This is a genomic window from Baekduia sp. (assembly GCF_035685985.1).
Lineage (GTDB): Bacteria > Actinomycetota > Thermoleophilia > Solirubrobacterales > Solirubrobacteraceae > Baekduia.
Genome location: NZ_DASRZV010000012.1, coordinates 1 through 54,190 on the forward strand (window position 1 = coordinate 1; position 54,190 = coordinate 54,190).

Annotated in this window: 56 protein-coding genes, 2 tRNA genes, 2 pseudogenes and 1 riboswitch (1 of these 61 cut by a window edge); of the genes and pseudogenes, 23 read left to right on the forward strand and 37 right to left on the reverse strand. The window is 73.0% G+C overall.

Annotated elements, in window-relative coordinates; all coding sequences use genetic code 11:
• From VFG42_RS04425 to VFG42_RS04465, 9 genes and pseudogenes are all read right to left on the reverse strand, one after another.
• A partial coding sequence (locus VFG42_RS04425; protein WP_349260387.1) for an NAD(P)(+) transhydrogenase (Re/Si-specific) subunit beta occupies positions 1–945 on the reverse strand: 945 nt, incomplete at its 3' end.
• 251 nt (positions 946–1,196) lie between these two features.
• Positions 1,197–1,499: pseudogene (locus tag VFG42_RS27395) on the reverse strand (NAD(P) transhydrogenase subunit alpha); the annotation flags it as partial.
• Positions 1,496–2,584: a Re/Si-specific NAD(P)(+) transhydrogenase subunit alpha gene (locus VFG42_RS04435; protein ID WP_324905678.1), complete on the reverse strand. Its 1,089-nt coding sequence runs from the start codon at positions 2,582–2,584 to the stop codon at positions 1,496–1,498. The gene VFG42_RS04435 and the pseudogene VFG42_RS27395, both read right to left, overlap by 4 nt.
• 249 nt (positions 2,585–2,833) lie before the next feature.
• Complete coding sequence (locus tag VFG42_RS04440) at positions 2,834–3,730, reverse strand: hypothetical protein (protein ID WP_324905680.1); 897 nt, start codon at positions 3,728–3,730, stop codon at positions 2,834–2,836.
• Positions 3,730–4,368 carry an ECF transporter S component gene (locus VFG42_RS04445; protein WP_324905681.1) on the reverse strand — a complete coding sequence of 213 codons (639 nt, stop codon included), beginning with the start codon at positions 4,366–4,368 and terminating at the stop codon, positions 3,730–3,732. Before VFG42_RS04445 ends, VFG42_RS04440 begins: the two co-directional genes overlap by 1 nt.
• Positions 4,365–6,059, reverse strand: a complete 1,695-nt coding sequence (locus VFG42_RS04450) for an ABC transporter ATP-binding protein (RefSeq protein ID WP_324905683.1) — start codon at positions 6,057–6,059, stop codon at positions 4,365–4,367. The genes VFG42_RS04445 and VFG42_RS04450 overlap by 4 nt, the downstream gene beginning before the upstream one ends.
• Positions 6,056–6,934 carry an energy-coupling factor transporter transmembrane component T gene (locus VFG42_RS04455; RefSeq protein WP_324905685.1) on the reverse strand — a complete coding sequence of 293 codons (879 nt, stop codon included), beginning with the start codon at positions 6,932–6,934 and terminating at the stop codon, positions 6,056–6,058. The genes VFG42_RS04450 and VFG42_RS04455 overlap by 4 nt, the downstream gene beginning before the upstream one ends.
• The gene (locus VFG42_RS04460; protein ID WP_324905687.1) at positions 6,934–7,902 is read right to left on the reverse strand and encodes a DUF4430 domain-containing protein; all 969 of its coding nucleotides are present in this window, start codon (positions 7,900–7,902) and stop codon (positions 6,934–6,936) included. The genes VFG42_RS04455 and VFG42_RS04460 overlap by 1 nt, the downstream gene beginning before the upstream one ends.
• On the reverse strand, positions 7,895–9,088 hold the full coding sequence (locus tag VFG42_RS04465) for a DUF4430 domain-containing protein (protein WP_324905689.1): 1,194 nt from the start codon (positions 9,086–9,088) through the stop codon (positions 7,895–7,897). The genes VFG42_RS04460 and VFG42_RS04465 overlap by 8 nt, the downstream gene beginning before the upstream one ends.
• A gap of 33 nt (positions 9,089–9,121) precedes the next feature.
• Positions 9,122–9,313: riboswitch (cobalamin riboswitch) on the reverse strand.
• A gap of 38 nt (positions 9,314–9,351) precedes the next feature.
• Here VFG42_RS04465 and VFG42_RS04470 point away from each other — a divergent pair.
• The gene (locus VFG42_RS04470) at positions 9,352–9,903 is read left to right on the forward strand and encodes a cob(I)yrinic acid a,c-diamide adenosyltransferase (RefSeq protein ID WP_324905690.1); all 552 of its coding nucleotides are present in this window, start codon (positions 9,352–9,354) and stop codon (positions 9,901–9,903) included.
• On the opposite strand, the gene VFG42_RS04475 is transcribed toward VFG42_RS04470, so the two are convergent.
• The gene (locus VFG42_RS04475; protein ID WP_324905692.1) at positions 9,890–10,753 is read right to left on the reverse strand and encodes a phosphatase PAP2 family protein; all 864 of its coding nucleotides are present in this window, start codon (positions 10,751–10,753) and stop codon (positions 9,890–9,892) included. The genes VFG42_RS04470 and VFG42_RS04475 overlap by 14 nt on opposite strands.
• A gap of 61 nt (positions 10,754–10,814) precedes the next feature.
• Here VFG42_RS04475 and VFG42_RS04480 point away from each other — a divergent pair, with 61 nt between their 5' ends.
• A complete protein-coding gene (locus tag VFG42_RS04480) occupies positions 10,815–11,186 on the forward strand; it encodes a hypothetical protein (protein WP_324905694.1) in 372 nt (123 codons plus the stop codon).
• A gap of 174 nt (positions 11,187–11,360) precedes the next feature.
• On the opposite strand, the gene VFG42_RS04485 is transcribed toward VFG42_RS04480, so the two are convergent.
• Positions 11,361–12,026, reverse strand: coding sequence for a LamG domain-containing protein (locus VFG42_RS04485; protein ID WP_324905696.1), 666 nt, complete (start codon positions 12,024–12,026; stop codon positions 11,361–11,363).
• A 246-nt stretch (positions 12,027–12,272) separates the two neighbouring features.
• Here VFG42_RS04485 and VFG42_RS04490 point away from each other — a divergent pair, with 246 nt between their 5' ends.
• A complete protein-coding gene (locus VFG42_RS04490) occupies positions 12,273–13,925 on the forward strand; it encodes a diguanylate cyclase (protein WP_324905698.1) in 1,653 nt (550 codons plus the stop codon).
• Between the two features lie 15 nt (positions 13,926–13,940).
• On the opposite strand, the gene VFG42_RS04495 is transcribed toward VFG42_RS04490, so the two are convergent.
• The 3 genes from VFG42_RS04495 to VFG42_RS04505 all read right to left on the reverse strand — a co-directional run bounded on the left by VFG42_RS04495 (position 13,941) and on the right by VFG42_RS04505 (position 15,812).
• Positions 13,941–14,816, reverse strand: coding sequence for a phospholipase A2 (locus tag VFG42_RS04495; protein ID WP_324905700.1), 876 nt, complete (start codon positions 14,814–14,816; stop codon positions 13,941–13,943).
• Between the two features lie 309 nt (positions 14,817–15,125).
• A complete protein-coding gene (locus tag VFG42_RS04500) occupies positions 15,126–15,524 on the reverse strand; it encodes a hypothetical protein (RefSeq protein WP_324905702.1) in 399 nt (132 codons plus the stop codon).
• A 63-nt stretch (positions 15,525–15,587) separates the two neighbouring features.
• Positions 15,588–15,812 carry a hypothetical protein gene (locus tag VFG42_RS04505; RefSeq protein WP_324905704.1) on the reverse strand — a complete coding sequence of 75 codons (225 nt, stop codon included), beginning with the start codon at positions 15,810–15,812 and terminating at the stop codon, positions 15,588–15,590.
• A 415-nt stretch (positions 15,813–16,227) separates the two neighbouring features.
• On the opposite strand from VFG42_RS04505, the gene VFG42_RS04510 reads away from it, so the two are divergent.
• Positions 16,228–16,671: a site-specific integrase gene (locus VFG42_RS04510; protein ID WP_324905706.1), complete on the forward strand. Its 444-nt coding sequence runs from the start codon at positions 16,228–16,230 to the stop codon at positions 16,669–16,671.
• A gap of 74 nt (positions 16,672–16,745) precedes the next feature.
• Here the strand turns inward: VFG42_RS04510 and VFG42_RS04515 are convergent, their stop codons facing one another.
• Complete coding sequence (locus tag VFG42_RS04515; RefSeq protein ID WP_324905708.1) at positions 16,746–16,964, reverse strand: helix-turn-helix transcriptional regulator; 219 nt, start codon at positions 16,962–16,964, stop codon at positions 16,746–16,748.
• Between the two features lie 62 nt (positions 16,965–17,026).
• On the opposite strand from VFG42_RS04515, the gene VFG42_RS04520 reads away from it, so the two are divergent.
• The 3 genes from VFG42_RS04520 (at position 17,027) to VFG42_RS04530 (ending at position 19,466) form a co-directional block, all read left to right on the forward strand.
• Entirely contained in the window at positions 17,027–17,470 is a 444-nt protein-coding gene (locus tag VFG42_RS04520; RefSeq protein WP_324905710.1) for a hypothetical protein, read from the forward strand.
• A 68-nt stretch (positions 17,471–17,538) separates the two neighbouring features.
• Positions 17,539–17,793, forward strand: coding sequence for a hypothetical protein (locus VFG42_RS04525; protein WP_324905712.1), 255 nt, complete (start codon positions 17,539–17,541; stop codon positions 17,791–17,793).
• 101 nt (positions 17,794–17,894) lie between these two features.
• Positions 17,895–19,466 (forward strand): GmrSD restriction endonuclease domain-containing protein, encoded by a 1,572-nt coding sequence (locus tag VFG42_RS04530; protein ID WP_324905714.1) that lies wholly within the window; start codon positions 17,895–17,897, stop codon positions 19,464–19,466.
• A 271-nt stretch (positions 19,467–19,737) separates the two neighbouring features.
• On the opposite strand, the gene VFG42_RS04535 is transcribed toward VFG42_RS04530, so the two are convergent.
• Positions 19,738–19,810, reverse strand: a tRNA-Glu gene (locus VFG42_RS04535).
• An 83-nt stretch (positions 19,811–19,893) separates the two neighbouring features.
• Here VFG42_RS04535 and VFG42_RS04540 point away from each other — a divergent pair.
• Positions 19,894–19,977, forward strand: a tRNA-Leu gene (locus VFG42_RS04540).
• Positions 19,978–20,041: 64 nt separating this feature from the next.
• On the opposite strand, the gene VFG42_RS04545 is transcribed toward VFG42_RS04540, so the two are convergent.
• From VFG42_RS04545 to VFG42_RS27495, 3 genes are read right to left on the reverse strand one after another with little or no spacing between them, the layout of a single operon-like run.
• Positions 20,042–21,760, reverse strand: a complete 1,719-nt coding sequence (locus tag VFG42_RS04545; RefSeq protein WP_324905716.1) for an ABC transporter substrate-binding protein — start codon at positions 21,758–21,760, stop codon at positions 20,042–20,044.
• A gap of 10 nt (positions 21,761–21,770) precedes the next feature.
• Entirely contained in the window at positions 21,771–22,424 is a 654-nt protein-coding gene (locus VFG42_RS04550) for a helix-turn-helix domain-containing protein (protein WP_324905717.1), read from the reverse strand.
• Positions 22,421–22,966 carry an RNA polymerase sigma factor gene (locus VFG42_RS27495; RefSeq protein ID WP_414642322.1) on the reverse strand — a complete coding sequence of 182 codons (546 nt, stop codon included), beginning with the start codon at positions 22,964–22,966 and terminating at the stop codon, positions 22,421–22,423. The genes VFG42_RS04550 and VFG42_RS27495 overlap by 4 nt, the downstream gene beginning before the upstream one ends.
• A 66-nt stretch (positions 22,967–23,032) precedes the next feature.
• Here VFG42_RS27495 and VFG42_RS04560 point away from each other — a divergent pair, with 66 nt between their 5' ends.
• Positions 23,033–23,776 (forward strand): class I SAM-dependent methyltransferase, encoded by a 744-nt coding sequence (locus VFG42_RS04560; RefSeq protein ID WP_324905720.1) that lies wholly within the window; start codon positions 23,033–23,035, stop codon positions 23,774–23,776.
• Positions 23,777–24,078: 302 nt separating this feature from the next.
• Positions 24,079–25,080 (forward strand): TOMM precursor leader peptide-binding protein, encoded by a 1,002-nt coding sequence (locus VFG42_RS04565; protein ID WP_324905722.1) that lies wholly within the window; start codon positions 24,079–24,081, stop codon positions 25,078–25,080.
• 31 nt (positions 25,081–25,111) lie between these two features.
• On the opposite strand, the gene VFG42_RS04570 is transcribed toward VFG42_RS04565, so the two are convergent.
• On the reverse strand, positions 25,112–26,557 hold the full coding sequence (locus tag VFG42_RS04570) for a hypothetical protein (protein ID WP_324905724.1): 1,446 nt from the start codon (positions 26,555–26,557) through the stop codon (positions 25,112–25,114).
• Positions 26,557–26,718, reverse strand: a complete 162-nt coding sequence (locus VFG42_RS04575; RefSeq protein ID WP_324905726.1) for a hypothetical protein — start codon at positions 26,716–26,718, stop codon at positions 26,557–26,559. The genes VFG42_RS04570 and VFG42_RS04575 overlap by 1 nt, the downstream gene beginning before the upstream one ends.
• Positions 26,719–26,745: 27 nt before the next feature.
• On the opposite strand from VFG42_RS04575, the pseudogene VFG42_RS04580 reads away from it, so the two are divergent.
• Positions 26,746–27,339 (forward strand): annotated as a pseudogene (locus VFG42_RS04580) (DUF72 domain-containing protein).
• A gap of 71 nt (positions 27,340–27,410) precedes the next feature.
• Positions 27,411–27,812 (forward strand): ATP-binding protein, encoded by a 402-nt coding sequence (locus VFG42_RS04585; RefSeq protein ID WP_324905728.1) that lies wholly within the window; start codon positions 27,411–27,413, stop codon positions 27,810–27,812.
• Here VFG42_RS04585 and VFG42_RS04590 read toward each other — a convergent pair.
• The 4 genes from VFG42_RS04590 to VFG42_RS04605 form a co-directional block, all read right to left on the reverse strand.
• Entirely contained in the window at positions 27,809–28,942 is a 1,134-nt protein-coding gene (locus tag VFG42_RS04590) for a zinc-binding dehydrogenase (protein ID WP_324905730.1), read from the reverse strand. The genes VFG42_RS04585 and VFG42_RS04590 overlap by 4 nt on opposite strands.
• Entirely contained in the window at positions 28,939–29,361 is a 423-nt protein-coding gene (locus VFG42_RS04595) for a thioesterase family protein (protein ID WP_324905732.1), read from the reverse strand. Before VFG42_RS04595 ends, VFG42_RS04590 begins: the two co-directional genes overlap by 4 nt.
• A gap of 57 nt (positions 29,362–29,418) precedes the next feature.
• Positions 29,419–31,413 (reverse strand): diguanylate cyclase domain-containing protein, encoded by a 1,995-nt coding sequence (locus VFG42_RS04600; protein WP_324905734.1) that lies wholly within the window; start codon positions 31,411–31,413, stop codon positions 29,419–29,421.
• Between the two features lie 174 nt (positions 31,414–31,587).
• Positions 31,588–33,222 carry a CARDB domain-containing protein gene (locus tag VFG42_RS04605; RefSeq protein ID WP_324905736.1) on the reverse strand — a complete coding sequence of 545 codons (1,635 nt, stop codon included), beginning with the start codon at positions 33,220–33,222 and terminating at the stop codon, positions 31,588–31,590.
• Between the two features lie 96 nt (positions 33,223–33,318).
• On the opposite strand from VFG42_RS04605, the gene VFG42_RS04610 reads away from it, so the two are divergent.
• Positions 33,319–34,614: a hemolysin family protein gene (locus VFG42_RS04610; protein WP_324905738.1), complete on the forward strand. Its 1,296-nt coding sequence runs from the start codon at positions 33,319–33,321 to the stop codon at positions 34,612–34,614.
• 39 nt (positions 34,615–34,653) lie between these two features.
• On the opposite strand, the gene VFG42_RS04615 is transcribed toward VFG42_RS04610, so the two are convergent.
• Positions 34,654–35,370 (reverse strand): helix-turn-helix domain-containing protein, encoded by a 717-nt coding sequence (locus VFG42_RS04615; protein WP_324905740.1) that lies wholly within the window; start codon positions 35,368–35,370, stop codon positions 34,654–34,656.
• A gap of 50 nt (positions 35,371–35,420) precedes the next feature.
• Between VFG42_RS04615 and VFG42_RS04620 the strand changes: the two genes are divergently transcribed.
• From VFG42_RS04620 to dinB, 3 genes are all read left to right on the forward strand, one after another.
• Entirely contained in the window at positions 35,421–36,821 is a 1,401-nt protein-coding gene (locus tag VFG42_RS04620) for a glucose-6-phosphate dehydrogenase (RefSeq protein WP_324905742.1), read from the forward strand.
• Between the two features lie 135 nt (positions 36,822–36,956).
• Positions 36,957–39,071 (forward strand): acyltransferase family protein, encoded by a 2,115-nt coding sequence (locus VFG42_RS04625; protein WP_324905744.1) that lies wholly within the window; start codon positions 36,957–36,959, stop codon positions 39,069–39,071.
• A 60-nt stretch (positions 39,072–39,131) separates the two neighbouring features.
• Positions 39,132–40,403 (forward strand): DNA polymerase IV, encoded by a 1,272-nt coding sequence (gene dinB, locus VFG42_RS04630; RefSeq protein WP_324905746.1) that lies wholly within the window; start codon positions 39,132–39,134, stop codon positions 40,401–40,403.
• Here dinB and VFG42_RS04635 read toward each other — a convergent pair.
• On the reverse strand, positions 40,318–41,544 hold the full coding sequence (locus tag VFG42_RS04635; RefSeq protein WP_324905748.1) for a C4-dicarboxylate ABC transporter: 1,227 nt from the start codon (positions 41,542–41,544) through the stop codon (positions 40,318–40,320). The genes dinB and VFG42_RS04635 overlap by 86 nt on opposite strands.
• 98 nt (positions 41,545–41,642) lie before the next feature.
• Between VFG42_RS04635 and VFG42_RS04640 the strand changes: the two genes are divergently transcribed.
• Positions 41,643–42,533: a LysR family transcriptional regulator gene (locus VFG42_RS04640; protein WP_324905750.1), complete on the forward strand. Its 891-nt coding sequence runs from the start codon at positions 41,643–41,645 to the stop codon at positions 42,531–42,533.
• A 211-nt stretch (positions 42,534–42,744) separates the two neighbouring features.
• A complete protein-coding gene (locus VFG42_RS04645) occupies positions 42,745–43,029 on the forward strand; it encodes an HU family DNA-binding protein (protein WP_349260386.1) in 285 nt (94 codons plus the stop codon).
• Positions 43,030–43,099: 70 nt separating this feature from the next.
• Here VFG42_RS04645 and VFG42_RS04650 read toward each other — a convergent pair whose 3' ends face one another.
• Positions 43,100–43,873, reverse strand: coding sequence for a hypothetical protein (locus tag VFG42_RS04650; RefSeq protein WP_324905752.1), 774 nt, complete (start codon positions 43,871–43,873; stop codon positions 43,100–43,102).
• A 79-nt stretch (positions 43,874–43,952) separates the two neighbouring features.
• Between VFG42_RS04650 and VFG42_RS04655 the strand changes: the two genes are divergently transcribed.
• Complete coding sequence (locus VFG42_RS04655; protein WP_324905754.1) at positions 43,953–44,834, forward strand: SDR family NAD(P)-dependent oxidoreductase; 882 nt, start codon at positions 43,953–43,955, stop codon at positions 44,832–44,834.
• On the opposite strand, the gene VFG42_RS04660 is transcribed toward VFG42_RS04655, so the two are convergent.
• Positions 44,831–46,003 carry a thiolase family protein gene (locus VFG42_RS04660; protein ID WP_324905756.1) on the reverse strand — a complete coding sequence of 391 codons (1,173 nt, stop codon included), beginning with the start codon at positions 46,001–46,003 and terminating at the stop codon, positions 44,831–44,833. The genes VFG42_RS04655 and VFG42_RS04660 overlap by 4 nt on opposite strands.
• Positions 46,004–46,106: 103 nt before the next feature.
• Here VFG42_RS04660 and VFG42_RS04665 point away from each other — a divergent pair, with 103 nt between their 5' ends.
• Entirely contained in the window at positions 46,107–46,589 is a 483-nt protein-coding gene (locus VFG42_RS04665) for a helix-turn-helix domain-containing protein (RefSeq protein ID WP_324905757.1), read from the forward strand.
• Here VFG42_RS04665 and VFG42_RS04670 read toward each other — a convergent pair.
• On the reverse strand, positions 46,586–47,620 hold the full coding sequence (locus VFG42_RS04670; RefSeq protein ID WP_324905759.1) for a YihY/virulence factor BrkB family protein: 1,035 nt from the start codon (positions 47,618–47,620) through the stop codon (positions 46,586–46,588). The two genes, VFG42_RS04665 and VFG42_RS04670, sit on opposite strands and share 4 nt — an antisense overlap.
• Before the next feature lie 79 nt (positions 47,621–47,699).
• Here VFG42_RS04670 and VFG42_RS04675 point away from each other — a divergent pair, with 79 nt between their 5' ends.
• Positions 47,700–47,942 (forward strand): hypothetical protein, encoded by a 243-nt coding sequence (locus VFG42_RS04675; protein WP_324905761.1) that lies wholly within the window; start codon positions 47,700–47,702, stop codon positions 47,940–47,942.
• A gap of 53 nt (positions 47,943–47,995) precedes the next feature.
• Here VFG42_RS04675 and VFG42_RS04680 read toward each other — a convergent pair whose 3' ends face one another.
• Positions 47,996–48,211: a hypothetical protein gene (locus tag VFG42_RS04680; RefSeq protein WP_324905764.1), complete on the reverse strand. Its 216-nt coding sequence runs from the start codon at positions 48,209–48,211 to the stop codon at positions 47,996–47,998.
• Positions 48,212–48,242: 31 nt separating this feature from the next.
• On the opposite strand from VFG42_RS04680, the gene VFG42_RS04685 reads away from it, so the two are divergent.
• The gene (locus tag VFG42_RS04685; RefSeq protein ID WP_324905765.1) at positions 48,243–48,662 is read left to right on the forward strand and encodes a VOC family protein; all 420 of its coding nucleotides are present in this window, start codon (positions 48,243–48,245) and stop codon (positions 48,660–48,662) included.
• 63 nt (positions 48,663–48,725) lie between these two features.
• Positions 48,726–48,947, forward strand: a complete 222-nt coding sequence (locus tag VFG42_RS04690; RefSeq protein ID WP_324905767.1) for a DUF2188 domain-containing protein — start codon at positions 48,726–48,728, stop codon at positions 48,945–48,947.
• 30 nt (positions 48,948–48,977) lie between these two features.
• Here the strand turns inward: VFG42_RS04690 and VFG42_RS04695 are convergent, their stop codons facing one another.
• The 6 genes in view from VFG42_RS04695 to VFG42_RS04720 are tightly spaced (each overlapping or abutting the next) and all read right to left on the reverse strand, a layout consistent with a single transcriptional unit that may run on beyond the window.
• Positions 48,978–50,348: a cytochrome b gene (locus VFG42_RS04695; protein ID WP_324905769.1), complete on the reverse strand. Its 1,371-nt coding sequence runs from the start codon at positions 50,346–50,348 to the stop codon at positions 48,978–48,980.
• On the reverse strand, positions 50,345–51,343 hold the full coding sequence (locus tag VFG42_RS04700) for a ubiquinol-cytochrome c reductase iron-sulfur subunit (RefSeq protein WP_324905771.1): 999 nt from the start codon (positions 51,341–51,343) through the stop codon (positions 50,345–50,347). The genes VFG42_RS04695 and VFG42_RS04700 overlap by 4 nt, the downstream gene beginning before the upstream one ends.
• Positions 51,344–52,123, reverse strand: coding sequence for a c-type cytochrome (locus VFG42_RS04705; RefSeq protein ID WP_324905773.1), 780 nt, complete (start codon positions 52,121–52,123; stop codon positions 51,344–51,346). It lies immediately after the preceding gene.
• Entirely contained in the window at positions 52,120–52,893 is a 774-nt protein-coding gene (locus tag VFG42_RS04710) for a cytochrome c oxidase assembly protein (RefSeq protein ID WP_324905775.1), read from the reverse strand. Before VFG42_RS04710 ends, VFG42_RS04705 begins: the two co-directional genes overlap by 4 nt.
• Positions 52,890–53,246, reverse strand: coding sequence for a hypothetical protein (locus VFG42_RS04715; protein ID WP_324905777.1), 357 nt, complete (start codon positions 53,244–53,246; stop codon positions 52,890–52,892). Before VFG42_RS04715 ends, VFG42_RS04710 begins: the two co-directional genes overlap by 4 nt.
• On the reverse strand, positions 53,243–54,190 hold the 3' portion of the coding sequence (locus VFG42_RS04720) for a cytochrome c oxidase subunit I (RefSeq protein WP_324905779.1). Its footprint extends 642 nt past the window's final position; 948 of the gene's 1,590 nt are visible here — the last part of the coding sequence; its start codon lies beyond the right edge, outside the window; it ends in the stop codon at positions 53,243–53,245. The genes VFG42_RS04715 and VFG42_RS04720 overlap by 4 nt, the downstream gene beginning before the upstream one ends.

Below are 54,190 nucleotides of genomic sequence, written 5' to 3' on the forward strand. Positions count from 1 at the left end.
CGTGCCGGCGTGCTCGCCGGCGCCGCTGGCCCCCTCGACCGCGCCCCCGCCTCCGAACCCGCCGGCCACGATGGCCGGGATCGAGCGGTTCATCGCGACCGCCATCAGGTTCGTGAGGATCGTGCCGGAGGCGCCCACGATCATCCCCGCGACGATCAGCGCCGGGTTGTTCAGCGCGACCCCCGTCGCCGCCGCCGAGAGCCCCGTGAACGCGTTCAGCAGCGAGATCACGACCGGCATGTCGGCGCCGCCGATCGGCAGCACCACGGCGTTGCCGAGCAGCGCCGCGACGACCAGCATGCCGATGAACAGCAGTTCTGAGTGCGCGCCCGCGACCAGGTCCACACCAGCGGCGACCGCCAGGATGAGCAGCACCAGGTTGACGATCTGCTGGGCCGGGCCGAGCGAGATCGGGCGGCCGGGGATGACTTCCTGGAGCTTGCCGAAGGCGATGTTGGAGCCCCAGAACGAGATCGAGCCGACGATCGCGGCGAAGACCGAGAGGATCGCGACGTAGGTCGGGAGGGCGGGGGTGTGGATGACGATGCCGGTCTGGAACAGGCCGCTGGGGGTTTCGGCGCCGATGTGGACGGTGTGCGAGCCGTAGCTGGAGCCGTGATGGCGGAACTCGACCCACGAGATCAGCGCCACGGCGCCGCCGCCGACGCCGTTGAAGAGCGCGACCATCTGGGGCATCGCAGTCATCTTCACCTGGCGGGCCGCGGGCACTCCGACGGCGACGCCGAGCGCGATGCCGAGCGCGATCAGGCCCCAGTTGCCCTCGCCGGGGTAGAGCAGCGTGGCGATGACCGCGATCGCCATGCCGACGGCGGCGGTGCGGTTGCCGCGCACGGCGGTGGTGGGGCCGGCGAGGCCGCGCAGGCCCTGGATGAACAGGGCGAAGGCGATGATGTAGAGGACGTAGATGAAGCTTTCGCTCTGCAGGACGCTCGTGGCGAGGACGGGCGCGGCTAGGAAGTCCGCCACGGGGTTCACGAGCCCTGCCCGTCCTCACCGGAGGCGTCTGCGCCGGCGCTTCCCTCCTCGGCGCCCCCACGCTGCGCCCCGCCGGCATCCTGCGCACCGCCGCCCGCACCCTCCAACCCGCCGCCCGCACCCTGCACACCGCCACCCGCACCCTCCAGCCCACCGCCCGCACCCCGCGGCCTGCCGCCCGCCCCGGTTGAGCCGGATTTGCCGGTGTCGGCCGGCTTGGGTCTGGACTTGAACATCTCGAGCATGCGGTCGGTGACGAGGAAGCCGCCGACGATGTTGATCGTGCCGAAGGCGACGGCGATGACGAGCAGGGCCTTGCTGAGCGTGTCGAGGCCGGTCAGGCCGAGCAGGAGCAGGCCGCCGAGCAGGACGATGCCGTGGATGGCGTTGGTGCCGGACATGAGCGGCGTGTGGAGCGTGTTGGGGACCTTCGAGATCACGACGAAGCCGACGAAGCCGGCGAGCACGAGGATCGCGAGGTTCGTGACGAGGGTCGATGTCATGACTGCAGCTCTCCGTTCTTGACGACGACGGCGCCCGCGAGGATCTCGTCCTCGAAGTCGGGCGCGTAGGCCCCGGACTCGTCGTCGGCGATCAGCTCGATCAGCGCCTGGAGGTTGCGGGCGTACAGGGCGCTCGCGTGCTCGGGCATGGTCGCCGCGAGGTTCAGCGGCGAGACGATCGTCACGTTGTGTTTGACCACGGTCTGGCCGGGCTCGGTCAGCTCGCAGTTGCCGCCGGTCTCGCCGGCGAGGTCGACGATCACCGAGCCGGGCTTCATGCCCTCCACCGCCGCGGCCGTGACCAGACGCGGCGCCGGACGACCCGGGACGAGCGCCGTCGTGATGACGACGTCGAAGCCCTTGATCGCCTCCTCGAGGTTCTGCTGCTGCTGGGCCTGCTCCTCGGCGGTCAGCTCGCGCGCGTAGCCGCCCTCGCCGGCGGCCTCGATGCCGAGGTCCAGCCACTTCGCGCCCAGCGACTCGACCTGCTCGGCCGTCTCCGGGCGCACGTCGTAGCCGGTGGTCTGCGCGCCGAGGCGGCGGGCGGTCGCCAGCGCCTGCAGGCCCGCGACGCCGATGCCCAGGACGAGCACCTTGGCCGGCGGGATCGTGCCCGCGGCGGTCATCAGCATCGGGTAGAACCGCGTCGCGTGCTCGGCGCCCAGCAGCGCCGACTTGTACCCCGCCACGTTGGACTGCGACGACAGCGCGTCCATCGACTGTGCACGCGAGATCCGCGGAATCGCCTCCATCGCGAACGCGGTGATCCCCTGGGCCGCGACCTGCCGCAGACCTTCGGGGTTGCCGCGCGGGTTCAAGAACCCGATCAGGGTCTGGCCGCTGGAGAGCTTGGAGAGCTCGCCGTTGGCCGGCGGAGCGACCTTGACCACGACCTCCGCGCCCCACGGATCGCCGATCGTCGCACCGGCGTCGACGTACAGCTCGTCGGGGACGAGCGCCGCCTGGCCGGCTTGCGATTCGACGACGACCTCATGGCCCTTCGCGACGAGCTTCTTGACCGTTTCAGGGACGAGGGCGACTCGCCGCTCGCCCTCAGCCGATTCCTTGGGAACGCCAATGCGCATAAGAGGCGCGGACCCTATACGAGCAGGCGTTCGCGAAGGTGGCTGATGCGCCGTTTGGCATAGAGCGAAACACAACGTCGCGAAAACATGCCGGCCGCGCGTCTGCCATGGAGAGATCGCGACGCCGATCCGCGACGCCGATCCGCGACGCCGGCGTTCCGGGTCACCGCGAACGTCACATGGACGTTCGCAGTGACCCGCATCCCGTGGTGGGCGGGGCGACGAGCCCCCGCGCGCGCCGCGGGGCGCTCAGCAGCGCCCCGGCGTCCGCGCCAGCGCGCTGACCGGCAGCGCCCGGCCCGCCAGCGCCACGACGGCGTCGTTGGTCGCCAGCACGCGGCTGCCCGCGTCGTTGCGGGTGAACTGGAAGGCGCCATCGCCGCGCTGCAGGGTTCGCAGCGCCCGCTCGGCCCGGGTGTCCTTGGAGCCCATCGCCTTGGCGGCCTCGATCGCCAGCGCGGTCGAGTTGGCCTCGTTGCGATCGCGGCGGCCGAGGGCGAACCCGCCGGCGGCGGTCCGCTGGGTGCGCAGCCAGCGCAGGCCGGCGCGCAGCGCGCCGTCGTGGGCGGAGACGCCGGAGGCGCGGGCCGCGAGGATCGCCAGCGCGGTCGCGGTCACGTCGTCGGCGCGGCCGCCCGACGTGGTCATCTCGAAGTTCCAGCCGCCCGCGCCCCGGGCCTTCAGCAGCACGCGCACCGCGCGCGCCGACGGCCCGGCGTGGAGCGCGTGCGCCGCGAGCATCGCGTAGGTCTGGTCGTAGATCGTCGACCCGTAGCGCCCGGCCTTCCCGTAGGAGTCGAGCCGCGCGAGCAGGTCGACGCCCGTCGCGCAGCGCGCGCTGCCCGACCGCGCCGCGACCAGCGCCAGGATCGTCTTGCCCGCGGCGCCCGCGGTCCGGGCGTAGCCGTTGGCGCCCGCGCGCAGCGCGCGGGCCCGCCGCGCGGCCTCGGCCGGCGACAGGCGGCCGGCGGCGCGCAGCGCCACGAGCGCGTCGGCGGACATGCCGTCGGCGCCGGGCTTCACCGCGCTCGACAGCCACGCGGCGCCCCTGCTCGCGGCGGAGCGATCGGCGGCCTGGGCGACCGGGACGACGGTCAGAAGGGCGGCCGCGATGACAAGGACGACAGGGAGAACGGACTTCTTCATCAGCTTGGTGAGTCGGGGGTCGGGAGCACGGAGATCCAGCGGACCTCGAGGCGGGCGCGGTAGCGCCGCAGCACGCGCACGAGCGCGGGGCCGAAGGCCAGGAAGAACACGACGTTGCCGACGGCGTGGGCCGTGTCGAACGGGATCCCCGCCGACTCGGTCACCAGGAACTGCGACCACGAGGGTTGCCCGCCGGCGGCGGTCAAGGTGGACAGGTTGGTCAGCGCGCCGAAGAAGTACGCGCACAGCACGAGCAGGACGGCGGTCGGGATCCGCGGCAGGCGGTCGCGCGTCAGCGGGGCCCACAGCGCGCCGAGCACGCCGATGATCCCCCACCCCACCATCTGCCACGGCGTCCACGGGCCCTGCCCGAAGACCAGGTTGGAGGACAACGCGGCCAGCGCGCCGACCGCGAAGCCGGGCGCCCCGCCCAGCACGTAGCCGGACAGGAACACGATGTCGGTCGTCGGCTTGACGTTGGGCAGCGGCGCGAAGGCGACGCGCCCCAGCGCGGCGAGCGCCGCGAGGGTCGCGACCATCGCCAACACCTTGCTCGACGGGTGCGTGCGCTCGTACCAGGCGAAGCCGACGCCGAGGACCAAGGCCAACAACGTGAACGTGGTCAGCTGCCAGGTCACGGGACCGGGACCTCGTCGCCGGCGTCGGCGTCCGCGTCGGCGCCCGCGCGCGCGATCAGCAGCCCGGCGCCGTCGGCGGGCAGCAGCGCGCGGCCGCCGGTGATCCGGGCGGTCTCGGTGGCGAAGTACCAGCCGCCGGCCAGCACGACCGACGCCGGGCCGTCGGCGATCGGGCGCCCGTCGGCCAGCAGGACCACGCGCTCGGCGACCTCGGCCGCGAACTCCGGGTCGTGCGTGGCGACGATCACCGCCGCGCCGTCGTCGGCCAGCCCGTGCAGGCGCTCGGCCAGCGCGCCCTTGGCGGAGCGGTCCATCCCGCGCGTCGGCTCGTCGAGCCCGACGACCGCCGCCCGCGCCGGGCCGTCCAGCACGATCGCCAGCGCCAGCCGCTGGCGCTGGCCGCCGGAGAGGTCGCGCGGGTGGCGGTCGACCACGTGCTCCAGGCCGACCGCGCGCAGCGCGTCCATCGACGCCTCGTCCCCCACGCGCTCGTGCAACAGGTAGTCGTTGGGATCCTGCAGCAGCAGCGCGACGCGCCCCGAGGCCTTCACCTTGCCGCGCGTCGGCGCCATCAGCCCGGCAGCATGGCGCAGCAGCGTGGACTTGCCCGCGCCGTTGCGGCCCATCAGCGCGACGCGCTCGCCGGGCGCGATCGCCAGGTCGACCCCGCGCAGCACCGCCGCGCCGTTGCGCCGCTCGTGCCAGACGCCGTCGAGGACCAGCGCGGCGTCGCGGCGCGCGCGACGGGACGGCCGTCTCGGCGCCGCGTCGTCGCCGGCGTCGACCTCGACCTCGGCCTCCGCGGGACGCGGGTCACTGCCGACGTCCTGTGGACGTTGGCAGTGACCCGCGTCGGCCGCCTGGAGGTCCAGCCCGCGCGCCCGCAGCGCCGCGCGCGCCTCCTTGACCCCGCTGGGCGGCGGCGTCCACCCGGCCTCGGCGAACAGCCGCGCCGCGGGCGTCTGCAGCTCCGGCGACGCGCCCGCCGCCCACGCCAGGAACGCGCGCGGCGCCGCGTCGCAGACGACCTGGCCGTCGGCCATCGCGATCACGCGGTCGGCGGCGGGCAGGCAGCGCTCCAGCCGGTGCTCGGCGAGGACGATCGTCGTCCCCCACTCCTCGTTCAGCCGCCGCAGCAGCCAGATCAGCTCGTCGCCGGCGACCGGGTCCAGCTGCGACGTCGGCTCGTCCAGCAGCACCAGCCGCGGCCGCCCGGCCAGCGCCGCGCCGAGCGCCACGCGCTGCAGCTCGCCGCCGCTCAGCTCGGTCGTCGCGCGGTCCAGCAGGTGCGCGATCCCCAGCGCCAGCGCGGCCTCCTCGACGCCCCGCGCCACCGCCGCCGGCCCCTCGCCGCGGTTCTCCAGCGGGAAGGCCAGCTCGGCGCGCACGGTCGTCAGCACGACCTGCGACTCGGGATCCTGCAGCAGCGTCCCGGCGACGCGCGCGACGTCGGACGGCCCGTGCGCGCGCGTGTCCAGCCCGCCGACGTGCACCGAGCCCGCCAGCGTCCCGCCGTGGAAGTGCGGCACCAACCCGGAGGCGGCGCGCAACAACGTGGACTTGCCCGACGCGCTGCGCCCGGCCAACACCACCAACTCGCCCTCGTCGACCGTCAGCGACACGTCGCGCAGCGACGGCGCCGACGCGCCCGCGTAGGTGTAGGTGACGCGATCGAGCGCGAGCAGGCTCACCGCACGATCCCCCGCCGGTCGGCGAGCGGCAGCAGCGCCACCGAGATGTAGGCGATGCCCAGCACGACCGCCTCGACGACGCCGCTGGAGTGCAGCTCCGGGTAGGTCCCGAACGACGCGAAGCCCGCCACGCGCGACGCGACCGTCAGCGCCACGAGCACGACCGCGCTGCCCAGGAACGCCAGGTCGTGGCGCGACCAGGGCACTCCGGAGCCCCCGCTCCGCCGCCGCGCCGAGCCGTAGCCGCGGACCTCCAGCGTCGCCGCGACGTCCAGCGCCCGGTCCAGCGCGCCGCCGGCGACCGCCCGCAGCACGGCCAGCCGCGCGGCCGTCCCGTCGCCGCCTCCGTCGGCCCGGCAGCGCCGCGCCTCGTCGATCCGCGCCGCGTCGGCGGCCAGCACCGGCACCAGCCGGACCGCCAGCGTCGCCGCCAGCGCGCTGCGCACCGACGCGCGCCGCATGAGCCGCAAGAGGTCGTCGGGATCCACGGCGACCGTGAAGATCGCGAACGCCGCGGCCACCAGCAGCAGCCGCGCGCCGAACTGCCCGCCGTAGACCAAGGCCTCCAACGTGAGGTCGACCTGCCCGAACGGCGGCACCTCGCCCAGCCGCGCGAGCACGGTCAGCCCGTCCCGGACGACCAACATGTTCACGAACGCGATGACGAGCGCCCACGGCACCATCCACGCGACGATCTTCCCAACCTCGCGCCCGACGCCCGCGCCCGCGGCGCCCGCCAGCACGACCAGCGCCAGCGCCGCGAGCACGAGCGGATGCTCGGCCGACAGCGCCGCCGCGGCGACCGCGGCGCACCACGCGCCGCCCGCCGCGGCGCGGGCCGCGTGCAGCGGGCTCGCGCGGCGGCGGTAGCGCATCAGGAACCCTCGCGGTACGGCAGGCCGATCGGCTTGCCGCCGGAGACCGCGACCGCGAAGCGCCCGGCCAGCGCGCCCTCGTCCAGCGCGGCGGCGGCCGCGTCCACGCCCGCCTCGTCGGTCCCGGTCACGACCCACACCGGGTCGCTGACCTGCTCCTTCTTGTCGCGGACCTCGGTCGCCGCGATCAGGCCGGTGCCCGCGCCGAGCGTCTTGGCGACCTGGCCCTTCTGGTCGAGCAGGGCGATGGACTTGCCGTCCGCGGCCGGCTTGGCGTAGACGCCGGACTTCGCCGGGCCCTGGCCGATCAGCATCGCGGTGTTGTCGGCGCCGACCGCGCGCCACGGCCCGACGATGATCCGCAGCGTGTCCTCGACGAACGAGTTGCCGACGCCGCCGCGCGCGGCGACCAGGCCGAGGTCCTGGATCTTGCCCGCGACCGTCGAGCACGCCGCGCTCTTGGGAACGGCGCACTCCACGCGCGTCGGCAGCCGCTTGCCGTTCACGCCGTGCAGGAACGGCTCGGGGAACGACCCGACGACCGCCGGGACGTCGTCGGTCGCCGACCAGTCGTGCCAGTCCCACCAGACGCGATCGCCCGCGTGGACCTGGACCGACGTGGCGCCCTTGTCGGACAGGATGCCGTTGACGTAGAAGAACCAGTCGTAGGGATCGCCGTCCTTGCGACCGCCGGACACGCCATCGATCGACTGCACGAAGCTGCCGCCGTAGCGCGTCTGGACCTTCGGGGCGTTGCGCTCCAACAACCGCATCACGGTGTCCGACCCGCCGGTCTTGGGCTGGTCGGTCTGGACGATCGGCTCGGCGCCGAAGTCCTTGGACACCGTCAACTGGGTGTTGGAGGCCTTGGGGCCCGCGCCCAGGCCGCAGCCGGACGCCGCCGCGGCCAGCGCGGCCGCGACGGTGCAGGCGAGCAGGGCGCGGGGTGGGTGGGTCCGTCTACCCAACCGTGAACACCACCCGCGACGTGCCGCGCGCCAGCCGCTGCGTGCGGTTGCCGGCCTTGTCCACCACGTTGACGTCCAGGACGTAGCGGCCGCGGCCCAGCTTGGACGGCAGCAGGTAGGTCCAGTTGGCGTCCGCGCCGACCGAGAACCAGACGCCGCGCGTCGCGCCGCACTTCTTGATGGTCTTGAACTTCTCGGTCTTGCCGTCGTAGGTGGCGCACTTGCCGTGGTCGTTGCGCGTCAGCCGCACCAGGACGTCCTTGAGGCCGGAGCCGTCGGCCTCGACCTTGCCCGCCAGCTGGCGCGGGCCCTTGCCCTTGGCGTACTTCTTGCCCTCGGAGATCCCGGTGATCGCCGCGTTGGCGGCGACCGTGTCCTTGGTGTTGCAGAAGCCGTCGTGGCCGTTGGTGACGCAGGGCGGCGCGGGCTGGGCGGGCGGTGCGGGCTGGCCCACGACGGTGCCGCAGAAGCCGTCGCTGCCGGTGGTCGCGCAGCCGGCGATCCGCGCGGGCACGCGGTTGCCCTTCTTGACGACCAAGGTGTACGGGCCGCCCGCCACCGTCACCCGCGCGGTGCCGTCAGCGCCGGTGGTGACCGGCGCGGTGCCGCCCGTGACCGTCGCGCCCGCGGAGGGCGAGAGCGTCGTGGTGCCGGTGTAGTCGGCGTCGAAGGTCGTGTTGGCGTCCTTGGCCGTCACCGTGAACGGGACGCCCGGCTGGGCGGTCGTCGGCGCGTCGAGCAGGACCGGCTCGCCCGCGTAGGCCGCCTCGCCGGCGGTGAACGGGTCGTCGCCCGCGTAGAACAGGATCTTGTCGCCGTCGACGACGTGGATGCCGCAGGCGCCCTGGTTGGCGTAGTTGCCGTTGACGTAGAACGTCCAGTAGGCGCCGGAGCCGAACGGGTGCGCCTCGCCGAGGAGCGTCTCGACGCTGTAGGTGCCGTAGGAGTAGGAGCCGCTCCAGTTGCCCTTGACCGCGACGTCCAGCGCGCCGATCGCCGTGTTGCCGTCGCAGCTGTTCGTGCCGTCCTTGGTGATCGAGCCGGGCGTCGTGACGGCGGTCGGCGCCAGCGTCTGCTGCAGGCCCTCCACCTCGACGGTCACGTTGGCCGCGACGGCCGGGCCGGCGCCCGCTCCGAGAGCGAGCGCGAGGCCTCCCACGAGGAGGCCGAGAGTCTTGTGCTTCATGCTGGGAACCACCCCTTGCCGCGAGGGCGCGTCGATGTCCTTACGGTCGGAGCAGGTCTCCTGGCTTCCGGACCTCCTCTCCGCGCCTTCCCAGGTCTCCTCCGGCCCAGTGGCTCGCGCCGTGACAGCGCGGTGCGGCGAGGCTCTCGCCCGGTCACAGTGGCGGGTCCGCGCCGGTCTCGCACCGGCTTCCCTTGGCCACCGACCCTTGATGTGAACGCGAATCGTATCGCTGGGCGCCCGCCGGTAGCCTCCGCGGCACGATGACCGTCAACCTCACGCGGATCTACACCAAGCTCGGCGACGGCGGCGAGACGCACCTGGGCGACATGAGCCGGGTGCCCAAGACGCACCCGCGCATCGAGGCCTACGGCGCGGTCGACGAGCTCAACGCGCACCTCGGCGTCACGCTGACGTTGCAGGATCTGCCCGAGCAGCAACGGACCTGGCTGGCCCAGATCCAGAACGAGCTGTTCGACGTCGGCGCCGACCTCGCGGTCCCGCACGGCGGCGAGCGCGAGCGCCTGCGGGTCGACGCGGGCTACACCGAGCGCCTGGAGGGCTTCTGCGACGAGGTCAACAAGACCCTGCAGCCGCTGAAGTCGTTCGTGATCCCCGGCGGGCGCCCGTCGGCCGCGCACCTGCACGTCTGCCGCACGGTCTGCCGCCGCGCCGAGCGCCGCGCGATCCTCGTCGAGGACGGCAACCCCGAGGTCGTCCGCTACCTCAACCGCCTCAGCGACCTGCTGTTCATCCTCAGCCGCGCGGCCAACGAGAACGACGAGCTCTGGCAGCCGGGCGCTACGCGCGGGTAGGCGAGCGCGGGCCGCGGAAGCCGACGGCCATCACGGTCGCGATCAGCGCGGCCAGGCCCGCGATGCTCAGCGCGCCGACCACGAACGTCGTGTGGTCGGCCGCGTAGCCGATCAGCTGGTGCGGGCGCGCGAGCGCCAGGCCGCACGCCGCGCCCGCGGCCAGCAGCCCGACGAGCACCGCCGGGACGCCGTCGCCGGGCCGCGTGCCCGCCTCCGCCCCGCGCCGGCTGGGCCAGCGCCGCTCGCTCGCGTTGATGATCGAGATCGCCGTCAGCACGTAGGCCGAGGCGACGAGGTAGCCGCCGAAGACGTCGGACGGGAAGTGCCAGCCGAGCGTGAGGATCGAGTAGGCGAGCGCGAGCGCGTAGGCGCTGCCCAGCGCGGCGACCGTCGGGCGCAGGCGCGGCGGCGCGGCGAGCACCGCGCAGAGCGCCATCGTCATCGCGGCGGTCGAGTGGCCCGACGGCCACGACGCGGCGGAGATCTGCGCGTCCGGGCCCAGCCACTCGTCGAAGCGCGGCGAGGCGAAGACGTGCTTGAGGATCTCGGTCGTCCCGCCGGTCAGCACGAACAGGATCGGGATCGCCAGCGCGACCCGCCAGCGCCCGCGGACCAGCGCGACCAGCGCCAGGGCCAGCGCGACCAGCGCGTACGGGCCGGGGTCGGCCGAGTGGGCGATGTGGTCGAGCACCGGCGTCAGCCGCGGCGTGTTGAGCCCGATGAACCCGTTCAGCGTGTGGCCGTCGCCCTGCTTCACGATCGGGATGAGCTTCGCGAGCAGGCCGGTGACCGCCAGCGCCAGGGTGGCGACGGCGGCGAGGACGAGCGGTGGTCCGGGACGGCGCAACATCGGTCCGCTTCACGGTAGCCACGAAGGATCAAGGCCACCTGAGGCGAACGGGTGCAGCGAGATGGCGCTTCCCGCTCCCGGCATCGTCCCCGCCCTGCGCGACGCCCCGCTGCGCGACCGCGACGGCCTGCTGCTCGGCCGCGCGCACGACGTGCTGTTCGACGCGGTCACCAACCGGCCCGCGTGGGTCGTCGTCCTGCTGTCGGACGGCCGCGCGACGCTCGCCCCGGCGGCGCGCGCCCGCCACACGATCGACGGGCTCTGCCTGGCGGTCGCCGCCGACGCGGTGCGCGACTGCCCGGCGGGCGTCGACGACGTCACCGCGGCCGCCCGCCACTACGGCGTGCGGCGCTTCATGCGCGAGGATCCCGCCATCGCTGCCGCGCGGTTCACATGTGCCGGTCCGGCTCTGGACGGCGCTCGCGCCGCTTGAGAATCTCGCCGCGTCCCCTGGCTGGAGACACCAACCAACCCCCGGACCGCGGTCGCCGGCACTCGACCTGTTCGGGGTGAGGAGGCGCGGCGGACGGCACCCCGCGGGCTCGCGGCCCTTGGTCCGGGGTGCCGTCGCCGCCGCCTCGACGCCGAGGCGGCGGCGGGGCGCCGGCTAGCGCAGCGGCTTCGGGAACAGCAGCGCGAGGGCCGCGTAGTACTTGTCGATCGGCAGCGCCTGGCTGAACAGCGCGACCTCGTCGATGTCGCCCGTGTAGAACAGGTCGCAGGTGCCGAAGTAGTTGCCGAAGCCCATGTCGCCCGTGTTCGGCGTGTCGTAGCCGATCGGCCCGGAGACCGCGGTCGAGTCGCCGATCTGCTTGCCGTCGACGAACAGCTTCGCCGTCCCCGTCGAGCTGTCGAACGTGCCGGCGACGTGGTGCCACTTGTTGTTCCAGATCGAGGCGGCGGCGATGCTGCTCGTGCGGAAGAACTTGTGGTCGGCCGTGGCGACGTAGAACGTCAGGCCGCCGTCGACGCCCGTGTAGAGCGCGTAGGACGACGCGTCGCAGTCGCTGGCGCCCTTGCCCACGATCTGCTTGGCGATGCCGGGCGAGCTGCCGGAGCGCACCCAGGCGGAGATCGTCAGGTCCGTGGGCTCCAGCGACGTGGAGTCCGGGATCCGGACGAACTGGTTGCCGCTGAAGCGCAGCGCCGAGCCGAACAGGATCCCCTTGATCCAGGTCGGGTCGTTGGCGTCCACGCCGGGCGTGGAGCCGAGCTGGCCGTTGTTGCCGTGGCCGGAGAGGTCGTGGACGACCTGCCCGCTGCCCTCGTACATGGGCCACCACCCACGAACGGAGTCGAGCACCCCGGCATTGGCCGAGGCGGGCGCCGCGAGACCCACGGCGAGCGCCGCTGCCGCGACGGTGCGCGCGACAGCAGGTCGAAGCAAACGGTGTGACATCCGTGACATACGCGCCACTTTGGAGTGCGACGGCGTCCGTGCCTACTGGCAGAAAGTCTGGGCTCTGCGAATCTCAAGGTCGCGCCCGCGAGGCCGTTGAACCGGGATGGAGCGCCTTCGATGACCGTCAGCCACCCCGATCACGACGTGTCGCGCCTGCTCGAGGAGGCGCGCGATCGCCATCTCGAGACGCCCGGCGAGGCGATGGCCGTCGCGCTGCGCTGCGAGCGCGCGGGGCGCGAGGCCGGTCGCGACGCGGTGGTCGCGCGGGCGCTGGCGCTGCAGGGCATGGTCACGCTGCACCGCGGCGGCCTGCGGCCGGCGTTCACGCTGGCGGCCGAGGCGGCGGCGCTCGTGCGCGAGATCCAGGACCCGTCCGCGGTCGTCGAGGTCGCGGCGCTGGAGGCGCATCTCGGGTTCTTCAGCGGGTCCTACCGCGAGGCGCTGGCCTCGGCGGAGACGTGCGTGGCGGTGGCCGACCTCGCGGGCGACGACGGGCTGCGGCTCTACGCGCGCCGCTGCGGGTGCGTGGTGTTCGCCAACCTCGACGCGCCGGAGTGGCCCGAGCGGCTCGACGAGATGCTCGCGCTGTCGCTGGCGCGCGGGAGCGCGTGGGAGGAGGCCATGTCGCGCAACGACCTGGCCAACCGCGCGCTGTACGAGCGCGAGGACCACGACGACGCGCTGGTCGAGCTGGACCGCGCGCTGGAGGCCGCCGAGCGGGTCGGGCCGCGAAACGGCTTCGCGCGCGCCGTGATCCTGTGCTCGCGGGCGGAGGTCGGGCTGGCGCGCGGGGACGCCGAGGCCGCGCTGGAGGACGCGCGCGCGGCGACGGCGTCGCTGGAGACGGCGGGCGCCGACGGGATGCCCAACCCGTACATCTTCGGGATGATCGTCTGCGTCGAGGTCAAGGCGCTGCTGGCCGCCGGCCGGGCCGACGAGGCGTGGCGGGCGGGACGCGCGGCGGTGAGCGGGCTCGGCGAGTCGGTGCCGCAGGCGCGGTCGATGATCCTGGCCGACGTCGCGGCGGCGCTGGCGGCGGCCGGGCGCGGCGAGGACGCCTACCGCGCGCTGCTGGAGAGCGCGGAGCTGGAGCGCCTGGCCTACCGCGAGCTGACCGAGCTGCACCGCGACTTCGAGCGCGCCGTGATCGAGCAGGACGCCGCGCGGCGCGAGGCCGAGACGCTGGCGGCCAAGAACCGCGAGCTGGAGGCGACGCTCGACGAGCTGGCCGCCACGCATCGCGCGCTGGAGGCACTGCAGGCCCAGCTGCGCGAGCAGGCCGAGCGCGACTGGCTGACCGGCTGTTACAACCGCCGGTACTTGGCGGCGACGCTGGAGGAGCTGGCCGTCGAGCACGCGCCGGTCAGCGTCGCCGTGCTGGACCTCGACCGCTTCAAGTCGGTCAACGACCGCTTCGGGCACTCCGCCGGCGACCGCGTGCTGGCGCGGGCGGCGGCGCTGCTGCACGAGAACGTCCGGGCCTCCGACGTGGTCACCCGCGCCGGCGGCGAGGAGTTCGTGATCGTGATGCCGTGGACCGACGAGCGCGACGCCGCGACCTGCGCCGAGCGGCTGCGCGCGGCGATCGCCGCCGACGACTGGTCCTCGATCGCCTCCGGCATGGAGATCACCACCTCGATCGGGCTGGTGACCTCCACGACGGCCGACGACGTCGAGGCGGCGGTCCGGCTGGCGGACCGCCGCCTGTATGCAGCCAAGAGCGCGGGACGCAACCGCGTCGACGACACGTCCTTCGCTCCGGCCGCGTAACGCCTCAGAGGTGCCCTAGGCCAGGAAGTGGCTCTGGGCGAAGTGCGAGACCGCCCAGTAGAACGCGTCCGACGCCTTGTGGCACGCGCCGCGCTGGACCGCCTCCACGTACTTGCGCGAGAAGGTCTTGTCGCATTGGTAGTCCATGTTGTGGTGCAGCTGGACGTCGATCGAGTGGCGACGCGCCTCGGTCGGGTCGAGCTTCAGCCCGTTCGTGGCGCTGCCGTAGTTGCGGTAGCCGAAGTCGTGGCGGTTGCACGACTTCTCGAACAGGCGCGAGTAGTAGGACAGGCTCTTGGCGAGCGGGGTCCAGCCGCCGTGGAGCTCCAGCAGCGCCTTGGGGACCGAGCAGCCGTTGTGATCCCAGATGATCCCGTTGTTGGGGTACTTCGCCTGGTACCTGGCCCAGTTGTGGCCGTAGACGCGCTCGTACTCGACGGCCTTGACCGCGGCGGCCAGCTGGGCGCGGGTCGGGCCGGTGGGCTTGGGGTCGGGAGCCGGAGCGGGCGCCGGCGCCGGAGCGGCGGCGCCGCACGACGGCACGCCCGGAATGCCGCCGTCGGTGTAGGTCTTGATGAAGTGGTCGGGCACGTAGAGCCCGCCGACCTTGTCCCACAACTTGGACCCGTAGGCGTTCTGGCCGGTCGTCTGGCAGGTGATCTTCACCCACTGCCCCTGGCGCAGGTGGTTGACCTGGGCCACCGGCTTGAGCTTCGGCAGCGCCCGCCCGTCGAGGTCGGCCTCGACGAGGTAGTGGTTGGACGCCTTCCACGGCACGAGGCTCGTGACCTTCTTGGCCTGAGCCGCCGGCGCGACGAGCAGCAGCCCCGCCAGCGCGGAGAGCGCGACGGTCGTCCTGCCCCGCCGTCGCAGAGTCGATGCAGTTCCCATGGCGGCCTCCGTACCCACGCGACGCCGCGCGTGCGCGACGGATCTCACGCGCCTCTCATGAAACCGGTGCACCGCGCCCCGAAACGACGAAAGGCCCCTAGAGGCAGGGGCCTTTCGAGTACCGCCACGGGGATTCGAACCCCGGTTTCCGCCGTGAGAGGGCCACCGGCCTGGGTGACCGCGAGGAACCGCCGATGCCCGTCTCGGCCCGGAAACGCCTGCACGCAGCGGACTTCTGTCGCCCGGAGTTGCCCGGCAGCGACAACAGCCGCCGGGGACGCCGGGGTCCGCTACGGGGTCCGGCGTAGCCTAGGCTGCCCGCCGTACCCGACGGCGCGTGAGATGCCGTGTCTTACGGCGTCCCCACTCCGGATCGACGTTCCGAACTGTGCCTACGCTTCGAACCGTCTTGACGACGTTCTCGCCGAGCTTGTCCTTGCGGATCACAGCCACTTGGCGCCCGCGCATGACCACGTCGATGTAGTTCAGCGGCACGCTCCGACCGTCGACGAGTTCGATGCGAGGCTGCCCGCGCTCGAACCGACGTCGAGGCTTGCCGCGTGCAAGCCGAGAGCGCAGCACCTCCGAACTGGCGAGCCACGCCACGTCGGGGTTTAGCTTCGAGAATTCGCGGAGCGCCCGTTCCGAGATGGTGAGTTCGGAGAGCAGGCGCTCGGTCCATGCCTCGGGTTGATCGTGCTGAGGCATCGGCACCTCCGGGGTGAGTAGTTGGGAACGCATGTTCCCCCGCGCGCCGGACACATTGGTGGCTCAGGACGGCAACGCTGTCGTGAGAGCCACCCCGCGACCGGTGCGGTGGTACGCCTGCCGCCGTTCGCCTCGGGTCGAATCCAGTGCCTCACCCCAGCGGAGCCGGTCGTCGCGCGGGAGCGTCGGCAGCAGCGCCTCGCACGCCACGGGCCATGCGATGTCGAACGTCATTCCGGCCTTGCGAGCCAGACGCAGGTGCTCGGTCAACAGGGCAAGGTCACTCATTCGGCTCTCCAGCTCGCTCCAGAACTGGGGCAACGAACGAGCGTGCGAGTTCAAGGTCAGGAGGCACCATGTGCCCGAGGCGGACCAGCGACCAGACGTCAGACGCGGTCAGCTCGCGTTGGTCATGTCCCCATAGCCGGTTCTGGCCGTAGGCAGCGCGGAGAACATCCACGAAGGTGCCATCACTTCGGCGCACCAAGACGTGACGGGGCACCATCGATCGCTCGTCCGGGTCGAAGTCCCCGACGAGCGGCCAACCGGTGGCTTCATGAAGGACAAGCGCGAGCGCGTGGCACTGGCTCTGGGTGTATGCCTCGACCGCTGCGGCGTCCAGTTCCCCCGGTGTGACCCTGCGCCGCTGGTGGGCCGCCTGCACTCGCGGACAGTCCGGGCTCGCGGGGTCCTCACCGACTAGGTGACGGCGCAGCCTCCGCTGACCCTTGATGCGCGCGCCGCAGTTGGGACAGCGGATCACTCGGCGCTCCAGTACCAACCGCACTCAATCGCGAGCCTGACCGCCCGCGCCATCAACGGAGCCGGCCCGCATCCCATCGGGCCCGACGCGATGGTGTTCCACACGGTCACGGGCAAGGCGGTCCGGCACACGGCGTTCATGCGCTCGGTGTGGCCCACCGCGCGCATGGCGCTCCCGGTCGAGAAGCGCAAGCTGCGCTTCCACGACCTACGCCACACCTGCGCCACGCTCCTGATCGCGGCGGGCGCCCACGCCAAGCTCGTACAGGAGCGCTTGGGCCACGCGAACATCACCACCACCTTGAACCTCTACGGGCACGTGCTTCCGAGCACCGAAGCTGCGCTGGTCGACGCGCTCGATGACGTCTACGCGAGCGCCCGGTGATCCGCCCAGAAAATTTGCGCGATCGGTCGAGGGCCGCTACCCGCTCGACCCCGCGACCACCTCAAACGGATGACTCAGGAGCGAAGTCCACGCAGCAGCTCCTCTGCGGGGACGTCCAACGCGCTGAGCAGCCGGAGCAGCGTCGTAAGGCGGATCTCCCGCTTGCCGCGCTCGATCCGGGACACCTGGACCACGGCGAGGTCGGTCGCCTGAGAAAGGTCCTCTTGCGTCCAGCCGCGAGCGAGCCGCGCCTGGCGGACGTTCACCCCGAACTGCCGAAGGACCTCTTCCACTCGGCAGCATCCTGCGGGCACTTAGCCAAACAGGCCAGAACCAAACCGGTAAGTTGCCGCACATGAAGAACGCAGCGTTGTTCATGATCTTGCTGACGGCCATGCTCGTCGGCTGCGGTGACGGCAACACCACCGCGCACCCTGCGACCGCCTCCGCTCCGGCGCCTCGACCCGCGGCCACGAAGCCGAGGTCTGACGGAGACGCCGAGCTCACCCGCAAGGTGAAGAAGGCGATGCGCGAGAACTACGGCATCCCCGGCATGAAGGCCGACTGGTACGACGACATCGAAGGCATCACCGTCAAGAGCGGCCTGATCGGCACCTATGTCTACGTCGCTACCGGCTACTACGACGACAGCGACGTCGCCGATTACGCCCGCCGCATGTGCATCAGCTTCACGTCGATCATCGTGCCCGACCTGCAGAAGCAGATCGACGGGACGCGCATCCAGGGCGCGAACGGCGCCGACATCACCAGCTGTGCGCCGGGGCAGGCGCCGAGCTGACCCATCCCGTAGAGCGGCCCGGCGGTGCGGCGAACACCCCGGGCCATGGCCCAAGGAGCGCTAACTCCGTGAGCAAGCCGCACCCTAGCGAGGGGTCCTCCGACCCGATCGTGACCCTCGTCTTGAAGGACTACCGCCCGGTCCGCATGACGCTGGTTCGTGACCTCGTCCACCTCGCCGAGGTCATCGTCCAGATTGTGAACCGGCACCGGCTCAAGCCGCTGGACTCGTACCAGCAAGGTGTCCTGGAAACCACCGTCGAGAGTGCGTCCGTTCTAGTCGACGCCATTAAGGCCATCGACAGCTATAACCAGCGCAGATGAAACCCTGGAGCTACTCCAGGCGCTCGGCGCACTCTTGAGACGGCGGAGGGGCCGCGATTGCACTTCTCTTCTGACCGGCGCTCGTCCTAGTCTGCACCGCCGTGAGCGAGCCGATCGCGATCCGTCGCGCCATCGAGAGACTGATCGACGGAACCATCCGTATCCCTGGCTTCCAAAGGAAGTTCGTTTGGGAGCCACAGCGAGCCGCGCTGCTGATGGACAGTCTCTATAAGCGCTATCCCGTCGGCTCGCTGCTTCTGTGGCGGACCCAGCACCGCTTGTTGCGCGAGAACCGCCTCGGAGTGTTCGAGTTGCCACCTCCTGACCGGGACTACCCGGTCGACTACGTCCTGGATGGGCAGCAGCGCCTCACGTCGCTGTTCTCGACGTTTCAACGGAGCCTTCAGCCGACCGATCCAGATGACGACACGTGGCTACCGATCTTCTACGACTTTGCAGCGCAGGACGATGCCCAAGAGTCACGCTTCGTCGCTCTCAGGCCTGAGGAAGTCGTGGAAGGCCAACACTTTCCTCTCTCAGTGTTCTTCGATGCTGTGGCCTTTTCGAGGGCGACCCGGTCGCTGAGCGAAGGAGCGAACGAGGAAATCGTCAAGGTCCAGCAGCGTTTCCTCGAAACCTTGATCCCGGTCGAAACCTTCGAAAACGAAGATCGCGCCGTGGTTGCGATTGTGTTCGAGCGTGTCAACCGGATGGGCATTGAACTCGATGTCTTCCAGTTGCTCACCGCATGGACCTGGTCTGACGAGTTCGACCTGCAGCAACGGTTCGCTGAGCTCGCGAGCGAGTTCTCAGACTTCGGCTTCGAGGAGATCGGCGACGACAGCGACCTGATGCTCCGGTGTACGGCCGCTGTACTAAAGCAGGATCCAAGGCCCGCCGCCCTTGTCGACATGAACGGCTCGGACGTACGTGCGGCCTTCGATCAGGTCGCTGAATCGATCCGTCGGGCGATCGACTTCGTCCGGACCAACTTCCACGTGCGCCATGTGAAGCTGCTTCCATACCCCGCCCTGCTCGTCCCGTTGGCGGCGTACTTCTCCGAGCGCGCCGGCCAGCCCGTCAGCAACGCGGACTATGAGGTGCTCCGCCGGTGGTTTTGGCGGTCGTGCTTCTCACATCGTTTCAGCGGCAATCCTCAGCGGAACCTCCGGAGGGACATCGTGGAGGCCGTCCGTCTCCGACGCGGCGAGCCGTCGGACCTCGACAGCATCGGGGGAGCCCCAGACTCGCGGTTCTACGTCGCGCATCGTTTCAACATTCGCACGGTCGCCTCGAAGACGCTGATCCTTCAGATGGCCCATTTCCATCCCCGCAGTTTCCTGTCGGGTGAACTCGTGGCCCTAGAGCGCGTGCTGTCTGAGCCCAACCGCAGCGAGTATCACCATTGCTTTCCACGCGCCCGGCTACTGGCCTTGGGCATGCCAGACAGCGCGATCAACGTACTCGCCAACATCGCCATGATCTCTCGCGCAGAGAATCGGACCATCAGCGACAAGCTTCCGTCGGAGTATCGCTCTCTCATGCCGGATGACGCTGTGGCGATCCTTGATGCCGCCGGTATCCCCGAGACGTTGTTCGACGACGACTACGAGACGTTCATCGGCCAACGGTGCCAGCTCCTTGCCGAACGTGCCGAGCTACTCGTCAGCTAGTAAAGGACCGGAGCTGGACCGCACGGCGCGTAGGCGCGCTAGCGCTGCCGGTCAAGCGAGCCCTAAGGAGCCGTCCCGCCCCGCTCACGGCTAAGAAACTGCCAAGCCGCTGGTGTGTGCCCCAGAGCCCGTTCTCACCGTGAGACAGCCACATCTGGCCCTAGCCCGGAGGCATCACCTGCGGCAGCGACAGGGTCCATACAGGGTCCGCACCGGGTTTGAGCCCACCCCAGGAACGAGAAAACCCCGCGAGGTGCGGGGCTTTCTGTAGTACCGCCACGGGGATTCGAACCCCGGTTTCCGCCGTGAGAGGGCGGCGTCCTAGTCCCCTAGACGATGGCGGCAGGACGCGTTCAGCTTACCAAGCCGAAAGACCCACACGTCCGGACGCGAAACCTCTCCCGGACGCTATGCTCGCTCCTCGCCGGCGGATGTGGCGGAATTGGTAGACGCGCACGGTTCAGGTCCGTGTGGGAGAGATCCCGTGGAGGTTCGAGTCCTCTCATCCGCATCGACGATCGAAGGCCCCGCTCCGGCGGGGCCTTCGGCGTTGTTGGGAAGGCTCGGCGCCGCCGCTACTTGAGCGACGTGTAGGACAGGTCCCAGGAGTCGAAGTAGACGTTCGGCACGCCGCGGACGTCCTTGGAGCGAATCAGCACCGCCTGCTCCCACTGCAGCGGAACCGCGGCGGCGTCGCGGACGATCAGGTCGTCGATCTGTCCCCAGGCGCGAATTCGCGCCTGGCCGCCGAGGCGGCGCGCGCGGGCCATCGCCGCGTCGATGGCCGGGTCGTGCAGCTCGGAGAAGTTGGTGTTGCCGGCGCGGTTGGTGAACGCGGCGCCGCCGAAGACCGGCTTGAGCATCGGCTCGGGATCCGGGTAGTCCTTCAACCAGGCGATCCCGGCGCAGGCCAACACCTTCTTGGCCGGCACCGAGCACCAGTTGGTGAAGAGCGCGTCGTCGGGCACGATGCGCAGCCGGACGCGGAAGCCGAGGGTCCGCAGCGTCTGCGCCGCCACCGAGCCCATGCCGCGCTCCCCGTCGGACGAGCCCGCGACCAGGAGGAACTGCTCACGACCGGTGTAGCGGCCACTCGGGAAGCCGGCCTTGCGCATGTACGCGGTCGCCAGCTCGAGGTCGCCCGTGGGCGCGGCGAGGAAGTCCACACCCGGTCCCGTCGCCGCGCCCGCCTCGTGGAAGCCCGGGATGCCCGGCGGCAGGAAATGCGTGGCGAGCGGGCCGGTGGTCGCGCCACCGCGAGCCTTTCGTGACGCCACACGGTCATAGGCGGCGAGGACGGCACGTCGGACGTTCACGCGGTCGAACGGCTTGATCGACGTGTTGAGCGGCGTGAAGCGATAGCCGCCCGCGGGCACGATGGCGCCTTGCTCGGGGCTGTGCTCGAAGACCCGCTTGATGATGGTCGGCGGCGGGGTGCTGTCCAGCACCATCCCCGAGCCGGACAGCACCTGTCGCGAGGCGATCGTCCGGTCGCGGGCGTTGGTGATGATCCGGATGGCGTCCAGAGGCGCCGGCCGGAGGTCGGTCGCGCGGCGCCAGTTGGGGTTCCGGACGAGGTCGATCGTGTGACCGGCCTGGTAGCCGATCGTCCGCCCCGAGGCGTCGTTGCGGACCATGTAGGGCCCGGTGGCGACCACGTGCGTGTTGTAGGTCGACGGGCTGTGCTCGTCGAACGGCCGCGCGTACTCCTCGGGCACCGGCGCGGTGACCGGCAGCACCAGCGTCTCCGCGAACGCCGCCGCGGTGGGCCGCCTCAGCCGGAACACGATCGTTCGGTCGTCGGGCGTCGAGATCCCCGCGATCGGCTCGGGCGTCTCCGGCAGGATCTTCGGAACGCCCACGAGGTCGCTGAAGTACTGCTGATAGGGCCCGGCCACGGCGGCGCTGAAGAACCGCTCGAACGCATACGCGACGTCGCTCGCGCGCACCTCGCGGTTGACCGGCGGCGAGAACCGCACGCCCTTCTTCAGATGGACCGTGACCTTCCGGCCACCGTCCCCGATAGCCGGTGCGCCCTCCGCGAGGTCGGGGACCGCGTGCTCGAGATCGGTGGGCCGGAAGCCGTAGAGCGTGCGCTGCGTCGCGGCGACGACCTGGATGCCCTGCGCGAAGTAGGTCCGGCCCGGATCGAGGAAGTCGACGTCCGACGACGAGAGCATCGTCAGCCGCTCGCCACGATCGTGACGCTCCGTGTCACCGCCTCCGCAGGCGGTGACACCGGCGAGCGCGCACAACAGCGCGCCCGCCAGGGCGAGCCGAGCCAGGTGTCCCACGCAGGCGACGCTACCGCTTGGCGCGACGGCGCTTCGGCGGCGCCTCTTCCGCGCCGGCGGGCGGCGCGGTGTAGTGGAGCAGCGTCAGCCGCGAACGCACCTCGCCCCCACCGCTCTCGTCATCCTGCAGGCGGCCCGCCGCCGCTGCCTGCTCCTCGATGACCCATTCGAGCAGCTCGTTCAGCCGGTCACCCAACTTCCGCCACCCTTCCTCGTCCAGAGCGAGCGACGTGTAGGAGAGGTGCCGGTCCGAGCGGTCATCGAACGTCCCCGCCGCCACGGCGTTGCGCACGTCGCCCAGCGCCTTGCTCAGCACCGTGTTGGACACGGCCTTCCGCGCGCTGGGCGGAAGCTGCGCCCAATCGTCGTCGTTCAGGAACGGTCGCGTCAGAGCCCGGTAGTGGTGCTCGATCGCGCCGCGCCGCGGCGTGGTCCGCACGAGCTCGATGCAATCGAGCTCGCGCAGGATGCGCACGTGGTAGCTGACCAGCGGGAGCGACTCCTCGAACTCCTTGGCCATCTCATTGGGGCTTGCGACCCCTTCGTTGAGCCGGGTCAAGATGCGCATCCGCAACGGATGCGACAGCGCCTTGACGATGTTGCTCTCCAGCTCGTGCTGGTCCTTCTGGTCGCGCCGGGCTACGGCGGTCGTGGACTTGCTCATCGATGCTCTCCGCCTTCGTGCTCGGCCAAAACCTGCTGCAGCCGTCCGCGTGCCCGATGCAGGCGCACCTTGGCGGTGCCTTCGGGGATCCCCAAGGCGCTCGCCACGGCGGGCTGCGTCAGATCGTCGACGTACCGCAACGCCAACAGCTTACGGTCCTGAGGGGTCAGACTGCGAACGGCTCGGCGCACATCCACCTGCAATGGCAGCAAATCAAGCCGATTGGCAGCGATTCGGTCGCTCAGATCGAAGTGATCGTCGAGGCTCGCAGTGGTTGCCGACTTGTTGCGATGCCGAAAAGCTTCGTGGCGAACGATCGTGCGCAACCACGCGCCCGGCTGGTCGGGCACCGCGCCGTTCCGCAGGCTCCGCCACACGCGGATCATCGCCTCCTGGGCGATGTCTCCGGCGTCGTCGGGCCCGGCCACGCGGCGGGCTTCGCGGAGGCACCGCGTCGCGAGTTCGGACCAGTCGAAATCTGGAACGTCGAAAAACTTTGAACCGAGATGAAACGGTTCTGAGCGCTTTGGGGGTCTTGACATGACATGACCCTGCTCGACCGCACGCGCCCTGAGGAAAAAGAAACATTCGCGGCTCCATATGACGCGATGGCGCCGCACTACGAGGCGTTCGTCGGAAGCACTGAGACCACGCGCTACTACGAGTGGCTCGAGGGGCTCCTCGAGCTGCCGGCGGCGGTCGGCGTCACGGGCGGTCGCGCCCTCGACATCGGGTGCGGCACGGGTCGCAGCATGCTCGCCCTGCGCGCCGCCGGCTTCGACGCGGCCGGGATCGACCCGTCCCGCGGCATGATGGAGATCGCCCGCGAGCGGCTCGGCGCCGACGCGGTGTTGGAGGTCGGCGGGCTGCCGAACCTGCCCGACGGACCGCCCGCCGCGCTGGTCACGGCCTTCAACGACATCATCAACTGCGTCGGGACCAGCCGCCTGGGTGAGGCGATGGGCTCGATGGCCGCGCGCGTGGCGCCGGGCGGAGCGCTCCTGTTCGACAGCAACGCCCCGCTGACGTTCAAGACGTTCTTCGGGTCGACCTTCGCCCGCGCCGAGGATGATCTCTTCCTGGTCTGGGAGAGCCTCGGCGCCGTCGAGGACAACGGCTACCGGGCCGATCTCCACGCGTTCGAGATCGACCCCGAGACCCCGGGGCGCTGGAAGCGCTCGGTGAGCCACCACCTGCAGCACCTCCACCCCCATGCCGCGATCGTCGCCGCGATCGAGGCCGCGGGGCTGGAGCTCGTCCTCGTGCAGGGCCAGCGCGACAGCGGCCCGCGCGACCACCACTTCGACGAGGAGATCCACAGCAAGCGGATCTACCTCGCACGTCGTCCATGACCCCGAACACCGAAAGGAGGGACACGCATGCTCGAGATCACGATCGAGGAGCCGACGCTGCCGGCGCTGGCCACCACGAAGGGCAACTAGTCCCGACGGATCCGATCCCGGCCGCTCCCCGTTGCGGCCGGGACCGGGCCTCGGGCCTGGTCCCGACAGAACCGCGGCCGTCCCGCGACCCACACCGCGGGCGGCCTCGGCTCAAGTCGACGATCGAAGTCGTCGCCCGCCCGGATCGCATCGTTCTGCATCGCGCTGCCCGGACGGACGGCGATGTCGCCCTGCGGGGCGACGTCGGCGTGTTGGCGGCGCTCGTCGATCTCCTGGACGGGCGCCGCACGCGCGCGGAGATCCTGAACGCCCTGCGCGCGGGCCCCGCCCCGGAGTTGGGGCGCGGTGACCTCGACGACGCCATCGACGCCCTGGCCGCGCGGGGCCTCGTGGAGGACGCCGCCGACGACGCGCGGTACCTCGACCCCGACGGCCTGGAGCGCTACGACCGCCAGCTGCGGTACTTCGGCGACCTCGCGCCGGCGGGGGTCGCGCGGGCCGCGGCCCAGAAGCGGCTGGAGGACGCGACGGTGACCGTGCTCGGGCTCGGCGGCCTGGGCGGGATGGCGGCGACGATGCTGACGGTGTGCGGGATCGGCACGGTCGTCGGCGTCGACCACGACCACGTCGAGCTGTCCAACCTCGCGCGGCAGGTGCTCTACAGCGAGGACGACCTCGGACGGCCGAAGGTCGAGGCCGCCGCCGAGCGGCTGCGCAAGCTCAACGCGCGCTCGACGTTCGTCGGCGTCCCGCGCCGGCTGGGCAGCGCCCGGGCCGTCGCCGACGCGATCTCCGGCGCGGACTTCGTCGTCGCGGCCGTCGACTGGCCCGCGACCCGGATCTCCGGGTGGGTCAACGACGCCTGCTTCGCGGCGGGCATCCCCTACACGTCGATGTCCCAGCACCCGCCGCTGGTACGGGTCGGGCCGACCTACCTGCCCGGCGTCACCGGCTGCCACGCCTGCCAGGAGGCCGACTACCGGCGGCGCTTCCCGCTCTTCGACGCCGCGCTGTCGGCGCTCAGCGCGGACTCCCCCGCCGCGACCTACGCGCCGTCGTGCGGCGTGATCGGCTCGCTGGTGGCCAACGAGGCGATCGCCCACGTCACGGGCCTGGCCCCGCTGGCCTGCGCGGGGCGCGCCGCGCTGATCGACATGACGACGCTGACCGTCACCCACGAGGACGTCCCGCGCGACCCGACCTGCCCGGTCTGCGGCGGCGCGGTCGCGTCGGCCATGCGCCCGGCGTCCTGACACGCCCGCCGGCGCCGCCGCCCCGCGCCTCCTACGCCCCCGGCCGCTCCCAGGATCGCGCGGGCTCCCACGGCTCGATCCGCAGGTACTTCAACAACGCCAGCGCCCGCAGCGTCACGACCCTGTCGGCCGACGACGTCAGGTCGCCGCCGCGCAGCGCGCCCGCCGGGTCGAGCTTGCCGATGAACCAGCGGTAGGCGTCCTCGGCCGTGCAGGACAGCTGCAAGACCTCGTCGCCCCCGAACGGCAGCACCAGCTCGGCGTCGGGCTCGCGCAGCGCGAACCGCACGGTCAGGCCGAGGCGCGCCAGGCGCTCGCGCAGCGCCGGGTCCTCGGCGAGCGCGTCGCGGATCCGGCCGCCCAGCTCGACGTGCACCGCGTCGGCGTCGGCGAAGCGCGGCGCCGCCCGCTCGGCCCGCAGCAGCGCCAGGACGTCGGCCGCCGAGCGGACCGGCGGCATCGCGCGCAGGCGCTCCAGCCGGACGTCGGCGAACGCGTCGCCGCGCGCGGTCGCGTCGCGCTCGAGCATCGCCGCGTAGTGCCGGCCCGCCGCCGCGCCCCACGTCACCGCGCCGGCCTCGCCCGCCCAGTCGCGCGGCGCGAGGCGCAGCAGCCAGCCCGCGCCCTCGGGATCGCGCGCGAGCAGGCCCGGATCGTCGGCCAGCCGTGGGTTGACCGCCAGCACCGACCCGCCAACCGGCGCCCAGATCCCGAACGTCCCGCGCCCCTCGGCGCGCACGGTCGCGACGAGGTCGCCGGCCTCCAGCGCCGCGCCCGGCTCGGGCAGCGTGACGACCGGATCGGCCCCGAGGTCGCCGGCCAGCGCGCTCGTCACGCCGACCACGACGGCGCCCAGCGCGGTCTCGACCCACAGGTGCGCGTCCAGCGCGATCCCGCGCGCGGCCGCGCCGAAGCCCGAGGCGTCGACCGGCGGGACCACGGGGCGCGTGAAGCGCTGGGCGTCCCGCCGCCGTCCCGGCCACGCCGCGGGCGGCGGCGCCGCCGGAAGGACGTCCTCGGGCAGCGGCGCCCCGTGGCGCAGCGCCTCGGCGCTCAGCTCGTCCGGCGCGACCAGCGGCACGTCGTAGCGCCGCGCGGCCTTCCGCAGCGCCTCGCGCATCTCGTAGCCCGCGCCGTCGGGCAGCGCCAGCGCGGTCACGCACGCGTGCGACGCGCGGAAGCCCGTGCGGTGGACCTCCAGGTCGCCCCACGCCGCGATCGCGCCCACGGCCTGGTCGGCGCGGAAGTCCAGCCGCCGGTCGGCCGGGTCGGTCAGCGCGTAGAGCCCGCACATGCAGTCGGCCACCGGCGGCGCGTGGCGCACGTCGCGCGCGCAGACCGCCGCGTTGGCGCCCGGATCCCACGGCAGCGCCGTGAACGTCCATGGCCGCAGCGTGCCGTCGTCCTCCAGGTGCCAGGCGCGGTAGCCGACGACCGCCTGGACGAAGTCGGGGGCCCCGCCTGCCTCCCCGGACATCAAGCGGGGACGGGCTCGGGCGCCTCGCGCTCGGCCGGCCGCGGCTCGGGCTGCTCGCGCGGGGCGTCGCGCTCCGCCGGCGCCCGCGCGGGCGCGGGCAGCACGAGCGGCTCGACGCGGATCCGTCGGGAGGGGCCAGGGAGATCGAGGCAGACCGGCACGGCGCAGGAGGGTAAGGACCGGACCAGATGGCACCCGTTCGCATCGGCTGCTCCGGCTGGATCTACCGCTCCTGGAAGGACGGCTTCTATCCCCCGGGCTGCCCGCAGCGGCGCTGGCTGGAGTCCTACGCCACGCGCTTCGACACCGTCGAGCTGAACACCACCTTCTACCGCCTGCCGAGGCGGGACGCGGTCGCCGCCTGGGTCGAGCGCACGCCCGACGACTTCCTCTTCACGGTCAAGGCCAGCCGCTACCTGACGCACATGAAGCGCCTGACCGACATGGCGGCGGGCGTCGAGAAGCTCTGAGAGCGCCTGGAGCCGCTGGTCGCGTCCCCCAAGATGGGCCCGGTCCTCTGGCAGCTGCCCGAGCGCTTCCACCGCGACGACGAGCGCCTGGACCACGCGCTGTCGCACCTCCCGCCCGGCCACCACGCCTTCGAGCTCCGCCACCCGTCGTGGTTCGCCGACGACGTCCTGGCGCTGCTGCGCCAACATCGCGTCGCGCTGGTGATCGGCGATCACCCCGAGCGCCCGTGGCAGCCGCACGTGCTGACCAGCGACTTCACCTTCGCCCCGCGCGACGCGGCACGCCTGCAGCGCCTTGTGCAGGGTCGATGAGCGTTTGATCGGCGGCCGATGAGGAAGAACCCAGGGCGAGCGGCACGTACGCCGATCCCCCTCGTTCCCCCATGCCCGACCAGGTCTCCGTCGCCATCGACCGCGATATCACCGCGCCCGCCGCCGCCCGGCGCGCGGTCGAGCGCTTCGGCGCGTCCCTGGATCCCGGGGTCGTGCCGGACGTCAAGCTGCTGGTCTCCGAGCTGATCTCCAACGCGGTGAAGTACGGCCGCGAGGGCGTCGTCCGGCTCGTGCTGCGCTCCGAGGACCCGTGCCACGTGCACGTCGAGGTCGTCGACCAGGGCGTCGGCTTCGTCCCCGCCGCCCGCGACCGGCCCAAGACCGAGCCCGGCGGCTGGGGCCTGCACATGGTCGAGGCGCTGACCCAGCGCTGGGGCGTGCGCGAGGGCTCCACGCACGTCTGGTTCGAGATCGACCGCCGCGCGGCGGCGGGCTCGGCCGGCGCGCGCTAGAAGACGATCGCCTGGCGCACCGCCGCGCCCGCCGCGAGCCGGTCGAACGCCTCGTTGACGTCGTCCAGCGCGATGCGGTGGGTGAGCAGCTCGTCGACCGGCAGGCGGCCCTCCTGGTAGGCGGCCACGAACGCGGGGATGTCGCGCCCCGGGACGCACGAGCCCAGGTAGGAGCCCTTCAGCGTGCGCTCCTCGGTGACCAGCGAGACCGCCTGGATGTCCAGGCGCTGCTCGGGATGCGGGAGCCCGACGGTCACGGTCGTGCCGCCGCGGCGCGTCGCCTCGTAGGCCTGCCGCAGGACGCGCGCGCTCCCGACGGTCTCGATGACCTTGTCGCCCCCGCCGCCGGTGGCCTGCCTGATCGCCTCGACCGCGCCGTCGCCGGCGTGGACCGGCGTGGCGCCGAGGCGGCGCGCGTGCTCCAGCTTCTCCTCCACGACGTCGACCGCGACGATCTCCGCCGCCCCGGCCATCCGCGCGCCCAGCAGCGCGGCCAGGCCGACGCCGCCGAGGCCGAAGACCACGACGCGGTCCTCGGGCCCGACCCGCGCGGAGTTGACCGCCGCGCCGACCCCGGTCAGCACCGCGCAGCCGAACAGCGCGGCGATCTCGTGGGGCAGCGACGGGTCGACCTTGACCGCGCTGTGGTGATCGACGACAACATGGTCGGCGAACGCCGAGACCCCGAGATGGTGGTGCAGATGCCCGGCCCCGGCCGCGCTCCAGCGGCGCTCGCCGCCCAGCAGCGTGCCCGCCGCGTTGGCCGCCGCGCCCGGCTCGCACAGCGCCGGCCGCTGCGCGCGGCACGGACCGCACGAGCCGCACGTCGGCACGAAGCTCAACACGACGTGGTCGCCGACCGCGAAGCCGCCGGCGTCGGCGCCCTCGCCGCCGCCGATCGCCAGGACCTCCCCCGCCGCCTCGTGGCCGAGCACCATCGGCATCACGCGCGGGCGCGAGCCGTCGATGACCGACAGGTCGGAGTGGCAGAGCCCGGCCGCGCCGACCTTGACCAGCAGCTCGCCCGGTCCCGGCGGCGCCAGCTCCAGGTCCACGATCTCCAGCGGACGCGACTCGGCGTAGGGCCTGGGCCGCCCCATCTCGCGCAGCACGGCACCACGGACGTTCACGACGACGACACCTCCAGCTGGCTCAGGGCGGCCCGGATCCCCTCCGGGATCGGGGCGGGCCGCCGCGTGCGGCGGTCGACGAAGACGTGCACGAACCAGCCGGTCGCGGCCGGCGTCGCGCCGCCGTCGCCGAACAGGCCGATCTCGTACTTCACGGAGGACTTGCCCAGGTGCGCGACGCGCAGCGCGGCCTCCACCGGCTCGGGGAACGTCAGCGCCGCGGTGAACGCGCAGTGCGACTCCGCGCACAGCCCGATCACCGGTCCGCTCAGGATGTCGAGCCCGCCCACCGCGATCAGGTACTCGTTGATGACGGTGTCGAAGTACGAGTAGTACTCGACGTTGTTGACGTGCCCGTAGACGTCGTTGTCCTTCCAGCGCGTCGGGATCGTCAGGCGGTGCGGGTAGTCGTCGATCATGGCCCGCCGCGCAACATATCGATGGCTCGTTGCGCGGGACGCCGTCGCGCCGCGCCCTCAGGCGCGGGACGTCCGGGGCTCGTGCGCGACCCGGTCGCGCCCCGCGCCCTTGGCGGCGTACATCGCCCGGTCGGCGCGCACCAGCAGCGCGTCGCCGTCGGTCACCGTCGGGTCGACCAGCGCCACGCCCGCCGAGGCCGTCACGCCGTGCTCGGCGCCGCGCTCGCGCACGACCGCGACCAGCGCCTCGGCGACGACCCCGGCCTGCTCGACGGTCTCCACCGGCAGCAGGACCGCGAACTCGTCGCCGCCCAGCCGCGCCAGCACGTCGGTCTCGCGCACGCGCTCGCGCAGCCCGTCGGCGACCGCCGTCAGCAGCGCGTCGCCCGCGTGGTGGCCGTGGGTGTCGTTGACGTGCTTGAAGCCGTCGAGGTCGAGCACGAGCAGCGCGCCCGCCGCCCCGTAGCGGCGCCCGCGCGCGACGTGCGTGGTCAGCGCGGCCTCGAAGCCGCGCCGGTTCAGCAGGCCCGTCAGCGGGTCGTGGTCGGCCAGGTGGCGCAGCTGGGCCTCGTGCTCGCGCCCCTCGGTCACGTCGCGCATCTGCCCCAGCACGTGGACCGGCCGGCCCTCGTCGTCGCGCACCAGCGTGGCGTTGACCGCGACCCAGACCTCGTGGCCGTCGCGGTGGAGCATGCGGTGCTCGGCGGTCAGGTCGTCGTCGCCGATCGCCGCCAGCCGCTCGGCGACCTCCGCGACGTCATCGGGATGGACCAAGGCCAACGGGTCGCCCCCGATCAGCTCGCCGGGCGCGTGGCCGACCAGCGCGCAGAGCGCGTCGTTGACGCGCAGGAACTGCCCGCCGGGCGTCGCCAGGAACATCCCGATCGGGGCGCGGTCGAAGGCGACCTCGAACTGCCGCTCGGCGTTGCGCCGCGCCCGCTGCGCGACGCGCTCGGCGGTGACGTCCTGCGAGATGCCCTCGACGCGGACGATCGCGCCGTCGGGCCCGGCGACCGGCCGCACGCGCGTGGCCAGCACGCGCTCCTGCCCGTCGGCGCGCAGGATCCGCAGGTCGAAGTCGTGGCTCTCGCCGTCGCGCAGCGCGGCGCGCGTGACGCGGACGACGTGCTCGCGGTCGGGCTCGGCGACCATCGTGCGCAGCCAGTCGCCGAACGTCGGCAGCCGCGCCGAGGGGTCGATGCCGTAGATCCGGCACAGCTCCGGCGACCACGTCAGCTCCTCGCGGACGGCGTCCCACTGCCAGGAGCCGGTGTGCGCGAGCGCCTGCGCGCGCTGCAGCTCGGCGGCGGCGGCGAGCTGCTCGGTGATGTCGAAGGTGACCGCCATCGCCTCGTGACCGGCCAGCGGCCGGAACGCGATGCGGTAGGTGTGGCCGTTGGGCGACGTCCACACGGACTCGTGCGCCTCCCCCGCCAGCGCCGCCTCGTAGTGGTCGGCCAGCGGCGCGCGCCCGCGCTCGCCGAGCACGTCGGCCACCTCGCGCCCGACCATCGCCGCGGGGTCCCAGCCCGCGTCCTCCAGCGCGCGCCCGGCGGCCATCACGAAGCGCAGCTGGTCGTCGACGACCAGCACGCCGGTGTCGGGCAGCGCCCAGACGAGGTTGCGGTAGCGCTCCTCGGAGCGGCGCAGCCGGCGGCGGTCCTCGCGGCGGCGCAGCGCGTAGCGGACGGTGCGGGCCAGCATCGGCCCGTCGATCTCGTGCTTGACGAGGAAGTCGGTGATCCCGATGCGCTCGGCCTCCTGGTCCAGCGCCGGGTCGCTCATGCCGGTCAGCAGGACGATCGCCGCGTCGGGATCGTCGGCCAGCAGCTCGCGCGCCGCCCCCAGGCCCTCGCCGTCGGGCAGGCGGTGGTCGAGCAGGACGACGTCGGGGCGCTCGGCGCGCCAGGCGGCGCGCATCTCGGCCAGCGTCGAGGCCTCGACGACGCGCACGCGGTCGCGCAGGCCGTCCGACAGCCAGATCGCGGCCAGCCCGCGCGACGCCGGCAGGTCGTCGACCACCAACACGGTCACCGGATCCGCGGGCCTCATCACACCTCGCGGTTCGACATTCCCCGACTCCGACATCTCGAACCTGGCGCGCTCGCCCCTCGGACCGTCGACGATCTGACCGGCCGGTCGGCGAGAAGGCCCGAGCCCGCCGCCGGCTGAGGAAGGCGGCGGACCCGGGGCGCTCCAGCTTAGGGCCTGACGTGCCATCGGGGTCTACGACGACGAGTCTTCGTAGAAGTTGTCCTCGTCGAGGAACACGCCCTCGCCGGCGGGATCGGGCTGTCCGGCGGCACCGAGCTGGACCGCGAAGGTGAAGTCCTTGGCCGTGCCGTCGGCGTAGGCGAGGTGGATGCGGCCGTTGGGCTGGACCTCGTAGGTGCCGTGCTCGTCGGGCGGATAGGAGCCGACGTAGGTGAACGGCCCGGAGCCGGGATCGCCCATCGTGCTCGTCGTCGACGTGCTGTAGACGAACTGGCCGTCGGGCAGCAGCTGCAGCCAGGAGGCCCAGGTCGTGCAGCCGAAGATCAGGCCGCACATGCCCCGGAAGCCGCGGTGGACGAGGTTGACGTCGTAGCGGGCGCCCGCGTCGGGGATCAGCAGCTTGCTGAAGTCGCGGTCGTCGCCCTCGTCGGCGATCCGCAGCCGGCCGTCCTGGTAGGTGCCCGCCGCGGTGCCGAGCGTGACCGCGCCGGTCGCCGCGTCGTAGGTGTAGGGCTCGCAGCCCGCGATCTGGGCCGAGCACGCCGTCGGCAGGCCGCCCTTCGGGATCCCGTGGAAGGCCCACGCGTCGTCCAGGAAGTAGACGCCGTGGTTGTCCCACGCCGAGTCCACGTGGTTGATCGTGTACCACCAGTAGGTGCCGGCCAGCGGGGACGTGGGCGCGGGCTTGGCCTTGGGCTTGGTCGGCGCGGGCTTCTTGGCCGTGCCGATCCGCAGCGCGACGCGGCCGGTCGCCGCGAGCTTCTTGGCGCCGGTGGCCTTCAGCGACAACGTGGTCGTCGTCCGGGCCTTGGCGGTCAGCCTGACCTTCACGCGCCGCGTCGTCGACCTCCCCGCCTTGAGCGTCTTGATGGCGATCGTGGCGGGGCGCACCGACAGGCCGCGGGCGGTCCCGGCCCTCAGCCGGACGCCGGTCGCCGCGGCCGTGCCGGTGTTCGCCACCTTGACCTTGAGCGACATGGTGCGGTTGCGCTTGATCGTCGACGGGACGCCGCTGACGGTGACCGCGAGCTTCGGGGCCTTCTTGGTGGCCTTGGCCTTGGCCTTGGGCTTGGGCGCCGACGCCGGCGCGGGGGCCGGCGCGGGCGCGGGCGCCGTGGGAGACGGCGGCGCGGGCGTGGCCGGCGGCGCGACCGCCGGCGCCGCCAGCGCGACGGGCGGGTCGATCGTGTCGTAGCGCGTGCCGGTGTCGGACTGCGGCGTGACGTAGCCGGTCACGCAGTCCGGCGCGAGGCCCGCGAGCCCCGCGGCGCTGACCGTCGCGGTCAGCCGCGTCCCGGCGCGCGTGACCGCGACGCCGCTCTGCGTGTCGCCGCCGTCGCGCCCCCAGTAGCCCGCGGCCTGGTCGGTGTAGCCGCCGAGCGCCACGAACGGCGCGCCGCACGATCCGTCCCCGGACCGCGTCCCGACCACGACGAAGAAGAACAACGGGTCCGGCGCCGCGCCGAAGGTCAGCGCGACGGTCGCGGACCCCACGTCGTCGTAGGCGGCCTCGACGGCCGTGACGTCCCGTGCCGGCGTCGGCCCGTCGCCGGACGGGTCGGCCCCCGACCCGCTGAAGACCGTGGCCGACGCGGGGGCGGCGAGGAGCGCAAGAGCGGCGAGGGAGAGGGCGAGGGAGCGGAGCACGCGCGCGCCATCTTCCCAGGCAAAACGCGTTCGAAACCCAGGCTCGCCCGGCGATCACGGCACTTGGCGCGCCGCCGCACCCGCTATGAAAGGGGCATGGACGACCTGCTGCGCATCGTCGCGGTGCTCGCGCTGATCGGGGCCAACGCCTTCTTCGTCATCGGCGAGTTCGCGGTCGTGACCGCCCGGCGCACGGCGCTGGCGGCCGCCGCGGAGTCCGGCAGCCGTCGCGCGCGGGCCGCGCTGAAGCTCATGGACGACCCGGTCCGCGTGATCTCCACCGTCCAGGTCGGGATCACCGCGCTGGGCATCCTCACCGGCGCGATCTCCGAGCCGCTGGTGCGCTCGCTGCTGGGCGACGCGGTCCCGACGTGGCTGGCCGTGATCATCGCGTTCACGATCGTCACCTACCTGAGCGTGCTCTTCGGCGAGCTGGTCCCCAAGGCGCTGACGCTCGACCGCGCCGAGACGCTCGCCGCGCTCGTCGCGCGCCCGATCGACGTGATCGCCAAGGTCAGCGCCCCGGTCGTCTCGGTGCTGGAGCGGTCGGCCGCCGTGATCCTCAAGCCCTTCGGGGTGACCGAGATCGTCGCGGGCGAGTCGGTCCGCAGCCCCGAGGAGCTGCGCGCGCTGGTCGACGAGGCCGAGGAGTCCGGCGTCATCCCCCGCGCGCAGGAGGAGCTGCTCCACAACATCTTCGACTTCGCCGGGCGCGAGGCGCGCGACATCATGCTCCCGGCCTCCGACGCGGTCTGGCTGGACGCGTCGCTGGATCCCGACGCGGCGCTCGGCGAGGCGCTGCGCGCGCCGCACGGCCGCTACCCGGTCGGCGACGGCGACCTCGACCACGTCGTCGGGATCGCGTTGTTGGTGGACCTGGTCGCCGCGGCCCGCGGCGACCAGGCCGCCGACACGGTCCGAGACCTCGCGCGCCCGGTGATCGTCGTGCCCGAGACCAAGGACGTCGGCGCGCTGCTGCGGGAGCTGCGCGAGCAGCGCCAGCAGATGGCGGTCGTCGTCGACGAGTACGGGACGACCGCGGGCATCGTCGCGCTGGAGGACGTCCTGGAGGAGATCGTCGGCGAGATCGAGGACGAGTTCGACCTGCCCGACGCGACGCTGCGGCGCGTGGACGACGAGACCGTCGAGGTCGCCGGCTCGATGACGATCGACGACTTCAACGAGACCTGCCGGACGGCGCTGCCGCAGGACCGCTCGGCCCGCACGCTCGCCGGCCTGCTCTTCGACGAGCTGGGCCGCGGCCCGCACGTCGGGGACGCCGTGGCCGTCGAGGGCGTGACGCTGCGGGTCGCCGAGATGGACGGCCTGCGGATCACGCGGCTGACCGTCAGCCCCGTCGCGGGATCCGGGTCACTCCCGACGTCACCCTGACGCTCGCAGTGACCCGGATCGGGAGCGGGTCGCGCTCGGTCATCCGTCGGGCGCCTCGCCCATCGCGCGGTCGGGGAAGTCGCCCTTCAGCAGCCAGCCGCCGTCCTCCAGGCGCTCGACCTCGCCGCGCCGCGTGAGCTCGCCGACCGCCTGGCTGACTGTCGGCCGCTGCGCGCCGACGAAGCGGGCCATCATCGTGTGGTTGATCGGCACGGGGATCAGGATGCCCTCGGGCGTCACGCGGCCGAACCGCTCGGCCAGCCCCCACAGCGACAGCAGGACGCGGTCGTCGATGCGCACGACCTGGTGGATCAGCAGCCGCAGCGTCGCGCTCGTCGACCGTCCCATGATGCGGCTGGCGACCTGGCCGAGGACGGTCGGCCAGCGCGCGGCCCGCTGCACGAACGCGGCGTCCAGCACCGCGAAGCGGACGGGCTCCATGACGTTGAAGCGCAGCCGCACCTTCAGCGCCTCGGCGTGGCGGTCCTTCGGCCACGGCCGCAGCGCGTCGCCCGCCCCGAGAATCTCCAGGCTCACCCGCCGCCCCACGCCGGCGTCGCGGGCGATCACGCCGTCGAGCAGCAGCAGCGCCAGCTCGGCGTGGGTCGCCGCCCACGTCTGCTCGAGGTCCCACGCGCCACGCGGCGCCTCGACCGTGCGCACGAGCAGCTCCTCCTCGGCCGAGGCGAATGACTCGGGCGAGAGCCCGCCTCCGAGATCGGGATCGACCTCCAATAGCCGCACGATGCCATCCATGTCCGCATACCAGTAGAGCACGGCCGTGTCAGAACGGGTACGCCTCCGCTGTGCCCCCGTCCTTACCCGACCAGCCCGATCCCCACGTCTTCGTCCTCTTCGGAGCGACCGGCGACCTCGCCAACCGCATGCTCCTGCCCGGCTTCGCGCGCCTCGCCGAGGCCGGCCTGATGCCGTCCGACTGGCGGCTGATCGGCTCCAGCCCCAGCGGCGCGGACGGCGACTGGCCCGCCGGCGACGGCCTGGAGGCGCTGGCCGGGCACGCCTCGTACGTGCAGGCCTCGTCCGACGACGCCGAGGACCTCGCCCGCGCCGTGCGCGAGGCGCGCGAGCGGCTCGGCCCGTCGTCGCGCACGTTGTTCTACATGAGCGTGCCGCCGTCGGCGATGGAGTCGATGGTCAAGGCCCTCGGCGACGCCGGGCTGGCCGACGACCGCGCGCGGATCGTGATGGAGAAGCCCTTCGGCTCGGACCTGGCGTCGGCCAAGCACCTCAACAAGGTGCTGCACGAGGTCTTCGAGGAGGACCAGGTCTTCCGCATCGACCACTTCCTGGGCAAGGAGGCGGCGCAGGACATCCTCGCGCTGCGCTTCGCCAACGGGCTGCTGGAGCCGATCTGGAACGCGCGCCACGTCGCGGCCGTGCAGATCGACGTGCCCGAGACGCTGGGGCTGGAGCACCGCGCGGCGTTCTACGAGGAGACGGGCGCGTTCCGCGACATGGTGGTCACGCACCTGGCGCAGATCATGGGCTTCGTGGCGATGGCCGCGCCCGCGTCGCTCCATCCGAACGACCTCCACGACGCGAAGGCGCGCGCGTTCGCGCGGCTGCGGCCGTTCACGAAGGACGACGTGGTCTACGGGCAGTGGGTGGGCTACCGCGAGGAGCAGGGCGTCGCCCCGGACTCGTCGACCGAGACGTTCGTCGCGCTGCGCGCGTGGATCGACGACGAGCGCTGGAAGGGCGTGCCGTTCCTGCTGCGCACCGGCAAGTCGATGGCCGAGAGCCGGCGCGTGGTGACCGTGACGCTGAAGGACTCCGAGCGCCTGGAGCTGCTGCCGCGCGCCACGGCGCTCGAGCGGCCCAACGAGATCGTCTTCGAGCTGACCGAGGACCCTCAGCTGGCGATCGAGGTGCGGGTCAAGATGCCCGGACCGCGGCTGACGGTGGCGCCGGCGGCGCTGACGCTCGACGTCGAGCGCGCGCTGCACCACAAGGGGTTGGAGGCCTACGAGCGGCTGCTGCACGACGTGATGCTCGGCGACCACCTGCTCTTCACGCGCGCCGACGAGGTCGAGCTGCTGTGGGAGCGCGCGGCGCCGCTGCTGGAGGACCCGCCGGCGGTCCTGCCCTACGAGCCGGGCTCGTGGGGACCGGGCGAGGCGGAGGTGCTGGCCGAGCCCTCGGGGTGGCGGCTGCCGGAGGTCGAGCCCGGCTCGCCGGGCTCCTGAGCGCCGGGGTCGACGTCACGACCGACGCGACCCCGAGCCCCCTTCGCGAAAGGTCGTCGAGCAAAAAGCGCGACGTTTGCCCTCCGCGACCCGTTCTGTCGTCACCCCTCTCCGAACGAAGCAAGGACGGCGACGATGGACGTGACCGCGCTGCGTCGCGTGCTCGTCGGCGTGCCCGCGTCTCGCGACGTGGCGCCGCCGCGTGCCCGGACAACCGAAGGGATCCAGCCCGCCCCGGCGCGCCACGGCATCCGCCCCGAGATCCAGGCGCTGCGCGCGCTGGCGGTCTCATTGGTGGTCGCTTGGCACCTTTGGCCGGACGACGTGCCCGGCGGCTTCGTCGGGGTCGACGTGTTCTTCGCGATCTCCGGCTACCTCATCACCTCGCTGCTGCTGCGCGAGCTGGAGGCGACCGGGCGCGTGTCGCTGCGCGACTTCTGGGCGCGGCGCGCGCGGCGGATCCTGCCCGCGGCGCTGACCGTGGTCGCGTGCTGCGCGGCGGCGACGGCGCTCGTGGTGCCGCTGACCGACTGGCAGGGGTTCTTCGGCGACTTCCGCGCGAGCACCCTGTACGTGCAGAACTGGCACCTGGCGGCCGAGGCGGTCGACTACTTCCACGCCGACGACGCGCCGTCGCCGGTGCAGCACTTCTGGTCGCTGGCCGTCGAGGAGCAGTTCTACCTCGTGTGGCCGGTGCTGCTCCTGCTCGCACGGCGGCGCGCGGCGGTCACGGTGCTCGCGGTCGTGCTGGCGGTGGCCAGCCTCGGGTACTCGGTCGCGCACACCGCCGACGACCCGGCCGACGCGTACTTCGCGACGACGACGCGCGGCTGGGAGCTGGGCGCGGGCGCGCTGCTGGCGCTGCTGCCGGTCGCCGCGGCGCACCTGCCCCGCGCGGCGCGCGTCGCGCTCGCGTCGGCGGGCCTGGCCGCGATCGGCGTGGCGGCCGCGACGTACTCGACCGGCACCGCGTTCCCGGGCGTCGCGGCGGCGCTGCCGGTCCTCGGCACGGTGGCGGTCATCGGCGCCGGCGACGTCCTGCGCCCGTTGCGCGCGCGGCCCGTGCAACAGGTCGGCGACCTCTCCTACGCGATCTACCTGTGGCACTGGCCGCTGATCGTCCTGGCGCCCTACGCGCTGGGACACGCCCTCGACACCCCGACCCGACTGGCGATCATCATGTTGACCTTGTTGTTGTCCTTGCTCTCCCAGCGCCTCGTCGAGGATCCGATCCGCTTCAGCCGGCGGCTGTCGGCGCACGGCGGGCGGCTGACGTTCGCGGGCGCCCTGGCGGCGTCGCTGGCCGTGCTGGCGATCGTCGGCATGGGCGCCGACCACGTGCGGGCCGAGGTCCACCAGGCCGCGCTGGTGACGCGGAAGACGCTGGCGCACAAGCCGAAGTGCTTCGGCGCGGCCGCGCGCGACCCGAAGCGCACGTGCACGCCGGCCAAGTTGTCCAAGACGGTCGTGCCGACGCCGGTCCAGGCGCCCAAGATGGACAACGCGCCCTGCGAGGTCGTCGAGTCCAAGGGCCGGATCCGCGTCTGCGCCTTCGGCGCGGCGGCCGCGCCGGGCGTCCGGACCGTCGCGCTGATCGGCGACTCGCACGCGTCGCACTGGCGCTCGGCGATGGCGGCGCTGGTGAAGGACAAGGGCTGGCGCGGGCTGTCGATCACGCACACGAGCTGCCCCTACTCGGCGGCGACGGCGGTCATCGACGAGCCCGCGCGCGGGCAGTGCGTCGAGTGGAAGCGGCAGCTGGCGGCCTGGCTGCGCCGGCACCACGAGGTCGACACGGTGTTCTTCGGCGCGCACTCCGGCGGCGAGGTCGTGGCGCCCAAGGGCAGGACCCAGTGGTCGGCGCAGGTCGATGGCTATGTGAACGCCTGGAAGGCGCTGCCCTCATCGGTCGCCCACATCATGGTCTTCCGCGACACGCCCAAGATGCGCAGCGCGACGATGGACTGCGTCCAGTCGGCGCTGGACCGACATCGCAACGCGGGCAAGGCGTGCGCGCAGCCGCGCGCCCGCGCGCTGGAGCGCGACCCGGAGGCGGTGGCGGCACGGAGCTTCCCCGGGCGTCGCGTGCATCTGATCGACGTGACGCGGTACATCTGCGACGCGTCGCGGTGCTACCCGGTGGTCGGCGGGGCCCTGGTGTTCAAGGACATCCACCACCTCACGTCGGTGTTCGCCGAGTCGCTGGCGCCCTACGTGGAGCGGCAGGTGGACGCGGCGGGGATCGGCTGAGGCGGCGGATCCGCGACGTCGTCCGCCGCCCGGCGTGCGAACATGTGTTCGCACGCCACCATGCCCCGCGCCTCGATCCTCCACGCCGACCTCGACGCGTTCTTCGCGTCCGTCGAGCAGCGGGACGATCCGGGGCTCCGCGGCAAGCCCGTGATCGTCGGCCCGGGCGTGGTCCTCGCGGCCTCCTACGAGGCGCGCCGCTTCGGCGTCCGCTCCGCGATGGGCGGCGCGAGGGCGCGCCGGCTCTGCCCCGACGCGATCGTCGTCCCACCCCGGTTCTCGGCCTACGTCGAGGCGTCGAAGGCCGTCTTCGCGATCTTCCACGACCTGGCGCCCACGGTGGAGGCGATCTCGATCGACGAGGCGTTCCTGGACGTCCGCGGCCTGGAGACGATCGGGCTCGGCACGCCCGGGGAGATCGCGGTCAGGCTCCGACGGCGCGTGCGCGCGGAGGTCGGGCTGCCGCTGTCGGTCGGCGTCGCCTCGACCAAGCACCTGGCCAAGGTCGCCTCCAACGCCGCCAAGCCCGACGGGCTGCGGATCGTCGCCGCCGGGCGCGAGGCGGCGTTCCTGCATCCGCTGCCGGTGGAGGCCCTGTGGGGCGTCGGGCCGGCGACGCGGACGAAGCTGCACGCGGCGGGCATCCGCACGGTCGGGCAGCTCGCCGCGCTCGACGAGGTCGACGCCGTCGACCTGCTCGGCCGGGGCGCCGGGCGCCGGCTCCACGCGATCGCCCACAACCGCGACCCGCGCCGCGTGCGCTCGGGCCGCGGGCGCCGGTCGATCGGCTCGCAGTCCGCGCTGGGCCCGTCCCGCGCGCGGTCGCCCGCCGAGTTGGAGGCCATCGCCGCGGGTCTCGCCGACCGCGTCTGCCGCCGGGCACGCCGGGCCGAGCGCGTCGGCCGGACCGTCGTCCTGCGCCTGCGCTTCGGCGACTACGCCCGCGCGACGCGCTCCAAGACCCTGTCCCACCCCACCGCCGCGACCGAGCCCGTCCTGCACGCGCTCAGGTCGCTGCTGGCCGCCGAGGACGACGTCATCCGCCGCCGCGGCCTCACGCTCCTGGGCCTGACGCTCACGAACCTCGAACGCGCCGACGCCACCGGCACCCAGCTCGAGCTGCCGTTCGACCGCGGCCCGTCGATGGCGCTCGACTCCGCCACCGACGCGATCCGCGACCGCTTCGGCACCCGCGCCCTCCAACGCGCCGCGCTCCTGAAGCAGGGCGACCGCGCGTCGGCCTGGCTCATGCCCGGCGAAGACCCAGACGGCCTGCCACCGCCCCGCCCGACCGCGCGGCCGTCACCGCCCACACGCCCAGCAACGCGATGAACAACACCACCGCCCCGCCCCGCAGCGCGTCCGAGCCCGTGCGGATCGCCAGCTCCGACGTGCCGGTCACGAGCGTCCCGACCGGGAAGACGAAGCTCCACCACGCGGCCGTGAACGGCACGCCGTCGCGCGACGCGTGGTGGCGGGTGAGGACGATCGCCAGCGCCAGCCACAGGACCGCGAAGCCCCAGACGATCACCCCGTACATCAAGCCGAACGCGCGCAGCGCGTGCGCCGCCGGGCCGTCGACCGTGTGCGCCGCGGCCGCGCCGAGCAGGCTCGCGGCCGTGATCGACTGCCCGAGCGGGCCGAGGACCACCCACAGCGCCGGCGCGCGCTCGGCCGGGCCGGGCCCGTGGAGGAGCAGGCGCGCCCAGACGACCCCGACGGTCAGCAGCGTCGGCAGCAGGCTCAGCCCGAACAAGGCGTACAGGAACAGCAGGAGGTCCAGCCGCGCCTGCCCCGCGGGCACGTGCGCGACGAGCCCGGCGCCGGTCGTCGCCGACACCATCGGCGGCACGAGCGGCAGCACCCACGCGCCCGACGCGTCGGCGAGCACCGGCCGGTGCCGCGTGACCATCGCCGCCGGGACCGCCACCGCGACCACCAGCGCCGCCGCCGTGCCCGCCGACCACAGCGCCAGCGCCACGATCAGCGCCGCGTGCTCGCCGATCACGTGCCGCCCGGCCAGCGCGGTCGCCGCCGCCACGGTCATCAGCGCCATCGGCGGCACGCCCAACGCCGGCTCGCCCGCCGTCGCCCGCCACCGCGCGCGGTTGCCCGGGATCGTCGCCAGCAGCGCGCCGAGCAGCACCGCCGCCGCGACCCAGGCCACCACCGCGAACCCGTCCAACACACCCGCCCGCACCGGCAGCAGCTCCGCGGCCACCGCGAGGACGCCGGTCCCCATCACCGTCGCGAACCACGCCGGCGCGACCTCCGCCGCCAGCGCGCGCACGCCGCGCCGCTCGGCGGCCCGCGGCGCGACGCGGGCGACGGCGGACGCGCCGCGCTCCGCGGCGACACCGGCCCCGGCGGCCGACGCCACGGCGCCGCACGCCTCAGCGCCCGCCCCCTCCGCGCCCGCCGCTTCCGCGGCGGCCTCCGGCTCGGCGACGTGCATGGCATCCAACAAGGTCATATCCATCACCTTGCCTTCTCTTCGCCCGAGGATCCATTCCGATCGCGCGCGCAGCGTTTCCACATCGGAAACATCGACCTGCCACCATCGACGATGACATGGAGCCCCATCCCCTCTCCTCCGGCGACCTCGTCGCGTTCGTCGCCGCCTTCGAGGCCGGGACGATCCACGGCGCGTCCGACGCGCTCGGGCTCACGCCCAGCGCGGTCACCAAGCGCGTGCAGTCGCTGGAGCGGCGCACCGGCGCGACGCTGTTCGACCGCGGCAGGCTCGGGCTCCGGCCGACGGCGTCCGCGCAGAGGCTCTACCCACCCGCCAAGGAGGCGCTCGCCGCGCTGCGGGCCGCGCACGAGAGCCTCGGCGACGGCACCGCCGACGGCCTCGTCCTGGCCGCCAGCCACACGATCGGCGAGTACCTGCTGCCCGCCTGGATCGCCGCCTTCCGCGGACGCGACCCCGAGGTCCGGCCGCGGATCGACGTCATCAACTCGCCCGGCGTCCTCCTGGCCGTCCGCGAGCGGCGGGCGGCGATCGGGTTCGTCGAGGGCCGTGACCCGCTCGACGGCCTGGACGTCCTGACGGTCCAGCGCGACGAGATCGTCGCGGTCGTCGCCCACGGGCACCGCTGGGAGTCGCGTCGCAGCGTCGCCGCCCGCGAGCTGCACGACGAGCCGTGGCTGGCGCGCGAGGAGGGCTCGGGCACGCGCGCGGTCGCCGCGGCGGCGCTGGCCGCGGCCGGGGTGACGCTCTCGCCGATGCTCGAGGTCGCCTCGACCGAGTCGGTCAAGCGCGCGCTGCGCACCGGCGGCTTCGCCCTGCTCTCGCGCCTCGCGATCGCCGCCGACGTGCGCGCCGGAACCCTGCACGCGCTGCCCGTCCGCGGCCTCGACCTGGCCCGCGAGCTGCGCGCCGTGCGCCTCCGGGACCGACACCGGCCGCGCCATCAGACCGCGTTCTGGTCGTTCTTGGCCAGTCTGGAGCCCCGCTGAACCGCCATCCACGCGGTCGCAGCCTGACGGCCGCTCCTGTCCGATCTCGGCCGAAACCGTCCGCTCACCGGCCCAGACGGCGAGTTTTCAAGCCCAAAGACCGGCCGAAACTGCTGTTCGGGGGGTCGGGGATACGCATTTCCGCCTCCGCGTCTGCGAGCCTGTTCGCTCGTTTCCGGCAACTACGCCGTGCAAAGACAGGAGAAGCCCAATGGCCAACATCACCAAGACGGACCTCACGGCGCTCGTCGCCGAGCAGACCGAGCTGAGCGGCGCTGACGCCAAGCGCGCGGTCGAGTCGGTCTTCGACACCATCGCTGCTCGCGTCGCGGCCGGCGATGAGGTCGCGGTCGCCGGCTTCGGCAAGTTCACCGTCGCCGAGCGCTCCGCTCGTCAGGGCCGCAACCCGCAGACCGGCGAGACCATCGAGATCGCCGCGTCCAAGGCGCCGAAGTTCAGCGCCGCGTCGGCGTTCAAGAACGCCGTCAAGGGCTGAGGCAGCCGAACGCATCTTCGGCGGGCGCCGTCGCCTGGCGGCGGCGCCCGTCCCCGCGTTCGCCCCGCCCCTAGAGCCCGAGCACGTGCCGCGCGTGGAAGCCCGTGCGTCGGCCGATCAGCGGGCGCCAGCGCACGCCGTCGCGGCCACGGGGGTCGCCGACCGGCGAGGTGTCGAGCCGCAGGCCCGCGACCTCGAGGTAGACGTGGCCCTTGTTGGCGTAGATCGACAGCCACTTCCCCGAGCCGGCCGCCGACCAGCGCGCGAGCGTGCCGCTGACCATCGGAGCGCCGAGCATCCCCGCGCCGATCAGCGCGTAGCTGACCGCGCCGGAGCAGTCGTAGCCGGCGTCCGCCAGCTTGGCGTGCCCGCCGCCCCACTTGTAGGGCTTGCCGACGATCCTGTTGGCGGCCGCGATCAGCGCCTGGACGCGCTTCGGCGCGCCGCGCGGGATCGCCGCCCTGCCGTCCGTGCGCAGCTTGGCGACCGTGCCCGGGACCGTCTTGGTCACCGGGATCGTCGGCAGCACCGGGGTCGGCGTCGGCTTCGGCCGCCACGGCCCGTCGCCGCCGTACGGCGAGGTCTGGCCGTCGCCGCCACCGGTCGTGGCGGGCGGCCGCGTCGTCGACGGCGGCGCGACCGGCGCGTCGCCGTCGTCGTAGTAGCCGCCTCCGTCGGTCTCGTAGGCGCCGTCGTCGTAGTAGCCGCCGCCGTCGGTGTCGTAGGTCCCGTCGTCGACGTAGCCGCCGCCGTCATGCCAACGATGGGCGGAGGCGACGGGCGCGCAGGCGACGAGCGCGAGCAGGCCGAGGAGCAGGACGGCGGGGAGGCGGCGAAGGACCATCTTCCTGTCGGTCGGCGACCCCGACGGGAACCTGTAACCGGGACGTCCGAGCGCTGGACGGCGCCGTACTCCCTGTCAGATGGGCCCGCTCGGCTACACGAACCTCGGCTATCGCCTCCGCGCGCGGACGTTCCGCCCGCTGCCGCGCATGGACGGCGCCACCGCGGTCGTGACCGGCGCGACCTCCGGCCTCGGCCGCGCCGCCGCCCACGGCTTCGCGCGGCTCGGCGCCCGCGTCGTGCTCGTCGTCCGCGACGCCGAGCGCGGCGAGCGCGTCCGCGCCGGGCTGCCCGACGCGGGCGCGCACGTCGTCGCCCGCGCCGACCTGTCCTCCCTGGCCGACGCCTGGGCCCTCGCCCGCTCGCTCGACGGCCCGATCGAGGTCCTCGTCCACAACGCGGGCGTCCTGCCGCCCGCCTACACGATCACGCCCGAGGGCCACGAGCTGACGCTGGCCGTCAACGTCCTCGCGCCGTTCCTGCTGACCGCGCTGTTCCACGAGCGCACCCGCCGCGTCGTCACCGTCACCTCGGGCGGGATGTACGCCAAGAAGCTCGACGTCGCCACGCTGCTGTCGCCCGATCCGGAGCGCTTCAGCGGCACCCGCGCCTACGCCCACACCAAGCGCGCCGAGGTCGTCCTGACCGAGCTGTGGGCGGCGCGGCTGGACCCGGCCCGCACCGTCGTCCACGCGATGCACCCCGGCTGGGCCGACACGCCCGGGCTCGCCGCCTCGCTGCCCGGCTTCCACCGCATCATGAAGCCCGTGCTGCGCGACCCCGCCGCCGGCGCCGACACCGTCGTCTGGCTCGGCGCCGCGCCCGAGCCCCTCGACACCACCGGCCGCCTCTGGCTCGACCGCGCGCCCCAGCGCACGCACCTGCTCCCCGGCACCCGCGAGAGCGCGAGCGAGCGCACGCGCCTCTGGGACGCGTGCGCCGCCCTCGCCGGCGCGACCTAGACCGCCTCCAACACCATCGCGTTGGCCAGCCCGCCGGCCTCGCACATCGTCTGCAGGCCGTAGCGCGCGTCCTTCTGGGCCATCGCGTTGATCAGCGTCGCCGTGATCCGCGCGCCGGACGCGCCCAGCGGGTGCCCGAGCGCGATCGCGCCGCCGTTGACGTTCACCTTGTCCAGGTCGGCGCCCGTCTCGCGCTGCCAGGCCAGCACGACCGACGCGAACGCCTCGTTGACCTCGAACAGGTCGATGTCCTCCAACTTCAGCGACGCCTTCTCCAACACCTTGGCCGTCGCCGGGATCACGCCCGTCAACATGTAGAGCGGGTCGTCGCCCACCACCGCGAAGGACTTCAGCTTGGCCTTGACGGTCAACCCCATCGCCTTGGCGACCGACGCCTCCATGATGAGCACCGCCGCGCTGCCGTCGTTGGTCGGCGACGAGTTGCCGGCGGTCACGCGCCAGTCGATCCGCGGGAAGCGCTCCCGCAGCGCCGGGTCCTCGAACGCGGGCTTCAGGGCGGCCAAGGCCTCCAACGTGGTCGACGGCCGGATCGACTCGTCGGTCTCCAACCCGTCGATCGGCACGATCTCGTCGGCGAACGCGCCCCACTCGGTCGCCCGCGCCGCGCGCTGGTGGGACTCCAGCGAGAAGCGGTCCAGGTCGGAGCGCGGCAGCTCCCACCGCGAGGCGATCAGCTCGGCGCTGATGCCCTGCGGCACCAGGCCCTCCGGGTAGCGCGCCGCGACGCCCGGGCCGAACGGGTCGGCGCCCTCGGGCACGTTGGACCACATCGGCACGCGGCTCATCGACTCCACGCCGCAGGCGATCGCCACGTCGTAGGCCCCGGCGATCACGCCCTGGGCGGCGAAGTGCACGGCCTGCTGGGAGGACCCGCACTGGCGGTCGACGGTCGTCGCGGGCACCGACTCCGGCAGCCCCGCGGCCAGCACGGCGTAGCGCGTGGTGTTCATCGCCTGCTCGGCGACCTGGTCGACGCAGCCGCCGATGACGTCGTCGATCCGCTCGGGATCGACGCCGGTCCGCGCGACCAGCTCGCGCAGCGCGTGGGCCAGCAGGTCGACGGGATGGATCGGGTGCAGCGCGCCCTTGCCCGCCTTGCCCCGGCCGATCGGGGTGCGGACGGCGTCCACGATCACGGCTTCGCGCATCGCTCTTCTCCTAGGGTTTGAAGATCCAACTGGTGGTCAGGACGGCGGACCCTAGCGCACGGAGTTGGAAAACCCAACCCACTCGGCGCTAGGCTCCCACGACATGGCCGCCGCCGAGCCGACCCCCGCCCCCGCGCTCCCCCGCGCCTGCGCGATCGCCGACGCGCTCGACCTCATCGGCGAGCGCTGGTCGCTGCTGATCGTGCGCGAGCAGTTCTGGGGCAACCACCGCTTCAGCGACATCCAGCGCGCGACCGGCGCGCCGCGCGACATCCTGACGACGCGCCTACGCCGCCTGGTCGACGCCGGGATCCTCGAGCGGCGCACCTACAGCGAGAGGCCGCCGCGCGCCGGCTACCACCTGACCGCCAAGGGCCGCGCGCTCTCGCCGGTGCTCATGTCGATCCAGGAGTGGGCCTACGCCCATCTGGAGGACGCCGACTCCTGCACCCAGCGCTTCCCGCACGGCGACCACTTCGCCGACCCCGTCTCGTCCTTCACCTGCCGCGTCTGCGGCGAGCCGCTGGACCGCCACCGCGGCGACGAGCACCCGCCGACACTAGAGGTCCGCAAGCAGAACACCTAGCGCAGGTCGTCGGGCTTGACCTTGCGGTCGTCGCGCAGCTCGACGTTCATCTCCGGGATCGCGTCCTCCCCGGCCGCCAGCTGCCGGCCGCGCTCCAGCTCGGCGTTGACCTCCGCGCCGAGCAGGACCGCGATGTTGGCGATCCACAACCACACCAGGAACGCGATCACGCCGGCCAGCGTGCCGTAGGTCTTGTTGTAGGAGCTGAAGTTCGCCACGTACAACGCGAACAGCCCCGAGGCCACCAGCAGCACGACGAGCGCGATCACGCCGCCGGGCGTGATCCACTTGAAGCCCGGCTGCTTGACGTTCGGCGCCGCGAAGTACAGCACCGAGAACATCATGGTGACGACGAGCGCCAGCACCGGCCACTTGACGATGTCCCAGACCGTCACCGCGGTCGAGCCCGCGCCGACGACGTCGCCCAGCTGCCGGGCCACCGGCCCGGTCACGACGACGGCCAGCGCCGAGACGGCGAGCAACAGCACCATGATGACCGTCACGACCACCTGCATCGGGCGCAGTTTCCAGAACGGCCGCCCCTCGGGCACCTCGTAGATCGCGTTGGACGCGCGCGCGAACGCGCCGACGTAGCCCGACGCGCTCCAGATCGCGACCGCGATCCCGAGGACGAAGGCCACCGACGCGCCGCCCCGCGAGCCCGCGACCTGCTTGACCGCGCCCGACAGGATGTCGTTGGCCGGACCGGGCGTCAGCGCCGCGAGGTTGTCGAGGATCGGCTGGGTCGCCGACGGGCCGACCAGGCCGATGATCGACACCAGCGCGATGATCGCCGGGAAGATCGCCAGCACGCCGTAGTAGGTCAGCGCCGCGGCCCAGTCGGTCACGTTGTCGTTCTTGAACTCCTTCAGCGTGCGCTTCAGCACGGCGACCCAGGAGGAGCCCGACAGGTCCGTGGGGTCGTCGGGCGCGCGCCGCGCCCGCCCGCGTGCGGCCGCGCCGCCCTCGCCGCCGCCCTTGCCCTCGCCGCGGGCGAACCGTCGCTCGCCGGTGGTCGTGTCTCTCGCCATGCCGGTGGTCCTTCCCGGCACGCGGACGTGGCATCCCAGCAGAGGGTTGCGGTCGCGCCAGGCCGGTTACCCCGAGGTCATGGCCGGCGGAATCTCCCTCTTCCTCTTGTTCGTGATCATCGTCGTCGCGATCGTCCTGTTCTTCGTGCTGGGCGGCATCGGCGGCATCACGCAGGCCCTCAACGAGCGCCGTGCGCGGCGCGAGGAGCCACGGCGTCCGAGCCACACCGTCGTCGAGGACGACGGCTCCGGCGAGGGCCGTCCCGGCAACCGCGCGCCCAGCAGCGGCGGCCGCAGGCCCGGCGACCGCCTCGCGCACTGACGCGGGCGGACGTCGAGCGGAGGACGACCGGCGCCCAGGCGGGCCGCGGCCCGCTACCGGTTGCCGCGCGTCGTCCCGTCGCCCTCCTCGGCGAGGCGCTCGGCCTCCTTGCGCCCGGGATGGTCGGGCGGCAGGTCCTCCGGCGTGATCTCGTCGTGGGCCTCCGCGGTGTCGCCCAGCGGACGTCCGGGGTCCGGGGTGATCGGCCCGAGCGGCTCGTGCGAGTCCTGGTCGCGCGGCGGCCCCTTGTGCTTGCGGTCGTCGTCCATGCCGGTCGCTCTACCCGGGTACGCACAGACCATGTCCCGTCTGACCCGCGGCCTGTGCGAGCTGACCCTGCAGACCTCCGACCCCGCCGCGCTGGCGGACTTCTACCGGCGCGTCCTGGGGTTCGAGGAGCTCAGCCGCGACGACGACCGGATCTGGCTGGCCTGCGGCCCGACCACCCGCCTGGGGCTGTGGTCGCCGGGCGAGAAGGAGTTCGGCGACGAGGGCGGCCATCACGTCCACCACGCCTACTCGACGACGCGCGGCGCGCTGGCGGAGATCGGCCGGCGGCTGGACGCGCTGGGCGTCGCGTTCAAGGGGCCGGTCGAGCACGACGGCGGCGACCGGTCGCTCTACTTCGAGGATCCGGAGGGCAACCTGGTCGAGGCCTGGGACTTCTTCGAGTCCGGCGACGGGGCGCGCGACGGCGTCGCCGCGCTGGCCGAGTCGTGAACGTCCGGTTGCCATCCGACGCGACGGTGGACGCGGGCGGGCGCGGCGTCTACCTTCGGGAGCGTGACCTCCCGATCGCCCACGCTGCACGTCCTGGCGGCATCCCGCGGCGGCTGGCTCGTCGTCGACGAGGACCACAACGCGACCCCGCTGTCGGAGCACCTCGAGGCGACGGCCGCCCTGCGCGCGGCCCGCGCGGAGCTCCGCGCCCGCGGCGGTGCCGGCGAGGTGCTCGTGCACGACCGCTACCACCGCGTCCAGCGGCGCGTCACCGGCGCCCGCTGATCGCGGCGCGCCGCGGCGCGCCGACCGGGGTCAGGCGGATGACCGGCGCAGCGGGTGGCGGCCGGTGTCGCGCAGCTCGCGACAGATGTTGTAGGTGATCCGCGCGATCACGAACGGGGCGATCAGCGCGAAGGCGCGGAAGAACCAGACCTGCCCGACGTAGGAGATGCCCGCCGAGACGAGGATCCGGTCGGCCGACCCGGCGACGAAGATCGTGAACACCCAGCCGAAGAACCCGGCGCCGATCGCGGTGCGCAGCGGGTTGTCGCGCGGGCGGTCCAGCAGGTCGTGGCGGCGGAAGTCCCGGGTCAGGAACCGCTGCTCGAACCACGGCCAGACGTAGAGCGTCACGAAGCACACCAACGGGAACAGCGCGCCGCCGAAGAACGGGTTGGGGATCCACGTCTGGCCGCCGAAGCGCACCTCCCACGGAGGCATCAGCCGCAGGCCGCCGATCAACCACCCCAAGTACCAGTCGGGCTGGGCGCCGTTGGTCGAGCGCCAGGTCTCGTACGGGCCCCATTGGAAGATGGGGTTGATCTGGACGAGGCCGCCGAGCAGCATGATCACGCCCGCGACCATCGCGAACCAGCCCAGCGAGCGCAGCGCGTAGCCGGGCCACATCGGCGTGCCGACGACGTTGCGCTCCTTGCGCCCGGGCGCGGGGAACTGGGCGTGGTGCTGGCGCATGATGATCGCCAGGTGGACGGCGATCAGCGCCCCGATGATCATCGGGAAGATGAAGACGTGGGCGATGAACAGGCGCGGCCAGAAGTCCTCGCCGCCCGGATAGCGCCCGTCGAAGAGCAGCGTGGAGAGCTGGCCGCCGATCAGCGGCAGGCTCAGCGCGACGCCGTAGGCGATCGCCAGGCCCATGCCCGACAGCAGGTCGTCGGGCAGCGAGTACCCCGCGAAGCCCTCGAGGATCGCGAGCATCAGCATCGTCACGCCGATCAGCCAGTTCAGCTCCCGCGGCTTGCGGAACGCGCCGGTCCAGAAGACCCGCATCAAGTGGATGATGATCGCGGCGATGAAGACGTTGGCCGCCCAGTGGTGGGCCTGGCGGATGAGCAGCCCGGCGGGCACGTCGAACGAGATCCGCACCGCCGACATGTAGGCCTCGCTGCCCGCCGCGCCCTGCAGCGGCACGTAGCTGCCGTGGTAGATCGTCTCCCCCGAGCTGGGCACGAAGAACACGGCCAGGTAGGTGCCGGTCGCGATCAGCATCACGAAGGAGTACAGGGCGATCTCGCCCAGCAGGAACGACCAGTGGTCGGGGAAGACGTAGGACAACGCCTTCTTGGTGATCGCCGCCGCGCCGAGGCGCTCATCGACGAACCGGACCGGCCGCGCCAGCGGGTCCTCGTCGGGGCGGGTGCGCGGCGGCCGCAGGGCGCTCACGCCCTCGGTCCTCCCTCGCCCCACCACGCCGGGCCGGGCTTGTCCGAGAGCGGGCCGGCGGCGCGCAGGCGGCCGGCGTCGTCGATGCTCAGCGGCAGCTGCGGCAGCGGGCGTCCGGCGGGCCCGAACGTGACCTCGGCGCCGCGCGTGACGTCGAAGGTCGAGTAGTGGCAGGGGCAGACCAGCGCCGGGGCGACGGTGGTCGTGGTCGGGCTCAGCGGCGTGCGGAACAGCGACACCGCGCAGCCGGCGTGCGTGCAGATCTTCGAGTAGGCGGAGTAGCCCCGCGGCGACCAGTCGGCCCGGCTCGGGCTGGGGTGCATCTCGCTCTCGTCGACGCGCACGACGACGACCGGCGCGGCGAGGTCGCTCTTGTCGGCGCCCTCGGGGAACGCGGTCAGGAAGCCGCCGACCACGAGCCGGTCGGCGGTGATCGGACGGTCGTCCTCGTCGACGAGCAGGCGTCCGGCGCGCCACGGGCCGGCGGCCAGCCGACCGCCGATGCGCGGCCCCAGCGAGGCGGCCGGGACGAGCGCGGCGACGCCGACGCAGCCGCCGCACACGCCCGCGGCGCCGACCAGCAGCCCGCGCCGCGAGATGCCCTCGGTGCCCTCGCGCAGCTGCTCGGCGACCTCCTCGTGGGCCTCCGGGCCGTGGTCGAGCACGCCGCGGTCCTCGACCGCGGTGACCTGCGGCACGACGCGCAGGCTGGCGAACATCAGCGCGACGGCCAGCGACACCAACGACAACCCGGCGGTCGCGCCCAGCAGCGGCGTGTTGGGGTAGACGACGTACAGCACGATGAACGCGACCGCGAAGCCGGCCGACGCCAGCAGGCCGCCCGCGGCGAGGCCTTCGGCGCGCCGGTTCTCCAGGACCTCGCGCTCGCGCGGGTCGACCTCCGGCGGCGGCGTGCGCGCCGGCTCGTCGTGGCGGCGGATCAGGCGCCGCCACATCGCCCACAGCGCGAGCAGCCCGGCGAGCAGGTTCTTCATCTACTCCGTCCTCTCCCCCACGATCCGCGCGGTCACCACGAGCACGCCGATGCCCAGGCCCCAGAGCACGAGGCCCTCGGGGATCGGGCCGATGTTGCCGATGCCCCAGCCGCCGTCGTTGGGCAGGGCCTGGATGTGCTGGACGTAGCGGGCCAGGTCGTCGACCTGCGCCGCCGTGAGCTGCCGGTGCGAGAAGACCGGCATGACGTAGGGGCCGATCCGCACGGCCTCGGCGACGTCGATCGGCTTGGTGTCGCGCGCCAGCGACGGCGCGATGACGTTCGGCGTGACGATGCCGCCCCGGCCCGCGACCTGGTGGCAGCCCGCGCAGTTGTCGGTGAACAGCGCCTGGCCCTCGGCGACCGAGCCCGCGCGCGGGTCGACGGTCGGGATCGGCGGCCCGCCGAAGGTCGCGATGTAGGCCACCAAGGCGGCCTGGTCGGCGCGCGAGTAGACCGAGTGGGCGCGGACCGGCTCGTCGCCGGGGTGGGCCAGCGGCATGCGGCCGGTGCGCAGGTAGAAGTCCGCGGCCAGCGCGCCGACGCCGCGCAGGTTCGGCCCGCGTTGCGAGATCCCGCCCGCGTCCATGCCGTGGCAGGCCGAGCAGCCGCTGACGAACAGGTCGCGTCCGCGCGCGACGTCCGCGGAGGTCGCGGAGGCCGCCGAGGGCTGGGCGCGCGAGGCGGGCGGCGTGACGGTCATCGCGACCGTGCCCAGCCCCAGGCAGGCGAGGCCGAGGGCGAAGAGCGCGCGGCGCAGGAGGCGGCGGCGCGCGGTCATCGCAGGCCCTCCGCGCGCTCGCGTCGCCGCTGGCGGTCCTCCTCCAGCCACAGGCCGCGGGCCGCCGCGCCCAGCGCGAACGGGGCGAGCAGCAGCGGGCCGCCGAGGATCATGATCGTGCCCGCGTCGCGCTGGTCGGCGACCGTGTCGCCCACCGCCGCGTAGGCCCCGACGAGCAGGTGGTCGGCGTTGGCGTACACCGCGCCGACCAGCGCCATCGGCACCATCCAGGCGGCGGCCGCGACCAGCACGCCGACCGGGCCGGGCGCGGCGGGCACCGGGTCGGCCCCCAGCAGCGTGGCCCACGCCAGCGTCGCCGTCCAGAACAGCGCCGCGTGGTCGAGCGCGTGCAGCGTCGGGTCGCGCTCGACGGCGTCCATGACGCCGGGCAGGTGCAGCAGCGCGACCGTCGCCCCGGCCAGCGGCACCGCGACCTCGGGGCGCAGCAGCAGCCGCGCCGCCCGCGCGTGCAGCACGGAGGCGATCGCGCGTCGGCGGCGGCGGGAGGGCGCGGCGAGCGCGAGGCGCACCGGCGCCGAGAGCGCCAGCAGCGCCGGAGCCAACGCGCCGACGACCGCGTGCTGGGCCATGTGGTCGGCGAGGTGGCGGTCGGCGGCGCCGTCCAGCGGCCCGAGCGCGACGGCCAGCAGCGCGACCGCGCCCATCGCCGACGCGGTCCGCCACCACGGCCACGGGCGGCCCGCGGTCGCCACGCCGTAGGCGTACGCCATGCCCAGGACCGCCGCCGGAAGCAGGCCCGCGACGCTCATGACCGCTCCGCCCGGACCTCGCGCACGACGCCGAACAGCCCGACGGCGGCCAGGCCCGCGCCGATGCCCAGGCACCACGCGCCGACCTCCCAGCCGAGCACGAACAGCGAGATCCCGACGGCCAGCGCGACCGTCGAGGCCGACGTCCAGCGCAGCACCTCCCGCTCGCGCATGCCGCGCGGACGGCGCCGCCGCTCGGAGATCAGCGCCGCGAGCCCGGCCGCGATCACGATCGCGCCCGATCCGCCCAGCATCGCGAGCTCGACCGCGCGCGGCGAGAAGATCACCTGCACGGCGGCGGAGGCGACGATCAGCGCGCCCCACCCCGCCAGGACGATCCACCCGCGCCTCACGACGCCGCCTCCCGGGCGTCCATCATCGGCGCGAAGCTCCGGACCGGCGGCAGCACGTCGAAGTTGTGGGGCGGCGGCGGCGAGGTCGTCGCCCACTCCAGACTCGGGCCCTCCCACGGGTCGGGGCCGGCGACGCGCCGGCGCCTGAGCGACACGTACAGGTTGATCAGGAAGACCAGCACGCCCAGCGCGATCAGGTAGGAGCCGATCGTCGCGATCGTGTTGAGCGTCTCCCAGCCGTGGTCGCTGTAGTTGGCGATGCGGCGCGTCATCCCGCGCTCGCCCAGCGGGAACATCGGCGCGAACGTCATGTTGGTGCCCACGAACATGATCGCCAGCTGAAGCTTGCCCAGCCCCTCGCGCAGGAACGCCCCGGTCCACTTGGGGAACCAGTAGAAGATCCCCGCGAACGCGCCGAAGACCGATCCGGCGAACAACGTGTAGTGGAAGTGCCCGACGACCACGTAGGAGTTGTTGGCGTTGAAGTCGAGCGTCGGCGACGCCACCCAGATCCCGCTCAGGCCGCCGATCAGGAACTGCAGCAGGAACACGATCCCGAACAGCAGCGCGACGTTCATCCGCAGCCTGCCGCGCCACAGCGTCCCGATCAGGTCGAAGTACTCCAGCCCGGCGGCGAGGATGATCCCGTGGCTGGTCAACGCGAAGTACTTGGTGTTGACCCGGCCGCTGGTGAACATGTGGTGGCCCCACACGCTCGACGACAGCGCGGCGAACAGCAGCGCGGTCGAGGCCACGAAGAACGTGTAGCCGAACAGCCGCCGGCCGCTGAACGCGCTGAAGACCTCGGCGACCGCCCCGACGAACGGGAAGAACATCACGTAGACGACCGGGTGGCCGTAGAACCAGAACAGCTCCTGGTAGGTCAGCGGTCCCTGCGCGCCGTCGAAGAGGCAGCAGTGGCGCCGGTCGTAGAACAGCAACGC

Coding starts and splice junctions, on each gene's coding strand:
- VFG42_RS04435 (WP_324905678.1), bottom strand. CDS start 2,584: ATGCGCATTGGCGTTCCCAAGGAATCGGCTGAGGGCGAGCGGCGAGTC.
- VFG42_RS04440 (WP_324905680.1), bottom strand. CDS start 3,730: ATGAAGAAGTCCGTTCTCCCTGTCGTCCTTGTCATCGCGGCCGCCCTT.
- VFG42_RS04455 (WP_324905685.1), bottom strand. CDS start 6,934: ATGCGCTACCGCCGCCGCGCGAGCCCGCTGCACGCGGCCCGCGCCGCG.
- VFG42_RS04465 (WP_324905689.1), bottom strand. CDS start 9,088: ATGAAGCACAAGACTCTCGGCCTCCTCGTGGGAGGCCTCGCGCTCGCT.
- VFG42_RS04470 (WP_324905690.1), top strand. CDS start 9,352: ATGACCGTCAACCTCACGCGGATCTACACCAAGCTCGGCGACGGCGGC.
- VFG42_RS04475 (WP_324905692.1), bottom strand. CDS start 10,753: ATGTTGCGCCGTCCCGGACCACCGCTCGTCCTCGCCGCCGTCGCCACC.
- VFG42_RS04480 (WP_324905694.1), top strand. CDS start 10,815: ATGGCGCTTCCCGCTCCCGGCATCGTCCCCGCCCTGCGCGACGCCCCG.
- VFG42_RS04485 (WP_324905696.1), bottom strand. CDS start 12,026: ATGTACGAGGGCAGCGGGCAGGTCGTCCACGACCTCTCCGGCCACGGC.
- VFG42_RS04490 (WP_324905698.1), top strand. CDS start 12,273: ATGACCGTCAGCCACCCCGATCACGACGTGTCGCGCCTGCTCGAGGAG.
- VFG42_RS04495 (WP_324905700.1), bottom strand. CDS start 14,816: ATGGGAACTGCATCGACTCTGCGACGGCGGGGCAGGACGACCGTCGCG.
- VFG42_RS04500 (WP_324905702.1), bottom strand. CDS start 15,524: ATGCCTCAGCACGATCAACCCGAGGCATGGACCGAGCGCCTGCTCTCC.
- VFG42_RS04505 (WP_324905704.1), bottom strand. CDS start 15,812: ATGAGTGACCTTGCCCTGTTGACCGAGCACCTGCGTCTGGCTCGCAAG.
- VFG42_RS04520 (WP_324905710.1), top strand. CDS start 17,027: ATGAAGAACGCAGCGTTGTTCATGATCTTGCTGACGGCCATGCTCGTC.
- VFG42_RS04550 (WP_324905717.1), bottom strand. CDS start 22,424: ATGAGCAAGTCCACGACCGCCGTAGCCCGGCGCGACCAGAAGGACCAG.
- VFG42_RS27495 (WP_414642322.1), bottom strand. CDS start 22,966: ATGTCAAGACCCCCAAAGCGCTCAGAACCGTTTCATCTCGGTTCAAAG.
- VFG42_RS04560 (WP_324905720.1), top strand. CDS start 23,033: ATGGCGCCGCACTACGAGGCGTTCGTCGGAAGCACTGAGACCACGCGC.
- VFG42_RS04570 (WP_324905724.1), bottom strand. CDS start 26,557: ATGTCCGGGGAGGCAGGCGGGGCCCCCGACTTCGTCCAGGCGGTCGTC.
- VFG42_RS04585 (WP_324905728.1), top strand. CDS start 27,411: ATGCCCGACCAGGTCTCCGTCGCCATCGACCGCGATATCACCGCGCCC.
- VFG42_RS04595 (WP_324905732.1), bottom strand. CDS start 29,361: ATGATCGACGACTACCCGCACCGCCTGACGATCCCGACGCGCTGGAAG.
- VFG42_RS04600 (WP_324905734.1), bottom strand. CDS start 31,413: ATGAGGCCCGCGGATCCGGTGACCGTGTTGGTGGTCGACGACCTGCCG.
- VFG42_RS04610 (WP_324905738.1), top strand. CDS start 33,319: ATGGACGACCTGCTGCGCATCGTCGCGGTGCTCGCGCTGATCGGGGCC.
- VFG42_RS04615 (WP_324905740.1), bottom strand. CDS start 35,370: ATGGATGGCATCGTGCGGCTATTGGAGGTCGATCCCGATCTCGGAGGC.
- VFG42_RS04625 (WP_324905744.1), top strand. CDS start 36,957: ATGGACGTGACCGCGCTGCGTCGCGTGCTCGTCGGCGTGCCCGCGTCT.
- dinB (WP_324905746.1), top strand. CDS start 39,132: ATGCCCCGCGCCTCGATCCTCCACGCCGACCTCGACGCGTTCTTCGCG.
- VFG42_RS04635 (WP_324905748.1), bottom strand. CDS start 41,544: ATGACCTTGTTGGATGCCATGCACGTCGCCGAGCCGGAGGCCGCCGCG.
- VFG42_RS04640 (WP_324905750.1), top strand. CDS start 41,643: ATGGAGCCCCATCCCCTCTCCTCCGGCGACCTCGTCGCGTTCGTCGCC.
- VFG42_RS04645 (WP_349260386.1), top strand. CDS start 42,745: ATGGCCAACATCACCAAGACGGACCTCACGGCGCTCGTCGCCGAGCAG.
- VFG42_RS04650 (WP_324905752.1), bottom strand. CDS start 43,873: ATGGTCCTTCGCCGCCTCCCCGCCGTCCTGCTCCTCGGCCTGCTCGCG.
- VFG42_RS04655 (WP_324905754.1), top strand. CDS start 43,953: ATGGGCCCGCTCGGCTACACGAACCTCGGCTATCGCCTCCGCGCGCGG.
- VFG42_RS04660 (WP_324905756.1), bottom strand. CDS start 46,003: ATGCGCGAAGCCGTGATCGTGGACGCCGTCCGCACCCCGATCGGCCGG.
- VFG42_RS04665 (WP_324905757.1), top strand. CDS start 46,107: ATGGCCGCCGCCGAGCCGACCCCCGCCCCCGCGCTCCCCCGCGCCTGC.
- VFG42_RS04670 (WP_324905759.1), bottom strand. CDS start 47,620: ATGGCGAGAGACACGACCACCGGCGAGCGACGGTTCGCCCGCGGCGAG.
- VFG42_RS04675 (WP_324905761.1), top strand. CDS start 47,700: ATGGCCGGCGGAATCTCCCTCTTCCTCTTGTTCGTGATCATCGTCGTC.
- VFG42_RS04680 (WP_324905764.1), bottom strand. CDS start 48,211: ATGGACGACGACCGCAAGCACAAGGGGCCGCCGCGCGACCAGGACTCG.
- VFG42_RS04685 (WP_324905765.1), top strand. CDS start 48,243: ATGTCCCGTCTGACCCGCGGCCTGTGCGAGCTGACCCTGCAGACCTCC.
- VFG42_RS04700 (WP_324905771.1), bottom strand. CDS start 51,343: ATGAAGAACCTGCTCGCCGGGCTGCTCGCGCTGTGGGCGATGTGGCGG.
- VFG42_RS04705 (WP_324905773.1), bottom strand. CDS start 52,123: ATGACCGCGCGCCGCCGCCTCCTGCGCCGCGCGCTCTTCGCCCTCGGC.
- VFG42_RS04710 (WP_324905775.1), bottom strand. CDS start 52,893: ATGAGCGTCGCGGGCCTGCTTCCGGCGGCGGTCCTGGGCATGGCGTAC.